This is a genomic window from Nocardia gamkensis NBRC 108242, assembly GCF_001612985.1.
In the GTDB taxonomy this organism is placed as follows: Bacteria; Actinomycetota; Actinomycetes; order Mycobacteriales; family Mycobacteriaceae; genus Nocardia; species Nocardia gamkensis.
Window position 1 is genome coordinate 1 of the sequence record NZ_BDBM01000002.1, and the last position, 57671, is coordinate 57671.

At 67.9% G+C, this 57671-nt stretch carries 51 protein-coding genes, 1 pseudogene and 1 riboswitch; of the genes and pseudogenes, 24 read left to right on the top strand and 28 right to left on the bottom strand.

Annotated features, from left to right (window positions below; all coding sequences use genetic code 11):
- Both NG1_RS00270 and NG1_RS00275 read right to left on the bottom strand, forming a co-directional pair.
- Window positions 1-265: pseudogene (locus NG1_RS00270) on the bottom strand (NlpC/P60 family protein); the annotation flags it as partial.
- A gap of 78 nt (window positions 266-343) precedes the next feature.
- Window positions 344-513, bottom strand: a riboswitch (cyclic di-AMP (ydaO/yuaA leader).
- 220 nt (window positions 514-733) lie between these two features.
- Window positions 734-991 carry a hypothetical protein gene (locus NG1_RS00275; protein ID WP_062966784.1) on the bottom strand — a complete coding sequence of 86 codons (258 nt, stop codon included), beginning with the start codon at window positions 989-991 and terminating at the stop codon, window positions 734-736.
- Between the two features lie 169 nt (window positions 992-1160).
- On the opposite strand from NG1_RS00275, the gene NG1_RS00280 reads away from it, so the two are divergent.
- The 7 genes from NG1_RS00280 (at window position 1161) to NG1_RS00310 (ending at window position 10878) form a co-directional block, all read left to right on the top strand.
- Window positions 1161-2342, top strand: coding sequence for an ATP-binding protein (locus NG1_RS00280; RefSeq protein WP_062966786.1), 1182 nt, complete (start codon window positions 1161-1163; stop codon window positions 2340-2342).
- A gap of 149 nt (window positions 2343-2491) precedes the next feature.
- The gene (locus tag NG1_RS00285) at window positions 2492-4447 is read left to right on the top strand and encodes an acyl-CoA dehydrogenase family protein (RefSeq protein ID WP_062966788.1); all 1956 of its coding nucleotides are present in this window, start codon (window positions 2492-2494) and stop codon (window positions 4445-4447) included.
- 340 nt (window positions 4448-4787) lie between these two features.
- Window positions 4788-5750, top strand: coding sequence for an alpha/beta fold hydrolase (locus NG1_RS00290; RefSeq protein ID WP_062966790.1), 963 nt, complete (start codon window positions 4788-4790; stop codon window positions 5748-5750).
- A gap of 192 nt (window positions 5751-5942) precedes the next feature.
- Entirely contained in the window at window positions 5943-6230 is a 288-nt protein-coding gene (locus tag NG1_RS00295) for an Rv0250c family protein (protein ID WP_040871251.1), read from the top strand.
- 1102 nt (window positions 6231-7332) lie between these two features.
- The gene (sdhC, locus tag NG1_RS00300) at window positions 7333-8163 is read left to right on the top strand and encodes a succinate dehydrogenase subunit SdhC (RefSeq protein ID WP_062966792.1); all 831 of its coding nucleotides are present in this window, start codon (window positions 7333-7335) and stop codon (window positions 8161-8163) included.
- A 25-nt stretch (window positions 8164-8188) separates the two neighbouring features.
- A complete protein-coding gene (locus NG1_RS00305; protein WP_062966794.1) occupies window positions 8189-10129 on the top strand; it encodes a fumarate reductase/succinate dehydrogenase flavoprotein subunit in 1941 nt (646 codons plus the stop codon).
- Window positions 10130-10131: 2 nt separating this feature from the next.
- Window positions 10132-10878: a succinate dehydrogenase/fumarate reductase iron-sulfur subunit gene (locus tag NG1_RS00310; RefSeq protein ID WP_040871255.1), complete on the top strand. Its 747-nt coding sequence runs from the start codon at window positions 10132-10134 to the stop codon at window positions 10876-10878.
- 47 nt (window positions 10879-10925) lie between these two features.
- Here the strand turns inward: NG1_RS00310 and NG1_RS36250 are convergent, their stop codons facing one another.
- The 5 genes from NG1_RS36250 to NG1_RS00335 all read right to left on the bottom strand — a co-directional run bounded on the left by NG1_RS36250 (window position 10926) and on the right by NG1_RS00335 (window position 16393).
- Window positions 10926-11063: a hypothetical protein gene (locus NG1_RS36250; RefSeq protein WP_210750499.1), complete on the bottom strand. Its 138-nt coding sequence runs from the start codon at window positions 11061-11063 to the stop codon at window positions 10926-10928.
- A gap of 149 nt (window positions 11064-11212) precedes the next feature.
- Complete coding sequence (locus NG1_RS37980; RefSeq protein WP_062966798.1) at window positions 11213-11437, bottom strand: DUF397 domain-containing protein; 225 nt, start codon at window positions 11435-11437, stop codon at window positions 11213-11215.
- 188 nt (window positions 11438-11625) lie between these two features.
- Complete coding sequence (locus NG1_RS00325; protein WP_245659733.1) at window positions 11626-11964, bottom strand: DNA-directed RNA polymerase subunit beta; 339 nt, start codon at window positions 11962-11964, stop codon at window positions 11626-11628.
- A gap of 358 nt (window positions 11965-12322) precedes the next feature.
- On the bottom strand, window positions 12323-13264 hold the full coding sequence (locus tag NG1_RS00330; protein WP_062966802.1) for a DNA-3-methyladenine glycosylase family protein: 942 nt from the start codon (window positions 13262-13264) through the stop codon (window positions 12323-12325).
- 348 nt (window positions 13265-13612) lie between these two features.
- Window positions 13613-16393 (bottom strand): FAD-binding and (Fe-S)-binding domain-containing protein, encoded by a 2781-nt coding sequence (locus NG1_RS00335; protein WP_062966804.1) that lies wholly within the window; start codon window positions 16391-16393, stop codon window positions 13613-13615.
- A 227-nt stretch (window positions 16394-16620) separates the two neighbouring features.
- Between NG1_RS00335 and NG1_RS00340 the strand changes: the two genes are divergently transcribed.
- On the top strand, window positions 16621-18501 hold the full coding sequence (locus tag NG1_RS00340; RefSeq protein WP_062967172.1) for an ABC transporter ATP-binding protein: 1881 nt from the start codon (window positions 16621-16623) through the stop codon (window positions 18499-18501).
- A gap of 9 nt (window positions 18502-18510) precedes the next feature.
- Here NG1_RS00340 and NG1_RS00345 read toward each other — a convergent pair whose 3' ends face one another.
- The 3 genes from NG1_RS00345 to NG1_RS00355 all read right to left on the bottom strand — a co-directional run bounded on the left by NG1_RS00345 (window position 18511) and on the right by NG1_RS00355 (window position 22413).
- Window positions 18511-19995: an alpha/beta hydrolase gene (locus tag NG1_RS00345; protein WP_168434143.1), complete on the bottom strand. Its 1485-nt coding sequence runs from the start codon at window positions 19993-19995 to the stop codon at window positions 18511-18513.
- Between the two features lie 314 nt (window positions 19996-20309).
- Window positions 20310-21305 carry an oxidoreductase gene (locus NG1_RS00350; protein ID WP_062967174.1) on the bottom strand — a complete coding sequence of 332 codons (996 nt, stop codon included), beginning with the start codon at window positions 21303-21305 and terminating at the stop codon, window positions 20310-20312.
- Between the two features lie 37 nt (window positions 21306-21342).
- Window positions 21343-22413 (bottom strand): DNA polymerase IV, encoded by a 1071-nt coding sequence (locus tag NG1_RS00355; protein ID WP_062966806.1) that lies wholly within the window; start codon window positions 22411-22413, stop codon window positions 21343-21345.
- Window positions 22414-22483: 70 nt separating this feature from the next.
- Here NG1_RS00355 and NG1_RS00360 point away from each other — a divergent pair, with 70 nt between their 5' ends.
- Together NG1_RS00360 and NG1_RS00365 are read left to right on the top strand one after the other, a co-directional pair.
- A complete protein-coding gene (locus tag NG1_RS00360) occupies window positions 22484-23068 on the top strand; it encodes a TetR/AcrR family transcriptional regulator (RefSeq protein WP_062966808.1) in 585 nt (194 codons plus the stop codon).
- Complete coding sequence (locus NG1_RS00365) at window positions 23065-23511, top strand: PaaI family thioesterase (protein WP_062966810.1); 447 nt, start codon at window positions 23065-23067, stop codon at window positions 23509-23511. Before NG1_RS00360 ends, NG1_RS00365 begins: the two co-directional genes overlap by 4 nt.
- Window positions 23512-23616: 105 nt before the next feature.
- On the opposite strand, the gene lon is transcribed toward NG1_RS00365, so the two are convergent.
- Window positions 23617-25944 carry an endopeptidase La gene (gene lon, locus NG1_RS00370; protein ID WP_062967176.1) on the bottom strand — a complete coding sequence of 776 codons (2328 nt, stop codon included), beginning with the start codon at window positions 25942-25944 and terminating at the stop codon, window positions 23617-23619.
- A 254-nt stretch (window positions 25945-26198) separates the two neighbouring features.
- On the opposite strand from lon, the gene NG1_RS00375 reads away from it, so the two are divergent.
- The 6 genes from NG1_RS00375 (at window position 26199) to NG1_RS00400 (ending at window position 31904) form a co-directional block, all read left to right on the top strand.
- Window positions 26199-27554, top strand: a complete 1356-nt coding sequence (locus tag NG1_RS00375; protein ID WP_062966812.1) for a DUF445 domain-containing protein — start codon at window positions 26199-26201, stop codon at window positions 27552-27554.
- 112 nt (window positions 27555-27666) lie between these two features.
- Window positions 27667-28458, top strand: coding sequence for a TIGR03084 family metal-binding protein (locus NG1_RS00380; RefSeq protein WP_062967178.1), 792 nt, complete (start codon window positions 27667-27669; stop codon window positions 28456-28458).
- Between the two features lie 363 nt (window positions 28459-28821).
- Entirely contained in the window at window positions 28822-29505 is a 684-nt protein-coding gene (locus NG1_RS00385) for a hypothetical protein (RefSeq protein WP_157113784.1), read from the top strand.
- Window positions 29506-29527: 22 nt separating this feature from the next.
- Window positions 29528-30712, top strand: a complete 1185-nt coding sequence (lhgD, locus tag NG1_RS00390) for an L-2-hydroxyglutarate dehydrogenase (RefSeq protein ID WP_062966816.1) — start codon at window positions 29528-29530, stop codon at window positions 30710-30712.
- A 138-nt stretch (window positions 30713-30850) separates the two neighbouring features.
- Window positions 30851-31321, top strand: a complete 471-nt coding sequence (locus NG1_RS00395) for an SRPBCC family protein (RefSeq protein WP_062966818.1) — start codon at window positions 30851-30853, stop codon at window positions 31319-31321.
- A 10-nt stretch (window positions 31322-31331) separates the two neighbouring features.
- Window positions 31332-31904: a ribonuclease H family protein gene (locus tag NG1_RS00400; RefSeq protein ID WP_062966821.1), complete on the top strand. Its 573-nt coding sequence runs from the start codon at window positions 31332-31334 to the stop codon at window positions 31902-31904.
- Between the two features lie 73 nt (window positions 31905-31977).
- On the opposite strand, the gene NG1_RS00405 is transcribed toward NG1_RS00400, so the two are convergent.
- The 9 genes from NG1_RS00405 to NG1_RS00445 form a co-directional block, all read right to left on the bottom strand.
- Window positions 31978-32778, bottom strand: a complete 801-nt coding sequence (locus NG1_RS00405; protein WP_062966823.1) for a hypothetical protein — start codon at window positions 32776-32778, stop codon at window positions 31978-31980.
- 132 nt (window positions 32779-32910) lie between these two features.
- On the bottom strand, window positions 32911-34089 hold the full coding sequence (locus tag NG1_RS00410) for an MlaD family protein (protein WP_062966825.1): 1179 nt from the start codon (window positions 34087-34089) through the stop codon (window positions 32911-32913).
- A complete protein-coding gene (locus NG1_RS00415) occupies window positions 34086-35174 on the bottom strand; it encodes an MCE family protein (protein WP_062966827.1) in 1089 nt (362 codons plus the stop codon). Before NG1_RS00415 ends, NG1_RS00410 begins: the two co-directional genes overlap by 4 nt.
- An 8-nt stretch (window positions 35175-35182) precedes the next feature.
- Complete coding sequence (locus NG1_RS00420; RefSeq protein WP_062966829.1) at window positions 35183-36292, bottom strand: MlaD family protein; 1110 nt, start codon at window positions 36290-36292, stop codon at window positions 35183-35185.
- Window positions 36289-37290 carry an MCE family protein gene (locus NG1_RS00425; protein WP_373686138.1) on the bottom strand — a complete coding sequence of 334 codons (1002 nt, stop codon included), beginning with the start codon at window positions 37288-37290 and terminating at the stop codon, window positions 36289-36291. Before NG1_RS00425 ends, NG1_RS00420 begins: the two co-directional genes overlap by 4 nt.
- Window positions 37287-38330 (bottom strand): MCE family protein, encoded by a 1044-nt coding sequence (locus NG1_RS00430; RefSeq protein ID WP_062966833.1) that lies wholly within the window; start codon window positions 38328-38330, stop codon window positions 37287-37289. Before NG1_RS00430 ends, NG1_RS00425 begins: the two co-directional genes overlap by 4 nt.
- On the bottom strand, window positions 38327-39817 hold the full coding sequence (locus NG1_RS00435; RefSeq protein ID WP_062966835.1) for an MCE family protein: 1491 nt from the start codon (window positions 39815-39817) through the stop codon (window positions 38327-38329). Before NG1_RS00435 ends, NG1_RS00430 begins: the two co-directional genes overlap by 4 nt.
- Window positions 39818-39824: 7 nt before the next feature.
- Complete coding sequence (locus NG1_RS00440; RefSeq protein ID WP_040871284.1) at window positions 39825-40688, bottom strand: ABC transporter permease; 864 nt, start codon at window positions 40686-40688, stop codon at window positions 39825-39827.
- Between the two features lie 4 nt (window positions 40689-40692).
- A complete protein-coding gene (locus NG1_RS00445) occupies window positions 40693-41547 on the bottom strand; it encodes an MlaE family ABC transporter permease (protein WP_062966837.1) in 855 nt (284 codons plus the stop codon).
- 524 nt (window positions 41548-42071) lie between these two features.
- On the opposite strand from NG1_RS00445, the gene NG1_RS00450 reads away from it, so the two are divergent.
- Window positions 42072-42746, top strand: a complete 675-nt coding sequence (locus tag NG1_RS00450; protein WP_040871286.1) for a S1 family peptidase — start codon at window positions 42072-42074, stop codon at window positions 42744-42746.
- A 52-nt stretch (window positions 42747-42798) separates the two neighbouring features.
- Here NG1_RS00450 and NG1_RS00455 read toward each other — a convergent pair whose 3' ends face one another.
- Window positions 42799-44250, bottom strand: a complete 1452-nt coding sequence (locus NG1_RS00455; protein WP_062966839.1) for an MFS transporter — start codon at window positions 44248-44250, stop codon at window positions 42799-42801.
- Window positions 44251-44290: 40 nt separating this feature from the next.
- Complete coding sequence (gene lppU / locus NG1_RS00460) at window positions 44291-44917, bottom strand: LppU family putative lipoprotein (RefSeq protein ID WP_051175706.1); 627 nt, start codon at window positions 44915-44917, stop codon at window positions 44291-44293.
- Between the two features lie 188 nt (window positions 44918-45105).
- Between lppU and NG1_RS00465 the strand changes: the two genes are divergently transcribed.
- From NG1_RS00465 to NG1_RS00480, 4 genes are all read left to right on the top strand, one after another.
- The gene (locus tag NG1_RS00465) at window positions 45106-45615 is read left to right on the top strand and encodes a DUF6764 family protein (protein WP_062966841.1); all 510 of its coding nucleotides are present in this window, start codon (window positions 45106-45108) and stop codon (window positions 45613-45615) included.
- A 127-nt stretch (window positions 45616-45742) separates the two neighbouring features.
- A complete protein-coding gene (locus NG1_RS00470) occupies window positions 45743-46957 on the top strand; it encodes a serine hydrolase domain-containing protein (protein WP_157113805.1) in 1215 nt (404 codons plus the stop codon).
- A gap of 50 nt (window positions 46958-47007) precedes the next feature.
- Window positions 47008-48378: a cytochrome P450 gene (locus tag NG1_RS00475; protein ID WP_062967180.1), complete on the top strand. Its 1371-nt coding sequence runs from the start codon at window positions 47008-47010 to the stop codon at window positions 48376-48378.
- 305 nt (window positions 48379-48683) lie between these two features.
- On the top strand, window positions 48684-49583 hold the full coding sequence (locus NG1_RS00480; protein ID WP_168434144.1) for a L,D-transpeptidase: 900 nt from the start codon (window positions 48684-48686) through the stop codon (window positions 49581-49583).
- Window positions 49584-49675: 92 nt separating this feature from the next.
- On the opposite strand, the gene NG1_RS00485 is transcribed toward NG1_RS00480, so the two are convergent.
- The 3 genes from NG1_RS00485 to NG1_RS00495 form a co-directional block, all read right to left on the bottom strand.
- A complete protein-coding gene (locus NG1_RS00485; RefSeq protein WP_062966847.1) occupies window positions 49676-51694 on the bottom strand; it encodes a M13 family metallopeptidase in 2019 nt (672 codons plus the stop codon).
- Between the two features lie 77 nt (window positions 51695-51771).
- Entirely contained in the window at window positions 51772-52146 is a 375-nt protein-coding gene (locus NG1_RS00490) for a DUF397 domain-containing protein (protein ID WP_062966850.1), read from the bottom strand.
- 10 nt (window positions 52147-52156) lie between these two features.
- Window positions 52157-53008 (bottom strand): Scr1 family TA system antitoxin-like transcriptional regulator, encoded by an 852-nt coding sequence (locus NG1_RS00495; protein ID WP_062966852.1) that lies wholly within the window; start codon window positions 53006-53008, stop codon window positions 52157-52159.
- A gap of 134 nt (window positions 53009-53142) precedes the next feature.
- Here NG1_RS00495 and NG1_RS00500 point away from each other — a divergent pair, with 134 nt between their 5' ends.
- On the top strand, window positions 53143-53667 hold the full coding sequence (locus NG1_RS00500) for a hypothetical protein (protein ID WP_062967182.1): 525 nt from the start codon (window positions 53143-53145) through the stop codon (window positions 53665-53667).
- Here the strand turns inward: NG1_RS00500 and NG1_RS00505 are convergent.
- Together NG1_RS00505 and NG1_RS00510 are read right to left on the bottom strand one after the other, a co-directional pair.
- Window positions 53636-54139 (bottom strand): DUF4190 domain-containing protein, encoded by a 504-nt coding sequence (locus NG1_RS00505; protein ID WP_062966854.1) that lies wholly within the window; start codon window positions 54137-54139, stop codon window positions 53636-53638. The genes NG1_RS00500 and NG1_RS00505 overlap by 32 nt on opposite strands.
- Window positions 54140-54252: 113 nt before the next feature.
- Window positions 54253-55041, bottom strand: a complete 789-nt coding sequence (locus NG1_RS00510) for a pirin family protein (protein ID WP_062967184.1) — start codon at window positions 55039-55041, stop codon at window positions 54253-54255.
- 235 nt (window positions 55042-55276) lie between these two features.
- Between NG1_RS00510 and NG1_RS00515 the strand changes: the two genes are divergently transcribed.
- Together NG1_RS00515 and NG1_RS00520 are read left to right on the top strand one after the other, a co-directional pair.
- Window positions 55277-55741, top strand: a complete 465-nt coding sequence (locus NG1_RS00515; RefSeq protein ID WP_245659735.1) for an NUDIX domain-containing protein — start codon at window positions 55277-55279, stop codon at window positions 55739-55741.
- A 73-nt stretch (window positions 55742-55814) separates the two neighbouring features.
- The gene (locus NG1_RS00520) at window positions 55815-57164 is read left to right on the top strand and encodes an MFS transporter (RefSeq protein WP_174315424.1); all 1350 of its coding nucleotides are present in this window, start codon (window positions 55815-55817) and stop codon (window positions 57162-57164) included.
- On the opposite strand, the gene NG1_RS00525 is transcribed toward NG1_RS00520, so the two are convergent.
- The gene (locus NG1_RS00525) at window positions 57157-57651 is read right to left on the bottom strand and encodes a hypothetical protein (protein ID WP_062966856.1); all 495 of its coding nucleotides are present in this window, start codon (window positions 57649-57651) and stop codon (window positions 57157-57159) included. The genes NG1_RS00520 and NG1_RS00525 overlap by 8 nt on opposite strands.
- Between the last annotated feature and the right edge of the window lie 20 nt (window positions 57652-57671).

Genomic DNA, 57671 nt, shown 5'->3' on the forward strand with positions numbered 1-57671 from the left:
GGGCGATATCGCCCGGGGAGTTCTGCTGCTGGCCGAACAGGCCCGGCAGCATCGGCGCGAAATTGGGAGCCTGCGGAGCGACCTGCTGCTGCGCCTGGGGAGCTGCGGGGGCAGCCGCCAGCGCCTGCTGGATCTGCTGATTGAGCTGCTGGACCGGCTGTTCCCATTCCTGCGGAACGTCGAAATTGCCGACCCCGGGAACGTTGATGGTCGCGGCCATGGCCGGAATCGCGGGCATGGCGCCGGTCGCGGCCACCGCACCCATGACAATCGCACCCTTGACGGAATTCGGAACCCGAGAATCCCGTTGCAAGCTGTGTTTACCCACCGAGCTACGTCTCCGATCTTGCTGCTCTCCCGCCGACCGGGTTAGCTGACGGGTTCGGACCGGGAGAGCGGCCCTACCTCGCAACCGAAAATGGCCGCAAGGATTCACCCCAGACGAACCTGTGGGTCCCCGGCACGACAGCCGAGACCAGTTGGCCCCGACAGCCGTTAAGGCGGTAACTAGTGGCGCCGTTTCACTTACGAAGCGACTTGTTCCACTAAGTCACGAGAAGATTACGGTGCGGACGCGATGTTGTCCAGCGCACAGAGCTGCGACTTTTCCATCACCACCGAGGCGGCGACACCATTGGAGGAAAACGGCCATCGGGACTCGGGTCACGACCGGATCTCGGCGGGCGGGGCCGGGTCACCGAAAGGACAACCTCGCCCTCGGACGGGCGCCGCGTCAGGACTGCGAGCCGTGCACCGCGCGCTCGAGTTCGTCGATCCTGCGGCGCGCCTCGGCCAGTTCGACCTCGAGCCCGCCGAGCGCCATGACCAGCGGCCCGACCGCGAGATCGGCGACCAGTTGGGGATCGTCGTAGCCGCGTTCGATCGCGACGAGGATGTTGGACCGGATGCGCTGGGCCACCGTGGCCCCCGCCGGGACATTCCAGGACCTGACCACTTCGGCGAGGCCGGGTGGGTTCGGTTCGTCGGACATGCCCCCTCCGTTCCCGCGCGTCGATACCGCGCGACCATTCTGGCGAACCGCCACCAGCCTAGAGAACCGGCGGCGAGAGCAATAGTGCAATACGGACCGCTAGGGCTCTCTAGGACACGCCGTAGACGCGCCCAGATTATCCGGACGAAACGCGCTACGGTGTCGGGGCATGGACCCCGTGCGGAATCCGTATGCCCCCGGAGCGGGACAGCGCCCACCCGAATTAGCCGGGCGCGACAAGCAACTCACTGCTTTCGACATCGTGCTCGAACGCGTCGCGCGCGGCCGCCCGGAACGCAGCGTGATGCTCACCGGCTTACGCGGGGTCGGAAAGACGGTGCTGCTCAACCAACTTCGCTCCGCGGCGATATCCCGAGGCTGGGGCACCGGCAAGATCGAGGCGCGGCCGGACCAGGACCTGCGCCGCCCGCTGTCCTCGGCGCTGCACATGGCGGCGCGAGCGATCGCCACGTCGCACCGGAATCCGGAGCGGGTGGACGACTTCCTCGGCATCCTCAAGGCTTTCGCGTTGCGGGCCACCGCGGACAAGGGCATGCGGGAACGCTGGCAACCCGGCATCGACGTACCGGCGGTCAGCGGTCGGGCCGATTCCGGCGACATCGAGATCGATCTGGTGGAACTGCTGGTCGAGGCGGCGGCGCTGGCCGGCGACATCGGCGTCGGCATCGCGATCTTCATCGACGAGATGCAGGATCTGGGGCCCGCGGACGTCTCCGCGATCTGCGGCGCGTGCCACGAACTGAGCCAGGACGCCGCGCCGCTGATCGTGGTCGGCGCGGGCCTCCCGCACTTGCCCGCGGTGCTCTCCGCCTCGAAGAGCTACTCGGAGCGACTGTTCAGCTACCACCGCATCGACCGCTTGGACCGGGAATCCGCCGACCAAGCGCTGATCGCGCCTGCCGGGCGCGAAGACGTGAAGTTCACCGACGAGGCGCTGGACGCGCTGTACCGCAAGGCCGATGGCTACCCGTATTTCGTGCAGGCATACGGGAAGGCCGCCTGGGATCAGGCGCCCGAGAGTCCGATCACGGCCGAGGACGTCGAGGTGGCCTCACCCGCCGCCGAGGAGGAGCTTGCGGTCGGGTTCTTCGGGTCCCGTTACGAGCGGGCTACACCCGCCGAACGCGAATACATGCGCGCCATGGCCGACCTGGCCGGCGACGACGGCCCGGTGGCGACCGCGGCGGTGGCCAACGAACTCGGCCGCAAACCGGCTTCCCTTTCCCCCGCCCGCGACGGCCTGATCAAGAAAGGGCTGATCTACTCCGCCGAACGCGGCACGATCGGCTTCACGGTGCCACACTTCGGCCGGTATCTGCGCTCGGTCTGAGCGTCGCCCGGCGACGCATTGCCGACTATGGCCATCTCTTCCAAGATCAATAGATATTCGTAGATTTATCTCGACCAGCAGCCCTACCGATGGGTAACAAACCCTCCTACACTCGGATGTGATCCTGATCACGTCCGAGGGAGGACATCATGGCGACAGCCGCGAAAGTCGACGCCACCGAAGAACAGGCCCGCGCACTGGTCGAGGAGTCCCGCGAAACGAGCTGGGCCAAGCCGTCGTTCGCCAAGGAGATGTTCCTGGGACGGTTCCGGCTCGACCTGATCCACCCGTATCCGCAGCCCGCCCCCGAGGACGCCGAGCGCACGGAGGCGTTCCTGTCCCGGCTGCGCACGCTGTGCGAGTCCATCGACGGATCGGTGATCGAAGCGGAGAGCCGGATCCCGGACGAGTACGTCAAGGGCCTGGCCGAGCTCGGCTGCTTCGGCCTGAAGATCCCGCAATCGTATGGCGGCCAAGGTCTTTCCCAGCTCGGCTACAACCGCGCGCTGATGCTGGTCGGCTCGACGCACCCGAGTCTCGGCGTCCTGCTCTCGGCGCACCAGTCCATCGGTGTGCCCGAGCCGCTCAAACTGGCGGGGACCGACGAGCAGAAGGCCGAATTCCTGCCCCGTTGCGCGGCCGGGGCGATCAGCGCGTTCCTGCTCACCGAGCCCGATGTCGGCTCCGACCCGGCCAGGATGGCCAGCACCGCGACGCCGACCGAAGACGGCGAGGCCTACGTGCTCAACGGCGTGAAGCTGTGGACCACCAACGGCGTGGTCGCCGAACTGCTGGTGGTGATGGCCCGGGTGCCCAAGAGCGAGGGGCATCGCGGCGGCATCTCGGCCTTCGTGGTCGAGGCCGATTCACCGGGCATCACCGTGGAGCGGCGCAACTCCTTCATGGGCTTGCGCGGCATCGAGAACGGCTTGACCCGGATGCACAACGTCCGGGTACCCAAGCGCAACCTGATCGGCCGGGAGGGCGACGGCCTGAAGATCGCGCTCACCACGCTGAACGCGGGCAGGCTCGCCATCCCCGCCCTGTGCACCGCCGCCGCCAAGTGGTCGTTGAAGATCGCGCGCGAGTGGAGCACGCAGCGCGTGCAGTGGGGCAGGCCGGTCGGCGAGCACGCGGCCGTGGGGCAGAAGATCGCCTTCATCGCGGCCACCACGTTCGCGCTGGAGGCGGCGCTGGATCTGTCGGCGACCATGTCCGACGAGGGCCGCAACGACATCCGGATCGAGGCCGCGCTGGCCAAGCTGTGGGCCAGCGAGATGAGCTGTCAGATCGCCGACGAACTGGTGCAGATCCGCGGCGGACGCGGCTACGAGACGGCGGCCTCGCTCGCCGCGCGAGGCGAGCGGGCCGTTCCGGCCGAGCAATTGGTGCGCGATCTGCGGATCAACCGCATCTTCGAGGGCTCCAGCGAGATCATGCGACTGCTGATCGCCAGGGAGATGGCCGACGCGCACATGGCCGCAGCGGGCGCGCTGGTCGACCGCAAGGCCGAGCTCAAGGACAAGGCGAAGGCGGCGGTCGGAGCGACGGGCTTCTACGCCAAGTGGTTCCCGCAGCTGGCGGTCGGAGCGGGGACGGTGCCCGCGGCGTACACCGAATTCGGCGTACTGGCCCGGCACCTGCGGTTCGTCGAGCGCAGTGCGCGTAAGCAGGCGAGGTCGCTGATGTACGCGATGGGCCGCTGGCAGGCCGGCCTGGAATACCGGCAGAACTTCCTCGGCCGGATCGTCGACATCGGCGCCGAGCTGTTCGCCATGTCGGCGGCCTGCGTACGGGCCGAGGCACTACGTGCCGCCGACGCGCCGGAGAGCAAGGCGGCCGAAGAACTGGCGGACGCCTTCTGCAGGCAGTCCCGCGTGCGCGTGCGCAGGCTGTTCGACTCGCTGTGGGAGAACACCGACGATGACGACCGCACCCTCACCCGCGGCGTGCTCGACGGCCGCTACGAGTGGCTGGAGGAGGGCGTGCTCGACCCGAGCGAGGGAACCGGGCCGTGGATCGCGGAGTGGCAGATGGGTCCGTCGACGGAGGAAAACCTCCTGCGCCCGTTCCTGCCGTCGACGCGCCCCCGCGCGGGGTCGTGATCGCCGCCCGCCCGTCGCGGCCGCCCGACGTGGGGCCGCCGCGACGGGCGGTCGCTCGCGCATTATTCGCGAGTCTCGGATTTCTCCTAGAAAGACGCAGATTCTCCTCGCCGCTCGCGCGGAAGCCCGGAGGTGCACAGCGCAATCTAAAGGAATCTAGTTTCTGAGCTATTGATTCGTAGATTTTCCTGCGAACCCGCCTGGCGGCTGCCCGATCGACCGGCAGCCTCAATTGCGCAACGTGTGCGTAACGGCAGGTGTGGGCCGCTAACGGCGCGGAAATCCAGTCCGACAACTGGGCAGAAGCGCCGATCATGCGCCTCGCTCACAGGAGAGTGCCATGTCCACGAGCATCGTCCGCCGGGCCGCCGATCACGACGGCCACCGCGTCATGGTGTCGGCCGATGACGGCATTCCCCTCGCGGTCCGCGTCTTCGGCGCCGACGACGCCACCGCCACCGTCGTCTTCGTCCACGGCCACTGCTTGCGCACCGAATCCTGGTCCTATCTGCGTGATCTGCTGCTGCGCCAGTGGGGGAGCGATACCAGAATGGTGTTCTACGACCACCGCGGCCACGGCGAATCCGGGGCGGCGCATCCGTCGACCTACACCATCGAGCAGCTCGGCCACGACCTGGACGCCGTGCTGCGGGCGGTCGCGCCGACCGGGCCGGTGATCCTGGTCGGCCATTCGATGGGCGCCATGGTGGTGCTCGCCTACGCCCGGCTTCATCCCGAGGCCATCGGCACGCGGATCACCGGCGTCGGGCTGCTCGCGGCCGCGGCCGCCGGAATCACCGAGGTCGGGCTGGCGCGCCTTTTGAACCGGCGGGCGGTGAACTCGCTGCAAGCGGCCGTCACCCGCGCCCCGCGCGTGATGCAGGCGTCCAGGCGCCTGACTCGTCGCCTGTGCACGCCGATCCTGCGCGAGGCGGAATTCGGCACCAAGAAGGCGAGTCCGCGCATGACCGCGCTGGCCACCGCGATGCTGAACGAAACGCCGCTGCTGACCATGGCCGGGTTCCTGCACTCGCTGATCACCTTCGACGAGACGGCGACCCTGCACCGCCTCGGCGTCATCCCCGCGCTGGTGCTGGCAGGGTCAGCGGACATCATCTTCCCGTTCGCGCACTCGGTGGCACTGGCCTCTCAACTGGCCGGCGCCGAGCTGGTCCGCCTGGAGGGCGCCGGCCACAGCGTGATGCTCGAACGGGCCGAAGAAGTCGCGCTGTCCATCGCCGGACTCGTGGAACGAGCCTTCGCCGCGGCATGCTCGACCACCGGGTACGCCGCCGCTGGCTGACCTTCGGCAACGGGGGAGCAATCATCTGATTTCGGCCCGGCACGAGCCAGGAACAAAATCTTTCTGTACTGTGTTGTAGATCACGTTGTGCGGTGGGTCACACAACTCGATGTCGCGCGGTCCAAGGCAAAGGGGCAACCGTGCACCACGGCATCGAGTTCGCATATCCGCCAGGGAATTCAGGAGGTCTCGATGACACGCAGCGAACTCGCGGAACTACGCTACGCGGTCGGCCAGCTCCGGCAATCCATCGGCGTACTGCGCAACCAGTACGGCGATGCCAGCACGGTACGCAGGCTGGAGAACGACCTCGAGCGGCTCGTCATCGACGCCGACGAGTTCGAGAAGTCACCGCCGCCGGAGGTGCGGCGCAGCGCCCAGGACGTCATCTACGTGCCGGACAGCAAGTCCGACGAGGCCGCCTGGATGGGCGCGCAGGACGAGGGGCTCGGCTTCCACTCCCGTCCGCGGACGAAGTAATCCGTGCTGGGCGGCGCGACGCCGCCCAGCACGGTGCGTTGCGGCCCGGCGGCGGCCGGGCCCGCGTGTCAGCGGGGGCCGCGTCGAACAGGACGGCGATCATGGCCGAAATCCACGGCCCTCGGTACGCGGCGTCTGCGTGCGTCATAGCTCGGGCGCGACGTCGGCACGTTGCGGGGCTGGGCCGCTCTCGAGCGCGATCGGCCGCCGTCGTTGACACCCGCTCGACCGGCGTGTGTCCCGTGACCGCTCGACTCACCATCGCCGCTCAAATCGATCCCGGGGTCGAATGTCATACCGATGGCCCGAGGCGGCACTTCCCCCGCACGGCCTGCGCAGATCCGAGTCACCGAGTGCCAAGCCGGTTGGATGAGGCCATCAAGCGCGACGCCGGTTCAACCGGCCACCCAGCGCGACCCGGTTCGACCAGCCACCCAGCGCGACCCGGTTCGACCAGCCACCCAGCGCGACCCCGCTTCAAAGGGGCAATCGAGCGCGACGCCGGTTCGACGGGTAACCAAGCTGCGACGCTGGTTCGACCTGCCACCCAGCGCAACCCCGCTTCAACCAGCAACCCAGCGCAACCCCGCTTCAACGAGGCAATCGAGCGCGACGCCGGTTCGACGGGTAATCAAGGTGCGACGCCGGTTCGACCGGCAAATTGGTGCCGGGCCGGTTCGAACGGCAATCGGACGGCGGGCACGACGCCCAGGGCCGCAGGCACTGGAATCACGCCCGCACCGCCGACCGGGCCGCAAATCGGTGAGGGCGAGTTCCTCGGTCGGAGCCGATACCACAGCCGCCCGCATCGTTGCCGCTAGCTCGAAGCACCCGGCGCGATCACCCCATCCGGTATCGGCGACCGCCTCGCTCGAATCTTGTTTCGCGCGAGTCGAGTTCGAAAAGTCCGGTTAGCCCGCTACGCGGCGTAAGCAATCAAGCGGCACGCCGAATGTGGCGCAAATCATACGGTTGACGGCGGGCTTGGTTTGTCGAGACCCCGCTCGATCCATAGCGCACGTGTCGTATGGTGCTCAGCATCACATTCGATTGCGGAGGTAACGATGACCACCCGCACACAAGATCAGCGAGGCATCCACCTGTGAGTGCCGCACCGACCGCCGCCCCGGAAGAGGGCACCGGCGTTTTCAGCAGAACAAGGGCCCGGATCTCGGAACGCACATTGCGCACCGACCGATGGTGGATCCCCCCACTCGTCACGGTGCTCGGACTCGCCGCGTTCGTCATCTACGCGACAGTCAGATCGTATGTGCGCACGGCGTATTGGGTTCCGGACTACCACTATCTGACCCCGTTCTACTCACCGTGCCTGAGCACTTCCTGCGTCGAGGGCTCCAGCCATTTCGGCACCCCGTTCGGCGAACTGCCGGGGTTGTTGCCGCTGGGCTTCGTGGTGCTGCCCTTCCTGCTCGGCTTCCGCCTGACCTGCTACTACTACCGCAAGGCCTACTACCGGTCGGTGTGGTTCTCGCCGCCCGCCTGCGCTGTGGCCGAGCCGCACGCCAAGTACACCGGCGAGACCAGGCTGCCGCTGATCATCCAGAACGCGCACCGCTACTTCTTCTATGTGGCCCTGATCGTTTCGGTGATCAACACCTATGACGCCATCGTCGCGTTCCACGGCAAATCCGGCGGCTTCGGTTTCGGCCTCGGCAATATCGTGCTGCTGGTCAACGTGATCCTGCTGTGGGCGTACACGCTGTCGTGCCACTCGTGCAGGCATATCGCGGGCGGACGGCTCAAGCACTTCTCCGGCCATCCGGTGCGCTACTGGTTCTGGACGCAGGTCTCCAAGTTGAACACCCGGCACATGGCGCTGGCCTGGACCACTCTCGGCACGCTCGTGCTGACCGACTTCTACGTCATGTTGGTTGCCAGCCAAACGATTTCGGATCTGCGGTTCATCGACTGACCGCCTCATCGAGGAGTTTTTCTGCATGGCAGAAGTGGAACGGCACAACTACGACGTCGTCGTGATCGGAGCGGGCGGAGCCGGATTGCGAGCGGTCATCGAAGCCAGAGAGCACGGGCTGTCGGTCGCGGTGGTGTGCAAATCGCTGTTCGGCAAGGCCCACACCGTGATGGCCGAAGGCGGCTGCGCGGCTTCGATGGGCAACGCCAATGAAAAGGACAATTGGCAGGTCCATTTCCGGGACACGATGCGCGGCGGCAAGTTCCTGAACAACTGGCGCATGGCGGAACTGCATGCCCAGGAAGCGCCCGATCGGGTGTGGGAACTGGAGACCTACGGCGCGCTGTTCGATCGGACGCCCGACGGCCGCATCAGCCAGCGCAACTTCGGTGGCCACACCTACCCGCGGCTGGCCCACGTCGGTGACCGGACCGGCCTGGAGATCATCCGCACGATGCAGCAGAAGATCGTCTCGCTGCAGCAGGAGGATTTCGCCGAGACCGGTGACTACGAGAAGCGCATCAAGGTCTTCGCCGAATGCACCATCACCGAATTGCTCAAGGACGGCGACCGCATCTCCGGCGCGTTCGGCTACTGGCGCGAATCCGGCCGCTTCATCCTGTTCGAGAGCCCGGCGGTGGTGCTGGCGACCGGTGGCATCGGCAAGTCGTACAAGGTGACCTCGAATTCCTGGGAGTACACCGGTGACGGGCACGCGCTGGCGCTGCGCGCGGGCGCGACCCTGATCAACATGGAGTTCCTTCAGTTCCACCCGACCGGCATGGTCTGGCCGCCCAGCGTGAAGGGCATCCTGGTCACCGAGGGTGTGCGCGGCGACGGCGGGGTGCTGAAGAACACCGAGGGCAAGCGGTTCATGTTCGACTACATTCCGCCGGTCTTCAAAGGGCAGTACGCCGAGACCGAGGAAGAGGCCGACCAATGGCTGCGCGACAACGACTCCGCACGCCGCACGCCGGATCTGCTGCCGCGTGACGAGGTCGCCCGCGCCATCAACGAAGAGGTCAAAGCAGGGCGCGGCACCGAGCACGGCGGCGTCTACCTCGACATCGCCTCCCGGATGCCCGCCGAGGAGATCGTGCGGCGGCTTCCCTCGATGCACCACCAGTTCAAGGAACTCGCGGACGTCGACATCACCAAGGAGCCGATGGAGGTGGGGCCGACCTGTCACTACGTGATGGGCGGTGTCGAGGTCGATCCGGACACGGGTGCGGCCACGGTGCCGGGACTGTTCGCCGCGGGCGAGTGCTCCGGCGGCATGCACGGCTCCAATCGCCTGGGCGGGAATTCGCTGTCCGACCTGCTGGTGTTCGGCCGCCGGGCCGGACTCGGGGCCGCCGCCTACGTGGAGCAGCTCGGCGCGCGGCCCTCGGTCTCGGAGGACGACGTCACGAAGGCCGCGAAGGCCGCCGTCGCTCCGTTCGATCCTCCCGCCGACGGCAAGGGCGAGAACCCGTACACCCTGCACACCGATCTGCAGCAGACGATGAACGACCTGGTCGGCATCATCCGCAAGGAACACGAAGTGCGTGAGGCGATCGACAAGCTCGCCGAGTTGCGCGCCCGGTTCCGTCAGGTGACCGTGGAGGGCCACCGCCAGTTCAATCCCGGCTGGCATCTCGCCCTCGATATGCAGAACATGCTGCTGGTCAGCGAATGTGTGGCGCACGCGGCGCTGCTGCGGACCGAGAGCCGCGGCGGGCACACCCGCGACGACCACCCGTCGATGGATCCCGATTGGCGCAACAAACTGCTGGTCTGCGCGGTGGATCCGAGCACGGCCGGCGATCCGATCCCGGGCGTCACCGTGACGCGCAAAGATCAGCAACCGATGCGATCGGACCTGCTCGCCCTCTTCGATCTCGGCGAGCTCGAGAAGTACTACACCCCGGATGAACTCGCCGGGCACCCGGCCGCGGCCGGGCATTCGACGGAGCGAGAGGCGTAACGATGGGTTACGACGCCAAATTCCGCGTATGGCGCGGCGATCTCGACGGCGGAGAACTGCACGACTTCACCGTGCTGGTGAACGAGGGCGAGGTGGTGCTCGACATCATCCACCGGCTACAGGCCACCCAGGCGCCGGACCTGGCCGTGCGCTGGAACTGTAAAGCGGGCAAGTGCGGTTCCTGCTCCGCCGAAGTGAACGGGCGGCCGCGCCTGCTGTGCATGACGCGGATGTCCACCTTCACCGAGGACGAAGTGATCACGGTGACGCCGATGCGCACCTTCCCCGTGATCAAGGATCTCGTGACGGACGTATCGTTCAATTACGAGAAAGCCCGCGAAATCCAGTCGTTCACGCCGCCCGCCGATCTCAAACCGGGCGAGTACCGGATGAAGCAGGTCGATGTGGAGCGTTCGCAGGAATTCCGCAAGTGCATCGAATGCTTCCTGTGCCAGAACACCTGCCACGTGGTACGCGATCACGACGAGAACAAGAAATCGTTCGCGGGGCCGCGCTACCTGATGCGGATCGCCGAGCTGGAGATGCATCCGCTGGACGTCGGCGACCGGACCGAACTCGCCCAGGACGAGCACGGGCTCGGCCTGTGCAACATCACCAAATGCTGCACCGAGGTGTGCCCGGAACATATCAAGATCACCGACAACGCGTTGATCCCGATGAAGGAACGGGTGGCCGACCGCAAATACGATCCACTGGTCTGGCTGGGCAACAAGCTGTTTCGCCGTTAGCGGCGGGGAGGACCGGCCGGGGCGATCCCCGGCCGGTCGGCGCACCCTTACAACATGGCCACGACACCGAGGGCCACGATCCACACCAGCAGGCCGACGAACAACGCCGACAGCAGCGAGTGGGTGAGGACGAAGACTCCGACCGCCGACACTGCGAACAACAGCGCGACGATCAGCCATTCCACCCAATCATCCGGCCGCAATCTCTTGTGTCGGGGATGGGAACTCTTGAGCCCACGGTCCACAGATAGTGGGCTACCCGTCTCGGAACCAGGCAAACGTCTTTTCGTTGCCGAATATGCGTCGTTCCGTGATCTTCGGAAGCCGCCGCGCCTTATCGCGGCCGGTCGAACTCACCGTCTTGCACACCTGCGGTGAAGGCGGCCCATTCGCCGGGCGTGAAGATCAACACCGGCCCGTCCGGGTCCTTTCCGTTGCGCATTCCCACATGGCCGTCTGCCAGTAGCGCCACCTCGACGCTGTCTTTCCCCGGCCCTTCTCCGGCCTTCCGCCACGTGGCGCCGGTCAGGTCTATGTTCGCGTTGCCTTGAATGCTCACGAATTGGACTCCTTCGTTGTCTGCCGCGGCAGACGTGTACGGACCGAGAACCCAGCACTCCCCGCTGGACGCACTCACGCGCGGCCCGATATTACCGCCGCCGACCGGCGCTGTTGGGCGAACAGCCTGCCGAAAATCGAGCAGGCCACGATTTCCCGGCATGTCCTCGCGGCGCGCTCCGCGTGTCCTCAACGACGGCGCGGCGCCGGATCCGCCCACGCGCGGACGGCCGCGACCACCTCCCGCCCGGACGGTCGAAACCCGTTGCGCGGCGGCACGATCCAGCATCGGATCGCGCCGACCGACGCGGTCGGGGATGGCAGCGCGATCGTAGATCCGGTGCGGGATACCGACACGTTCAGCCGGAACAATTCCGCGAACAGGCGCGTGTCGTTTTCGGGCAGGTCCGGCGCGATCAAGAAGGTCCATCGATTCGAGCGCGGGTGCGCCAGGATAGGGCCGAGCCGGACGCGTTTGCTCTGCATATGCGCCTTGACCGCCTGTCCCAGGCTGCTCGGCATGGTCAACGCCCACACCGATCCGGCACGTAGCACGATCCGGCCGAGTCCGGGTGGGTCGACAATGGCGGGAAGATCACATTCCCGCCGGTAGAACTGGCATCTGGACCGCGGTGTATCCCCAAGTGGCCTCTGCTCCACTGACAACCCCCTGCAGTTGTGTGGTTCGACGATGAGGTGCGCGCCATACCGAAGCCCCTGCGATCTGACCACGGCACCCGGCTCGCGTACCGATGTGAATGCGGCGATGGCCGAGTGTGGCGCGACGAGTTCTAGTTTCGCTTCGCCGCGGGCCGCTGCGACTGATAAAGAATGTGCAAAATTGTAGAAAAATGGTTCCCTACGAGGCGCATGTGAAAGATGTGACTCAGTGCCAGGTATGGTCCGTCAGGGCGGTGCGAGGGCCGAACTTCGGTTTGTGGAAGTGGCCGCTGATTTCGAGCAGGCGAATCGCTCGATAGCGGTGCGGACGCAACGGTTCCAGATATTCGACCATCGCCTCGTCATCGATCGGACGGCCGAGCAGCGTCCAGCCGACCGCGGCGGCGAGGTGATAATCGCCGACCGACAGCGCGTCCGCGTCGCCGAAAGCTCGCTGCGCGATCTCCGCGGCGGTCCACACCCCGATACCGGGCACACTGCGCAGCATGCGTGCCGCCTCGGCCGGGTCCGCACGCGCGGCACGCTCCAGCGACTCGGCGATCCGAGCCGAACGCACGATGGTCTGCGCGCGCTGCGGTCCGACATTGGCCCGGTGGTAGACCCAGGAGGGAATCCGCCGCCAGGTGTCGGCATCCGGCGGCAGCCGCATTCCGTCCGGCGCTGGACCCGGCGCCGGTTCGCCGTACTGCCGGACCAGCTTCCGCCACGACGCCCGTGCGGAGACGGTGTGCACCTTCTGCTCCAGCACGGCGGGCACCAAAGCTTCGAAGACCAGGCCCGTGCGCAACATACGCAGTCCGGGGAAGCGGCGATGGGCATCGGCGAGCTTCGGGTGATCCGGGAGGAACGCGGACACGTCCTCGTCGAGGCAGAGCATATGTTCGAGACCCGCGAGGAACTCCGCCGCCCCAGGCCCCCACGCCCCTGCGCGCACAGCGCACGGGCCGGACTGGGCCAACCGGTAGGTGACCGGCCCGCTCGGCAGCCGGGACGCATGCCAGTGGGCGCCATCGCCGGTCACCCGGTGGCACGGGTCGCCGGTGCCACGGCCGAGCGGCGCGAGCGTGCACGCCAGATCGATCGGCCGATCCGTGGTCACCGTCCGGCTCGCTTCCGGCTCGACCGTCACGCTGCGCACCGCACTCATTCTGCCCGGTGCGGCGCGCGGCGTCGCAGCACCCTCCGCCGGACACCACGATTATCATCTGGGCCACACCAGAAGTCTTTCGATACCGATCGTGCATTATTATCGTTTCGCAATCCGATGTAACGGAACGAGATTCGCGGCGATATTGATTTCGTTCGGCAAATAGCTGGCTGTAGCAAATGACGGAGGTTCTCATGATCACCAATCTGCTCAACTGGTTACTCAACGCCTGGGGCGGGGTTTCCGCGGGCAGCTCGGGTTACCAGATCCCGCCCGGCACCCTGCCGTTCGGTAGCTGACGCACGCGGCGCGCCCGCCCGGATTGCTCGGCGGGCGCGTGCGAAAGGATCACTCGCCCAGCAGAAACTGCGCGAGATGCCACGCCTGTCGTCCGGCCAGGGCAGCGGCCTGGGTGCGGCAGGAGAAGCCGTCGGCGAGGAAGATCGCGTCCTCGCCCGCGGCGCGCAGCGCGGGGAGCAGGCCGTTCTCGGCCACCGCCACCGAAATGTCGTAATGGCCTTCCTGCATTCCGAAGTTTCCCGCCAGCCCGCAACATCCGGTGATTTCCGTCACCCCGACTCCCATGCTGGCTAATAATCGGCGCTCGGCATCGAATCCGAGAATCGCATGCTGGTGACAATGGGGCTGGACGACCACCGACTGCCCGGTTCGCTTGGGCGGACGCCAGGTCGGCTGTTCGGCGAGGAATTCGGCGAAGGTGCGCACCGCGGCGGCGGTCGGGGCCGATCTCGGGTCCTCCGGCAGCAATTCCGTCAGGTCGGCGCGCAGGACCGCGGTGCAGGACGGTTCCAGTCCCACGACCAGGCCGCCCGCGCCCACGTGCTGCTCCAACGCGCTCAATGTGGCCCGCAACCGCGCACGGGCGCCGTCGAGCTGACCGGTGCTGATCCAGGTGAGTCCGCAGCAGACGCGTCGCTCCGGAATCCGGACCCGGTAGCCGAGGGTGGACAGCAGCCGTGCCGCGGCCAGGGCGATCTCCGGGGCGAACGCGTCGGTGAAGGTGTCGATCCACAGCATCACCTCGCCGGAACCACCCCGTTCCTCCGGCGCGTAGGACGACTCGGCCAGTGCGGCCCCCTCGTCCAGATCACGCCAGATCCGGCGGAAAGCGCGCGGGGCCAGGCGCGGCACGTCACGGCGCGGATCGATGCCGACCGCTCGTAAACCGGCGCGGCGCAGTGTGGCTCGCCCGGCCAGCGCGTTAACCACACGCGGCATCCGGCTCGCCACGGATAACCACCGGGGCAACTGGCCGAGCGAGTAGTGGTCGATCGGGCGCGGCCGATGGCGGTAGCGCCGATACAGCGTCTCCGACTTGTAGGTGGCCATGTCCACGCCCGCCGGACAGTCCGACCGGCACGCCCGGCAGGACAGGCAGAGGTCGAGCGACTCGGCGACGGCCTCCGACGACCAGGGCAACGCGCCGCGCACCACCTCCTGCAACACCCTCGCCCGCCCGCGCGTGCTGTCCTTCTCGTCCCGGGTGGCCTGGTAGGACGGGCACATGAAACCGCCGTCGGCGCGGCATTTGCCCACGCCGACGCAGCGATGCACCGCGACGCCCAGATCGCCGTCGTCCTCGGACAGCACGTAGCCGCTCGACGGCCGGACGGCCGGAACTCCCGCCAGGCGCAGGTCCGCGTCGATCGCCCGCGGCGCGACCAGGACACCCGGATTCAGGACGTCGCCCGGATCGAACAGCGCCTTGTAGCCGGCGAAGACGTCGAGCACCGCGGGGGAGTACATCACCGAGAGCAACTCGGAGCGGGCCCTGCCGTCGCCGTGCTCGCCGGAGAGCGAACCGCCGTGCCGCACGACCAGCTCCGCCGCGTCGAAGAGGAAGGCACGGAAACGGCGTGGCGCGTCGGCGATCGGGAGATCGAGGCGGACGTGGATACAGCCGTCGCCGATGTGCCCGTACAACAGTCCGTCGACGCCGTGGTCACGGGTCAGGGCCGCGAAATCGCGCAGGTAGGCGCCCAGCCGCGCGGGTGGGACGGCCGCGTCCTCCCACCCCGGCCACGCCGGTCGGCCGTCGGGTGTGCGCCCCGCCAGCCCCGCGCCATCGGCCCGGATCCGCCACAGCTCCACGGCGGTCCCGGGATCGGTGACGATCCGGGTGTCCATCGCCCCCGCCGTCCGGCACAGCCGCTGTGCGACGGCCAGCGCGTCGGCCTGCGTCTCGCCCGCGGTCTCCACGAAGAGCCAACCGCCGCCGCGCGGCAGGTCGGGCACCAGCCCCCGGTGCGCCCGGACCACGTCGACCAGCCGTGCGTCGATGCCCTCGACCGCGATCGGCGCGCAGGCCAGCACGGCGGCGACGTCGTCGGCGGCGGTGGCCATGTCCGGGTAGCCGAGCACCGTGAGCACGGTGGCCGCGGGCAGCGCGACCAGGTCGACCGTCGCGTCCAGGAGCAGGCCACAGGTGCCCTCGCTGCCGACGAACGCCTTCGCCGCCGACGCGCCCCGTTCGGGAAGGAGATGTTCCAAGCCGTACCCGGACGCCTGCCGGTCGAAGCGCCCCAGATCGGTGCGCAGCACGGCGAGATTGGCCCGGCCGAATTCCGCGAGACCCGGCACCGTCGACAGGTCGGCGGCAAGCGTGCGTTCGGTGCAGGTGCCGTCCAGGATGCGCAGTTCGCGCACGGTGTCGGAGGTGCGGCCCCACGCGACGGCGCGCGGTCCGCAGGCGTTGTTGCCGATCATGCCGCCGAGCGTGCAGCGGTTCTGGGTCGAAGGGTCCGGCCCGAAGCGCAGCCCGTGCGGACGAGCCGCCCGCTGCAACTCCGACAGCACCACGCCCGGCTGCACGGTGGCCACGCGCGCGGCCGGATCGATCGACACGATCCGGTTCATATGCCTGCTGAAGTCGAGGACGAGTCCGGAACCGATCGCATTGCCCGCCACCGACGTTCCCGCGCCACGTGCGGTCACCGGCAGGCCGTGATCGCGGGCGAATTCCAGAGTGATCGCGACGTCCTCGTCGGTGCGGGGAAAGACGACCGCGGCCGGCGGAACCCGATAGTTCGACGCGTCCGAGGAGTACTCTGCGCGCCGTCGCTCGGAGGTATCGACCTCACCCGCGATCGTGCCGCGCAGCGCCGCCATCCGGTTCACGATGTCGATTTTCCCAGCGCCCGCGGTGCTCGGTGTTCGCGGCCCCTTATGGCTCGCGTCCGAGTGACCGCCGGGGTGGACCGTGTATTCGGGCTACGGCCGGTTTCGCTCTCGGCGGAAACGGCGTGCGTCCGGAATCGACTTGAACTCAACCATTGTTGAGGTCTTAATGTCGGTGGCCAGGTCTTGGATGGGTGGGGAGCGAGAGGGAGAGCAACGTGAGCATCGAATCCGTGGCGTGGAGCCAGATGTACCGGCGGGCGAACGCGCCGCGGGAACAGCGGCCGTTCCGCTTCGCCACCGCCCGGCGCATCATCCGGTTCGCGGCGCCGCACCGCGCCAGGATCGGTGCGTTCTTGCTGTTCAGCGTGGTGTCCGCGGTTCTCGCCGTGGCGACGCCGGTGCTGGCGGGCCGGGTGGTCAACGACATCGTCGGCGGCGCGGCGCCGCGGGTGGTCGTCGTCCTCGCGCTGGTGATCGGCGTGCTCGCGGTGTTCGACGCGGGGCTCGGGCTGGCGACCCGATGGATGTCGGCACGAATCGGCGAGGGGCTCATCCTCGATCTGCGCACCGCCGTGTTCGACCACGTGCAGAAGATGCCCGTCGCCTTCTTCACCCGAACCAGGACCGGCGCACTGGTCAGCCGCTTGAACAATGACGTCATCGGCGCGCAGCGCGCGTTCAGCGACACACTGTCCGGCGTGGTGGCCAACCTCGTCACCCTCGCGCTGACGCTCGGGGTGATGCTGAGCATCTCGTGGCAGATCACGTTGCTCGCGCTGGTTCTGCTTCCGGTGTTCGTGTTTCCGGCGCGCCGGATGGGCAACCGCTTGGCGGACATGCAGCGCGAGGCGGCGCGGCTGAACGCGGCGATGAGCACCCAGATGACCGAGCGGTTCTCGGCGCCGGGCGCGACGCTGGTCAAGCTCTTCGGCCGTCCGGAGCAGGAGTCCGGCGAGTTCGCGCTGCGGGCCCGCCGGGTGCGCGATATCGGCGTGCGCACCGCGATGCTGCAAACCGTTTTCGTCACCTCGCTCACGCTGGTGTCGGCGCTGGCGATCGCCCTGGTGTACGGGCTCGGCGGCTGGTACGCGCTGCGCGGGCAGTTGGACGCGGGCGCGGTTGTCTCGCTGTCGTTGCTGTTGACCAGGCTCTACACCCCGCTGACCGCGCTGGCCAGTGCGCGGATGGAAGTCATGGCCGCGCTGGTGAGCTTCGAGCGCGTCTTCGAAGTGCTCGACCTGAAGCCGCTGATCGAGGACGCGCCCGGCGCGAAGCCCGTTCCGGCCGGTCCGGTGGCGGTGGAGCTGGACGCGGTGAGCTTCGGCTACCCGTCGGCCGACAAGGTGTCGCTGGCCTCGCTGGAGGACGTGGCGAATCTGGACACTCGCGGCGGGGTGGAGGTGCTGCACGAGGTGTCGCTGCGCGCCGAGCCCGGTCAGCTGATCGCGCTGGTCGGCTCGTCCGGTGCGGGCAAGTCGACCATCGCACAGCTGGTCTCCCGGCTCTACGACGTCGACGGCGGCGCGGTGCGGTTGAACGGCGCGGACGTGCGCGAGCTGACCACCCGATCGATCCGCGAGACGGTCGGCCTGGTCACCCAGGACGGGCACCTGTTCCACGAGACCATCCGGGCCAATCTGCTGCTCGCGCGCCCGGAGGCCACGGAGGACGAGCTGTGGGACGCGTTGGAACGCGCCCGGCTGCGCGACCTGGTCGCTTCGTTGCCGGACGGGTTGGAGACGGTGGTCGGCGAGCGCGGCTACCGGCTCTCCGGCGGTGAACGGCAGCGGCTGACCATCGCGCGCCTGCTGCTCAAGCAACCGCGCGTGGTGATCCTGGACGAGGCGACGGCGTCACTGGACTCGACCTCCGAAGCCGCCGTGCAGGAGGCGCTGAGCGAAGCGCTGGAGGGCAGGACCGCGCTGGTGATCGCACACCGGCTGTCCACGATCCGCGCTGCCGACCAGATCCTGGTGCTGGAGGAGGGCCGGATCATCGAGCGCGGCACGCATACCCAACTGCTGGCCGCCGATGGCCGCTACGCGGAGCTGTACCGCACCCAGTTCGCCGAGGAGCCCGTCACGGCGGCGGCCTGACCCGCCGGCCTAGCTCGCGGTCCGGTCCGCGGTACAGGTGGTGTCGGTGTCCGGCAGGGTTCCCGCGCCGAAGTAGGCGTTGATCGCGTGGTTCACACAGCTGCTCAACTCGGGCCGGAAGGTCATGTGGATGCGGACGGCTTCCAGGGTGACCATCCGCGACGCCGACAGATACTCGTGCAGCCGGACGGCGTGGGTGTAGGGAGTGCGCGGATCTCCCGTCGCCTGCACGATGAGCACGGGCACCGCGTTCCGGACCACCGTCGGCGGTTCGACCGGCCGAGGCCAGAAGGCGCACGGCTGGATGTTGCCCGCCAGCGCGCCGAACACCGGTTGCGTGGCCCGGCTCTCCTCGATGTTGCGCCAGTACCACGTGGGATCGATGGGTGCGCCGACATCGCCGCAGGCGATCTGCGCCAGCACGGAGTTCTCGTTGTCCCGCAGCGCCGCCACGATGGCGCGCAGCCGTGGCGTACGCGAGGCGGTGGGCGGGCCGCCGGCGTCGTCGGCGAGCTCGCGCACCGTCTCGGCCAACGGTTCGTTCAGCCGGAAGTTCCACAGCAAGGAGTGCAGGATGAACGGCAACCAGTGGTCGTCGATCGCGAAGTCATCGATGACGATCGGCCTGCGGTTGACGACGCGGACCAGCTCCTCGACCTTCGCGCGCACCTGCTGCGGCGTCGCACCGAGCCGGAACTCTTCGTCCCGGGCTGCGGCCCACACCGCCCAATCGTCCAGCGCGATCTCGTCCGAGGGACCCCAGTCCTGGACCAAGCCCTCCCAGTACCGGTCCGGGTCGATAGCGCTGTCGAGCACGATTCGATCACTGCGATCGGGGAACATCTGGGTGAACACCGCCCCGAGATACGTGCCGTAGGACAAGCCGTAGAAGTTGACCTTCTGCTCGCCCAAGGCGGCTCGGACCACGTCCATGTCCCGCGCCGTGTTGCGAGTGGTGAACTGCCGCACCAGCTCTGGATCGCGAACCACGCACGTGGCGGCCATGCCGGCGGATTGGACGGTGTCGTGCACGAAGCCGAGCGGGTCGAGGCCCGCCGACCGGATCATCTCGCCGACCGGCCACCCACACCGCGGACTCCGGCTGGACTCGCCGACCCCGCGCGGGTCCATCCCGATCAGGTCGTAGCTCGCCAGCACGTCCGGCGACAGCACATCACCGAGCAGATCCACACTGTCCAGTCCCGGGCCGCCCGGACCGCCGGGATTGGACAGCAGGATTCCCCGCCGCCGCGCTGGATCGCTCGCCTTCACCCGGGAGATCGCCAGGTTGATCGTGCGATCGCCGGGCCGCGCGTAGTCGAGCGGCACCTGGACGTTCGCGCACTCGCCCCCGGCCTTGTCCAGGTTCTCGACGCCGCACGGTTTCCATTCGAGCGTCTGGTGATAGAACCGGTCCGTGCTGTTCGGCTGCGGGTCGGCCACCGGATCGGCCCAGCTGTACGTGGGCGCGGCGAGCAGCGCGGAAACCGCCACTATCGACATCGAACGCCAGAACAGATTCGCGGACAACGAAGTTCGCCTCTCGGCCGGTGCGATCACATGCTTGCCGAAGAACCGTATCGGATCGGGGCCCGCGACGGTGGCAGCGTCTTCCCCCGCGCGGCGTGTTCGGCTCGCGGGCCGTCCACGGTGCGAAGATCACCGCGCGTAGTCCTTCGCAGCGGGAGCCCGATCAGCGAAGCCCGGCTCGATTCGTTCGAGCCGGGCTTCGCCGGTTCCTACGTCGCTGCGTCCGCCGGGGTGCGGATTCGTCCGAGCCGTACCGAAGTACGCCGAGAACCGGCGGGTCAGAATTCGCCGAGGACGCCGATCACGGTGCGCCCGCGGTGGTTGCCGCTTTGGATGGAGCGCAACACCTTCTCGGCCTCGGTGATCGGAGCGTGGTTCACCAGGGACGAAAGGTGCTGCGGGCGAAGCTCTTTGCCGAGCCGGGACCATACCTCGCGGCGACGGTCGATCGGGAGGTTGACCGAGTCGATGCCCTCGAGCGCGACGCCGCGCAGGATGAACGGCATCACCGTGGTGGACAGTTCAGCTCCGCCGGTGAGTCCGCTGGCCGCGACCACGCCGCCGTAGCCGATGGCGCTCAGCACATAGGCGAGCGAGGCGCCGCCGACGCTGTCCACGGCCGCGGCCCACCGCGCTTTGGTCAACGGCCGCGGCTTGGCGTTCGGGTCTTCGGGCAACCTGCCGATCACCTCGTTCGCGCCGATCTCGCTGAGCAGATCGTTCGCGTCGGTCTTGCCGGTGGAAGCGATCACTTCGAAGCCGAGGCCGGAGAGGATGTCGATGCTCACGCTGCCGACCCCGCCGGTCGCGCCGGTGACCAGCACCGGGCCCGCGTCGGGGGTGAGGCCGCGATCGAGCAGGGCCTGCACGCTCAGGGCCGCGGTGAACCCCGCGGTGCCGAGCGCGGCCGCGTCACGGGGACTCAGATCCGCCAGCTCGACCACCCATTCGGCCGGCACCCTGGCGTATTCGGCGAAGCCGCCGTGGTGCGAAACCCCGATGTCGTATCCGTGCGCGATCACCTGGTCGCCGGGGGCGAAATCGTCGTCGGCGGACTCGACCACTTCGCCCACGAGATCGATCCCGGGCACGATCGGGTAGTTGCGCACCACCCCGCCGCCCTTGGTGATCGCCAGGCCGTCCTTGTAGTTCGCGCTCGAGTAGTGCACTTTGATCGTCACGTCGCCCGGCCCGAGAAAATCCTCGTTGACCTGCTGCCGGGTCAGGACGATCCCGCTGTCCGTCTCGTGTGCCACCATCGCCCAGAACTCCATGCGCACGAGCATACGAGGGTCCGGACGGGTCCGGGAGCTACTGCGGCACGAGTTCGAGCCGGACGCCGAGCAGACGAACCGGGCGGTCGAGGTCGAACCGTTCGACGATGCGCAGCGCGGTCTCGGCGATCCGCGCGACGTCGATGGTCGGTTCGGGCAGTTTCTCCTGCTTGCTGCGGGTGTAGAAGGTGTTGGTGCGCACCGTCACGGAAACCCGGGTGCCGATCCGGCCCGCCGCGGCCATCTCCTCGGCGACCTCGGTGGCCAGCCGCGCCACTTGCGCGCGGATCTCGCCGGGATCGGTCAGGTCGTGCGGGAACGTCTCGGACTTGCTGCGGCCCACTGGTATTCGCGGTTCGGTGGTGACGTCCGTATCGCCTTTGCCGTGGCCGAGCACCCAGAGATACGGCCCGGTGTTCGGCCCGAACTCCGCAGCGAGACGATGCCGGTCGGCGGCCATCAGGTCGCCGACGGTTCGGATGCCCAGCTCGGCCAGACGTGCGGCGATGCGCGTGCCGATACCCCACAGCGCGTCTGTCGGACGATGGGCCATCACTTCGGTCCAGTTCTCGGCGGTGAGCCGGAAGACGCCCGCCGCCGCGCCCGCACCGGCGTCGGGCTCGGCCGACGACTTGCCCGCCGACTTGGCGAACCCGGTCGCGAGCTTGGCGGTGAGTTTGTTGTCACCGATGCCGATCGAGCAGGTCAGTTCGAGTCCGGCGATGGCGCCGCGCACCCGCTGGGCGAGGGCCTCCGGGTCGTCGGTGTCGGCGGCCAGGAACGCCTCGTCCCAGCCCCACACCTCGACCCGTCCCGGAAACGTCCGCAGCAGCGCCATGACCTCGTCCGAGGCGTCCTCGTAGGCGGTCATGTCCAGCGGAAGGAACACTCCCTCGGGGCACTTGCGCTGGGCGCTGCGCAGCGGCATCCCGGCACGCACGCCGAACGCGCGCGCCGGATAGGACGCGCAGGTCACCACCTTGCGCGGTTCGGTGGGATCGCCGTGGCCGCCGACGATGACCGGCAATCCCCGCAGTTCCGGATGGCGGCGGAACTCCACCGCCGCCTGGAACTGGTCGAGATCGACGTGCAACAGCCATCTGGCCACACCCCGTTCTTACCCCAGTGCTGCGACATCGCGCATTGCACGGATCGCAGAACAGAACTAAATTCTGGTTATGAAGATTCGAGATCGGTTGCTGTTGGCGGCCGAGCGCCAGTTCGCCGAGCACGGGGCGCTCGACGCGACGCTGACGCAGATCCGCGCCGCGGCGGGCGCCAGCGTCGGCGCGCTCTATCACCACTTCCCGGACAAGGCCGACCTGTACCGGCAGGTGTGGGCCAACGCGCTCGCGGACTACCAGGAGCATTTCTGGGCAGCGGTCGGCGAGAGCACCGACGCGCGCGCGGGCGTCACCGAGGGCGTGCGCGAGCACCTGCGGTGGGTCGGCGAAAATCAACACCGCGCGACCGTGCTCACCTCCGCGCGTCCACCAGGGGTGCGTGAGAGCGAGAGCAATCGCCGCTTCCTTTCCGACGTGACGCGGTGGTGGCGCACGCACGCCGGATACGGGGCGGTGCGTGATCTTCCGATCGATCTGGTCTACGCGCTGTGGCTGGGCCCGGCGCAGGAATACACGCGACAGTGGCTGGGCGGCGAAATGCGCGTCGGCCCGGCCGAAGTCGCGGGCGAACTCGCCGACGCCGCCTGGCTCGCCCTCGCCGCCGATCGCACCCGAGCCGCGGCGGAGGTCTCCCGATGACGACAACGATGGCCCTCGACCTCGACAGCGCCGAGAAGATACTGGCCGCGCAGCCCTTCGCCACCCTGGTGGGCACCCGGATCACCGCGTTCGGCGACGGCGCGGCCACCCTGGTCATCCCCCTCCGCCACGAATTGACCCAGCAATTCGGTTACGTGCACGGCGGCGTGCTCGCCTACGCCGCCGACAACGCCCTCACCTTCGCCGCCGGTACGGTGCTCGGCGCGAATGTGCTCACCGGCGGTGTCACCATCACCTACCTCCGCCCCGCCGCGGGCGAGCGTTTGCGCGTCGAGGCAGCTGTCACCGGCGCGACGCGCCGCCAAGCGGTCGCCCACTGCGAGATCTACGCGGAAAGCTCGGGCCGCGAACCGGTTCTGTGTGCGGTGGCCCAGGGCACCACCCGGCTCGCGGAAGCCGATCTCACCGGAAGCGGTACGTGATCGCAACGGTCAGCTCGCTGCCCGCACAGCGCGCGTCCATCCGCCCGCTCGGCAGCATGCGAACGGCCGGGCACGGAGTTCCGTGCCCGGCCGTTCCAGCCCAGGTCAGGCAGTAGCCGCGTAGGCAGGCCCCAACGCGGGTTCGGCCACCGGTTCGATGGCGTAGGCGAGGATGTCGGCCACGTCGGCGACGGGGCGGACATCCAGCGCGGCCAGCACTTCCGCCGGGACGTCGTCCAGATCCGGCTCGTTGCGCGCCGGGATGAACACCGTCTTCAATCCGGCCCGCTGAGCGGCGAGCAGCTTCTGCTTCACGCCGCCGATCGGCAGCACCCGTCCGTTCAGCGTGACCTCACCGGTCATGCCGACGTCCGATCGCACCTGCCGTCCCAGCGCCAGCGACACCAGGGCGGTGACCATCGTGACGCCCGCGGACGGGCCGTCCTTGGGGACCGCGCCTGCCGGGAAGTGGATGTGGATGTTGCGATCCAGCACCGTCGGCTCGATGCCGATCTCCTCCAGGTGCGAGCGCACGTAGGTCAGCGCGATCTGCGCGGACTCCTTCATGACGTCGCCGAGCTGGCCGGTGAGGGTCAGCGAGCGCTCACCCTCGGCGGCGTTCGCCTCGATGTAGAGGACGTCGCCGCCCGCGCCGGTCACGGCGAGGCCGGTGGCCACCCCTGGGACGGCCGTGCGTTCGACCGAGTCCGGGGTGAAGCGCGGGCGACCCAGGTAGTCCTTCAAGTCGGCGAGACCGATCGTCAAGGTGTCGGTCTCCACCTCGTAACCCAGGTCCGGGTCGTAACCCGCCGCGGGGACGGTTACGCGCTCGGACAGCCGGGTGGCCGCCTTGCGCAGCGCCTTGGCGATCAGCCGTTCCATCTGCCGAACGCCCGCCTCCCTGGTGTAGTTGGCGGCGACCTCGCGCAGCGCCTCCTCGCTGATCGTCACCTCCTCGTCGGTCAGCGCGTTGCGCTCCAGTTGCCGCGGCACCAGGAAGTCGCGCGCGATGGCCACCTTGTCGTCCTCGGTGTAGCCGTCGACGGTGATCAGTTCCATCCGGTCCAGCAGCGGGCCTGGGATGGTCTCCATGACGTTCGCGGTCGCGATGAACAGCACGTCGGACAGGTCGAGGTCCAGATCCAGGTAGTGGTCGCGGAAGGTGTGGTTCTGCGCCGGGTCCAGCACCTCGAGCAGGGCGGCCGCCGGGTCGCCGCGGAAGTCCGAGCCGACCTTGTCGATCTCGTCCAGCAGGACGACCGGGTTCATCGAACCGGCTTCCTTCATGGCGCGGACGATGCGGCCGGGCAGCGCGCCGACATAGGTACGGCGGTGCCCACGGATCTCGGCTTCGTCGCGCACGCCGCCCAGGGCCACGCGGACGAACTTTCGGCCGAGGGCGCGCGCGACGGACTCACCCAGCGAGGTCTTGCCGACGCCGGGCGGGCCGACCAGCACCAGCACCGCGCCGGACCCGCGTCCACCGACGACCTCCAGGCCGCGGGCGGCGCGGCGAGCGCGGACGGCCAGGTACTCGACCATGCGGTCCTTGACCTCGTCCAAGCCGTGGTGGTCGGCGTCCAGGACGGCGCGGGCGGCCGAGACGTCGGTGCTGTCGGTGGTCTTCACCGTCCACGGCAGCTCCAGCACGGTGTCCAGCCAGGTCCGGATCCAGCCCGATTCCGGGCTCTGATCGCTGGCGCGCTCCAGTCTGCCGACTTCGCGCAGCGCCGCCTCGCGGACGCTGCCGGGCAGATCGGCCTGCTCGACGCGGGTGCGGTAGTCGTCCGCGCCGTCCGGCTCGTCCTCGCCGAGTTCCTTGCGGATGGCGTTGAGTTGCTGGCGCAGCAGGAATTCGCGCTGGCTCTTCTCCATCCCCTCGCGAACGTCCTCGCTGATCTTCTCGCTGATCTCGGCCTCGGCGATGTGCGCTTTGGTCCACTCGATCAGGGTCGTGAGCCGCTCGGCCACGTCGGGGGTCTCGAGCAGCTCCCGCTTCTGGTCAGCGGTCAGGTACGGGGCGTAGCCCGCGGTGTCGGCGATGGCCGACGGATCGGTCAGCTGATTGACCGCGTCGATGATCTGCCAGGCCTCGCGGCGTTGCAGTACCGAGACGACCAGCTTCTTGTACTCCGCGGCCAGTTCCTTGGTGCGGCCGTCGGGGGCGGGCGTCTCGACCGGCTCGGCCTCGACCCACAGCGCGGCGCCCGGGCCGGTGACCCCGTGCCCGATCTTGGCGCGCCGTTCGGCCTTGAGGACGGCCGCCGGGGCTCCGCCGCGCATACGGCCGACCTGTTCTATGGTGGCGACCACACCGTAGGTGGCGTAGCCCTCGTTCAACCGCGGCGCGAGCAGCACGGCTTCGGTCTTGGCGGCCCGTGCGGCATCGATCGCGGCCTGCGCCGATTCGTCCAGTTCGATGGGCACGACCATGCCCGGCAGCACGATCGGATCGGTCAGGAACAGCACCGGCAGGTTCTGTGGTGTAGTCACGTCTTCGACCCTTCCAAAAGTTGAGCGATGCCTACTCAACCCCGGGGTGTTCGGGTTTGTTCCGCCCCGACCGGTCCGTTCGCTGACGGCGAAGTCCCGCTTCGCGTTGACACCTCGTCCAAGGCAATGAGAACGTGGGGGCCTTGGTATCTCATACCGGCGGTACCACCGGATCGGCTTAGGGAGTCCCATCGATGTCGTCGCTCGCCGCTGGCGTGTTCATCGACTGGGAGAGCTTGACCGGGCAGCCGAAGTTCGTGGTCGACCTGATCACGTTTCCGATCTTCAGCGCGCTGGCGGGCTGGCTGACCAACTGGACCGGCGTGCTGATGCTCTTCTGGCCGATCCGGTTTCGCGGCGTTCGCATTCCCGGCCTGCACGTGCTCTACCCGTACTTCCCGCGCCGGGTCCAGGTGCTGCCGACCTTTTCCGGCGACGGCCGCCGCCTCGGCTTCCAGGGCTTCATCCCGGCACGCGCGGAGAAGATGGCCAGCATCTGCGTGGACAAGGCGCTGATGCGGATCGGCAGTCCGAAGGACTTCATCCACGAACTCGATCTCGACGGTATCGCCGACTACATCGCGGTGCTGGCACGGGAGCAGGTACGGCCGCTGGTGGACGAGCTGATGTACCGGGACAACCCGGATCTGTGGCGCACCGTACCGCGCGCCGCCAAGCAGCTGATCTACCAGCGGGTGGATCGCGAACTGCCCGCCCTGTCGCGTCGCGCGTTCGCCTCGCTCGGCGACAACGTCGACCAGCTGATCGGCATCAAGGGCTTCGTGATCCGTTACCTGGAGGACAACCCGACCATCCTCAAGGACCTCACCACCACCATCGCGGCGCCCGAGCTGCGGTTCATGGTCCGTGTCGGTTTGCTCGGCGCGCCCTTCGGCGTGCTGCTGGCGCTGTACATGCATGTGCACCAGAACATTCCGGTGCTCGGCTGGGCGCCGGGCTGGGTGATCGTACTGCTCGCCTCGGCGGCGATCGGTGTGATCGTGAACGTCATCGCTGTGAAGATGGTGTTCGAGCCGGGCGACCCGCAACCGAGGTACAAGTACCTGTGGAAGCAAGCGCTGCTGGCGAAACGGCAGCCGCAGGCGGCCACCGATCTGGCGCACATCCTGGCCTACCAGGTGCTGACGCTGCCCAACTTGTCCAAGGAACTGCTGGAGGGCCCGAACGGGGACAAGACCAGGCAGCTGCTGGAGCGCTTGATCGCCGACGAGATCAATCGTCAGCTCGGCCCGACCACCACACTGGTGCGCGCCGCCCTGGGACGCCGCCAGTTCGACAATCTCACGGTGGGTGCGGCGGGCGCGGCGGTCGGCTTGGCCCCGACCCTGGTCGAGGACGAGGAGTTCAACCGGGAGCAGGCCAAGACCATCGATGAATTCGCGGCGCGCAAGTTGCGGCGGCTCACGCCGGGGGAGTTCATGGAGATGTTCTACGCGTCCGTGGAACAGGACGCGTGGCTGTTGTATCTGCACGGTGCGGTCCTCGGGCTCGTGGTGGGAGCCGCCCACCTGCTGATTTTCGGCTGGTAGCGGGCCCGCGCCACCCAATATAAAACAAGCATGCTTGCCTTTTTTTGGTCTCGCTGCGATGCTGGACCCGGTGGCGCACGAGGCGGTGCGCCCGGTAGCGGCAGGGGAACTGATGGCTGACCTGGAGGCGCTGCTCGGCGACTTCGCCGACGAATGCGCGGACCTCGAACGACTCGTCGGCCCGTTGGCGCCCGAGGAGTGGGCACGCGCAACACCCGCGCCCGGTTGGACCATCGCCCATCAGATCGGCCATCTGGCCTGGACCGACGAGATCGCGACGATCGCCACCGCGGATGCCGCGCGCTTCGGGCAGTTGCTGACCGAAGCGGGGCCACGTGCGCTCACGTTCGTCGACGAGGCCGCCGAGAAGGCCGCGACCGAACCGCCCGCCGATCTGCTGGATCGATGGCGGCGCGGACGCGCCTCGCTCATCGCCGCGCTGCGCGCCGCGCCCGCGGGCGTCAAATTGCCGTGGTTCGGTCCGCCGATGAGCGCCGCGTCGATGATCAGCGCCCGCATCATGGAGACCTGGGCGCACGGGCAGGATGTGGCCGATGCCCTCGGCGTACACCGCACGCCAACGACGCGGCTGCGCACCGTGGCCCATATCGGCGTGCGCACCAGGAACTTCGCCTACACCGTGCACGGAAAGACGCCGCCCGCAGCGGAATTCCGGGTCGAATTGACCGCACCGGATCGCACGATCTGGAGGTGGGGGCCCGAGGACGCCGAACAGCGCGTGACCGGACCGGCGCTCGATTTCTGCATGCTGGTGACCCAACGCCGCCATCCCGACGATCTGTCGCTCGTGACACACGGCGACGACGCCGCGGAATGGCTCACTCTCGCACAGGCTTTCGCTGGTCCGACCGGTGCGGGAAGGGCAGCGGGCCAGTTCGCCTGACCCGCCTGCACCCGGCCCGTCGACGACGCTTCGGAGCGGGCGAGCGCCACACTTGGGTGCGCCGTGTTCATGTCGACGGCCGGACGCCGTTGGCCGGGTGTCTCGAGTGGCAGTCGAGAATGGCGCTCGCCAGCTACCCGACTATTTACCCGTCGGTGCGTTCACGGAAACATCGGCGCCATTTACGGCGCCGTGACGCCTGGTCATCCAATTGCGACCACGCCGTCTTTCGCCACGCCGGCTGTGATCCTGCTCTCTTCGATGCGGCACCCCGCCCGGCCCCACGGGTAATCTGAACGGGCGTACAGCTTCCCGGGGTGCTGGTCGCTGTGGGGAGCAGCGTCGCAGCGAAAGGAACGCATCGTGACAGCACATCGACCTGCCCAGGTCGCGCGGCATGCCGCCATCGTGCTCGCCGGTGCCGCCAGCTTGAGCCTGACCGTCGTGGCGGGCGCGTATGTCGTGCAGCAGATCGCCGATATGCAGCACTCGGCGACTCGGATCGCGGCGCCGGTCACTCCGCCCGCCCCTGCCGAGCCCGACCATGGACGCCGGTACACCCCCTATCCGGTGCTGACCGGCACCAGTTTCGTCCTGCCCTCGGCTGCTTCGGTTCCGCGCGCCGCTGAGCCCGAAACGACCAAGCCGGAAACCACCGCGCCGCAGGTAGTTTCGCCTACCGCGCCACCCGCTCCCACACCTGTCGGCGGCAAGGTTCGATTCGGCGACACCTATGTCGGCGCGCAGGTCGCACAGGTCGAGGACGACACCGTCTCGGTCACCGTGGACACCAACGCTTTGATCATGCTGCCGGGTTACCTCCGCTCCGGCCCCACGTCGGAGATGCCGGCCGTGACCACGATGCGCACCGACCTCGATACCCACAGCGGTGAAGTGCGGATGGCGTTCTCCGATCCGCGACTGGGCGAGCACGACCTGCGCTTGAACCGGCACGCCACGCCCGCATCCAGCGGTGACCTCGAACAGCGGACCACCGAACGCGCGCCCGCCGCCGCGCACGGCGGAGCGGATTCCACCGCAGTGTGAGTTACCGCCTACCCTGCTCGGCATGAGCGCGTACGACTTCTGCGTCATCGGCGGCGGTATCGTCGGCGTCGCGACCGCGCACCGGATCCTGGCGCGCAATCCCGGTGCGAGCCTGGTGCTGCTGGAGAAAGCCAAGCGGCTGGCCGCCCATCAGACCGGCCACAACAGCGGAGTCATCCACTCCGGCATCTACTATCCGCCCGACAGCCTGAAGGCCACGCTGTGCCGCCGGGGCGCTCGCTGGACCAAGGAATTCGCGGCGGCCCACGACATTCCTTACCGCGTCTGCGGCAAACTACTGGTCGCCACGGACGACGCCGAATACGAACGCATGCTCGCGCTGCACGAACGCTCGATCACCAACGGCGTGGCCGTCGAACTGATCGACGCCGCGGAACTCACGCGGCGGGAACCGCGCGTCACCGGCGTGGGGGCCCTCTTCGTCCCGGACACCGGCATCGTCGACTTCACCCGGGTGACCGAAGCGCTGGCCGAGGAAGTCCGCGGCGCGGGTGGTGAATTCGTGCTGGGCGCCGAGGTCGCCACGCTCACCGAGACTTCGGATGCCGTGACCGCCACGGGACCGGCCGGCTCATGGACGGCTCGCCGCGCGGTGGTCTGCGCGGGCCTGCAAGCCGACCGGATGGCGCGGGCGGCCGGTCTGCGCACCGACTTTCGCATCGTTCCCTTCCGCGGCGAGTACTACCAGCTGCCGCAGGAGCGAAACGGGCTGGTCAGCACATTGATCTATCCGATCCCGGATCCCGGATTGCCATTCCTCGGCGTGCATTTGAGCCCGACGATCGACGGAGCGCTGACCGTGGGGCCGAACGCCGTGCTCGGACTGTCGAGGGAGGGCTACCGCAAAGGCAGTGTCGACCTGCGGGACGCGCGGGAAGTCCTCGGATTCGCCGGATTCCATCGCGTCGCCAAGGCGAATGTGCGCACCGGTCTGCGGGAACTGCGCAACTCCCTGTTCAAGCGCGGATACCTCGAGCAGTGCCGCCGCTACTGTCCGGAGCTGACGCTCGCCGATCTGCGGCCGCGCGAGGCGGGCATTCGCGCCCAGGCGGTGCTGCGGGACGGAACGCTGGTGCACGACTTCATGATCGAGCGCACCGAGCGCTCGGTTCATCTGCTCAACGCCCCCTCACCTGCGGCGACCTCGGCCATGCCGATCGCCGAGCACCTCGTCGACCAGCTCTGAGCACGCTGTGAACGACTTTCCTCCCAAGCAACCATTCGGTCGCAACCTGGCGAAATAACGGACGAAATCCCGTAGAGCCCTCGAATAAAGAGGAGAGCTGTAGTACTTTTGACGCCAGTCGTGGGACAGGGAGGGCCTATGGGCCACATCAAGTACGCGAGTGACGTCGGAGCGCCCGTCGAGGTCGCTTTCAGTTATACGGACAACCATCTGTTCGTACCGGATTGGATGTTCGGCATCGCGGACTTCGTACCGGCCGGCGACCAGGACCGCGGACTCGGCGCGGTCTTCGCCACCACCACCCGCTTCGCGATCTGGCAACCGACTTCCACCTGCGAGATCACCGAACACCGCCACAACGCGGTGATCGGCTACACGCTGCGCGGACGGTTCTCCGGCACGCTGCGGCTGCGCTTCGACCCACTCGGTTACGGGCGCTCGGTGCTGACCTCCGAGGCGGAGTACAGTCCACCTCGCGGAGTGGTCGGGCGCCTGAGCACCGGCTTGGTGGACGCCGCGGTCAAATCGGCGCTGCGGCGTACGGAGGCCCGGTTACGGAGGGAGATAGAGGAATTCCACGGTACCGATCTTGTCGGTCGGATTGCGTAGGGTGCCAGCCATGATCATCGTGAGCACCGACGGATCCTGCCTCCGCAATCCCGGCGGCGCCATCGGCTGGGCTTGGGTCAATCATCAGGGCTCCTCCGCCAGCGGGGGAGCCGCGTCCGGAACCAACCAGGTCGCGGAGTTGCGCGCGGTGCTGGAAGCGATCGTCGCCCACCCAGGGTCCGAACCCCTGCTCATCGAGAGCGATTCGCTCTACGCGATCAAATGCGCCTCGGAATGGGTATCGGGCTGGCGGCTCAACGGCTGGCGCACGTCCACCGGTGGCGCGGTGAAGAATGTCGAACTCGTCCGGCAGATCGATCGGGCCATCTCGAGCAGGCCGGGACCGGTCCGCTTCCGTTGGGTCCGTGGTCATGTCGGCAACTACTTCAACGAGCAAGCCGACGCGCTGGCCGGAGAAGCGGCTCGGCAGGCCGCGGTCACCGCGGCTGTCGCCGAGGCGAACACCGTGGAAATGCTCGCGGTGACTGTGGAGGAACCGTCGACGGCGCCGGAAGCGCCGAAAGACACGGCCGCGGGGAAGGCGGCCGCGCCGTCGGCGCCACAGGCTTTGACGCTGTTCTGATCCGCCGGATCGTCGCAGGCTGCCCGAATGACCTCCGGCGGTGGTGGCTCGGCCCACCGCCGGAGGCGCTCGGCTAGTTACCCGGCTGCGGTGCGGGCTGACCGGACGGCGCCTGCTGCGGCGCGCCCGGAGCGGGAGCGCCGGGCAGACCGGTACCGGCACCCTTCAGCATCGGCGAATCGAGCTTCTCGACCAGCCACTTGTCGCCGGACTTCTGCAGCTGGGCGATCACCACGACGAACTGACGCTCGGGGTTGGCCTGGGTGAAGTTGGTCCGATACTGCGTGAGGGTCACCAGCACCTTGGCCGAGGTCTTGTCACCGGCCTGGTAGCCGCACTGCACATCGTCGGCCCAGGACTTGACCTGTGCCTGCACCATGGCATCTTTCAGCGCCTTGGTCGCGTCGTCGAACTCCTTGAGGAACTCGCCCGTCGAGCCGGCCTTCACCGTGGTGAAGTAGTCGTCCAGATTCTTCGAGTAGTCGTAGACCGAGACGTCCTTGCCGAACGTGCACGCGGCGCTCGTGGAGTCGCGGATCGCGTCGAGCTTGTCGCCGCGATCCTTGCCCTGCATGAAGAACACCACCACCGCGGTGATCGCGGCGACCGCGAGCACGCCGGCCACGAACGCGGCCACCAGCGGAATCGAGGTGGACTTGCCGGACGGTGCGGAGGCCGCCGCCTTGGGCGAGTCGCTCTTCGCGGCAGGCTTCGCGCCCGCCTCGGCCTTGTCTGCCTTCTCCGCCTTGGACAGCTCGGGCTTCGCCGCGCCTGCGGCGTCCTCCGACTTCCCGGATACCGCGTCGGTGCCCTTGTCGGAGGTGGCGGCCGTGGTCTCGGCGTCCTTGTCGGTCTCGGCGTCGTCGGTAGACATCGATAGAACCTGCACTTTCCCGGCGCGCATCGGTGCGCACCGATTGGCTTCAGCGGCCCGCGGCAGCGAACCTTACGCGTTTCACCGGCGAGTATGCCCGCCCGACGCGAGGACCGCCGGGCCGGGTACGACTCACCGCACCGGAGGCAGCGTCCGCTCGTTCGGATCCACACCCGGCGGCATGTGCGCGCCGTTGTTGGGCACGTCGGGCCGCGGCGCGTTGGCGGCACCGCGGATCTGCTGACCCGGGGGCGGGTTCTCGCAGTAGTTCCACATCGGGATCGTGCCGTCCTGCACGACCTCGTTGCGCATCTTCGGAGTGTTGTAGGTGCAGAACGGCCGCGGCCAGATGTCGATCATCGCGTGGAATTCGCCGTCGTGCGCCGGGACGCCGAGCGCCTCGCCACCGAGCGCGAGCGAGGGGAACAGCGCGCGCAGCGCGGGCAGCCGCAGCTGCGCCGCCTTCGTGATGGCCTGGAAATTGGTCGCCAGGCTGGTGATCGGATCGGCCGTGCGGTCCACCACCGCGCCGAGGCTGGTGAGCTGGCCCGGCGCCTGGTCCAGCACGCGCTGCAATTCCGCGTTCGCGTTGTTGAACTGCTCGAACAGCACGCCGGAGTTGCGGGTCAGCGTGGCCAGATCGGGCTGTGCGTTGGACGTGGTACTCGCGATGGTGCGCAGATTGGTGATCAGGTTCGTGGTCTGCGGCAGCAACGAGTCCAGGCCCGCCGTCGCCAGGCTGATCCCGTTGACCAGGCCGCGCAGCTGATCCGGGCCGCCGCTGAGCGCGATGTCCAGCTCGTTCAGGATGACCTGGAAATGCTCCGGGTTGATCTGCGCGATCAGGGCGCTGGAGTTGTCCAGCACCGACCACACCGGCGTGGGCGTGTGGATCCTGTCCGGATCGAACTTGATCACCGCGCCGTTGGCCAGAAACGGCCCCTGTTCGGCATTCGGCCGGAAGTCGATGTACTGCTCACCCGCGCCCGACAGGGCCTGCACCGCGATCTGGGTGTCCACCGGGATCTTGTACTTCGACTCGATCTGCGCGGTGGCGGCGATGGCCTGGCCGCGATCGGACAGCTCGATCGATGTCACCTTGCCGATGCGCCACCCGCGCAACGTCACGTCGTTGCCGGGTTGCAGACCACCGGAACGATCCAGATTCACCGTGACGGTGTAGTCGGACCGCAGCGGGTTCACCCGCATGACGTTCAGCAGCAGGTACGTCGCGCCGACCAGCAGCACGAGCACCAGGCCCACGTTCGACAGGAAGATCTTGCTTCCGAACAGTTTGCGCGCCGAGGTCATCGCTGTCCTCCCACCCGGCCCTGCACCAATTGCAGCACCTGGATCAGGCTGCCCGCGAAGTCCTGCAAGTCGTTGAGGTCCTGGAGCTTGCCGTGCTGCGGATCGGTGAGCGCGCTGATGTCCAGGTTGGTCGCGGTCGCGTACACCGCGAAGCTGCTGCCGCGGAAGGTCGCGTCGACCTTCGGCCGCAGCACCCGTAGTCGATCGAGCAGGACGCCGAAGCCGTCGCCGGTCTTGGCTATCGCGTCCATCAGCTGGTGGGTGTTCTCCAGCAGCCCGTTCAAGCTCTCGGTCGAGGTGTTCGCGTAATCGCCGAGGGCGGCGCTGGCGGTGGACAACTTGGCGAGCAGATCGCCGAGGGCCCGGTTGTTCTCGGCGATGGCGCCGATCATCTGCGGCAGCGTGTCGGCCACCTCGCCGAGTTCCGACCGTCTGCCCTCGATGGTGTTGGCGAGGGTGCTGAACTCACCGAGCACACTGTCCACCCGGGCGGAGTTGTTGTTCAGACTGCCGACCACGCCGGTCATCTCGGTGATCAGGTGGGCGAGCTGCTCGCCGCGGCCGCCGACGATGGAGTCCAGCTCGGAACCCAGCTTGGACAGGCTGGCGATGCCGCCGCCGTTGAACAGCATGGAGACCGAGATGAGCAGCTGCTCGACGGTCGCGCCCGCGGAGGTGCTGTCGAGGGTGAGCGTGTCACCGTCGTGCAGCATGTCCGCGCCGGGCTCGGTCTTGGGCTTGGACACCGCGACGAACACATCACCCAGCGGGGTGGCCTGACGCAGTTCCGCCGTGCTGCCCTTGGGCAACTCGATGTCCTTGCGGATGGTCAAGTCCACGACCGCCTGGAAGTTCTTGGTCTTGATATCGGTCACCACGCCGACATCCGAGCCACCGATCTTCACCTTCGCCTGGTCGGGCAGGTTCAGCGCGTTCTCGAAGACCGCGTGGATCGTGTAGGTCTCCCCGCCCTGACCCGGTTTCGGCAACGGCAGCTTCTCCACGGTGAGCCCGCAGCCGGAGGTGACCGCCACACCGGCTACCGCGGCGACGGCGACCAGCGTCCTGCGTGCCTTGATCGTCATTCGGTACGTCATTTCGTCAGTCCGAGCAGTGCGGCGGTGAGCCCGTAGTCGGGTCCGAAGTCCTGCATGTTTCCGGTACGGCAGCCGTCGGCCTTCATCTGGATGCGCTCACAGAACAGGCTGACGATCTCACCCGACAGCGCGGTTCCGATCACCGCGTGCAGCCGGACGTACCCGTGCTCGCGGTTGACGATGTTGTCGACGTTCTGCATGACCATCGGCGCCAGGTCGGCGACTTCGGTGAGGCCGTAGGCGTTGTCGCGCAACTGCTGGGTCACGTTGGTCAGGCCGGTCATCGTGCCGGACAACTGGCTCTCGTACTGCGTCAGCGTGGTGCTGGTGTTGCGCAGGAAGGCGAGGAGTTGATCGAGCGTGGCCTGTAGACCGGGCGCTTGATCGGCGAGCAGGCCGGTCATCTGGGTCACCCGGTTGCTGAAATCGCGCACGGACTGGTCGTTCTCGGCCAGCATGGTGGTGAGGTCGTTCAGCTTGATGATGATGCTGGAGATCGCGTCCTTGTTGTCCACACCGACCTTCAGCGCGCTGGACAGCGCGTTGAGGGTGTCACGGATCTTCTCGCCGTTGCCGTTGAGCATCGGGTAGAGCACCCGGCCCGACAGCGGGCCGATTCCCTCCTGGCCCGGCTCCGGCTTCAGCGCGGCGGCGAACTGATCGATGGTCTTGATCATCGTGTCCAGCTCGACCGGCGTCTTGGTCCGGGCCTTGGGCAGATGATCGCCGTCGGACAGGGTCGCGCCGCCGGTGTAGACCGGGGTGAGTTCGATGTGCCGGTCGGTCACGATGGACGGCGAGATGATCGCGGCGATGGCGTCCTTCGGGATCTTCACGTCCTTGTCGATGGACATGTGCACCTCGATCAGGGTGCCTTTGGGCACGATCTTGTCGACCTTGCCGACGTCGAGCCCGAGCACCGTGATCGGATTGCCCTCGTAGATGCCCGCGATGTTGTCGAAGTCCGCGGTGAACTGCAGGGTGGTGCCCAGCGCGTTGTTCACCGAACTCGGCAGCAGCGAACAGCTGCCGATCGTGAGCGCGGCGGCGCTGATCATGAACGCCTTCGCGACGGTCCTCAGCGGAAAGCCCGTGCGGAATCTCATCCCTGGCACCCCTCGATGACTTGGGCGAAGCACAACCAGTTGTCCGGGAACAGCCACGGCAGGCCGACATCGCCGTACGGACCGCTGCCACCCCAGGAGTTCGCCAGGTAGCGCAGGGTCGGCGGCATGATCGACAGCATCCGATCCAGGTTGTCCTTGTTCTTCTGCAGGCCCTCGGCCATGGTGTTCAGCTGCTGGATGGTCGGGCCGAGCTGATCGTTGTTCTCCGCGCCGATCGCCTCCAGCTGCTTGGTCAGCGCGGCGACGTTGTCCAGCAACTGGCGCAGCAGCGCCTGGCGCTCCATCACCCGATTGGCGATGGCCTCACCCTGGGTGATCACCAGCAGGATGCTGTTGCGGTTGTCGCCGAGGATCCGGGTGACCCGGTCCAAGTCCTTCAGCAGGGTGTCCACCTCGACCTTGCGGCTGTCGATCACCTTGGCCAGCGCACCGACGCTGTCCAGCGCCTGGGCGGTGAGCTGGGGCGAGCCGTTCATCTGCTCGTTGATCAGGTTCAGCGAGTCGGCCAGCTTCTTGGTGTCGAGCGCTTCGAACTTCGGCGTGCCGACCTGCACGACGTCGGCCAGATTGTACGGCACCGTGGTGTTGGACACCGGGATCCGCTTGCCCTTCAGGCCCGAACCGTCGCCCGGCTCGAGGTCGACGTACCTGGCGCCGAGCAGCGTGGCCATCTTGATCGATGCGCGCGCGTCCGGGCCGAGTTTCACGTCGTCGCTGACGCTCAGCGTGAGCAGCACGTGACTGCCCTCGAGTTCGGCGTCGACCACCCGCCCGGAGGACACCCCCGCGATGTTCACCTTGTCGCCGACCCTGATACCCGCGGCCTGCACGAACTCGGCCTTGATCGACTGCTCGCCGACGCCGAGGAGCTTGTAGACGCTGGACACCACCAGCAGCACCACGATGAGGGCACCGCCGATGACGCCCAACCAGAAGAACCGGTTGCTTTCGAACCTGGACCTGAGCTTCGTCATCATGGGCGGCACACCGCCGAGTGCGAGGTGCCACCGATCTGCGAGAACAGACCGCGGGGGAACAGGACACCGTAGAGCGACAAGTCCAGCCCGCACAGGTAGGCGTTGGCGTAACCGCCCTCCGAGGTGTGCCTGCCCGCCGCGGACAGGACGTTCGGCAGGTCGATCGCCGCTTGATCGAGCTTGGCGCCGTTGTCCAGCAACAGCGTCAACGCGGCGCTGGTGGAGTTCTGCGCGGTGCGCAGGCTCGGCTGGATCCGGTCCATCATGCCGACCAGCGACGTGGTCGCGGCCGCGATCTGCTCGGTCGAGCCGAGCAACGACTGTCCTTGTTCGTACAGCCCGCCGATCAAGGCCCGGGTCTGGGTCACCAGGGTCTCCAATTCATCACCTCGTTTCGCCAACCCCGACATCACGCCCGACAGGTTGGTGATCACATCGGACAGGATCGCGTCCCTGCGCTGGAAGTCGGTGGCCAGCTGGGCGGCCTGCACGATGAACGCGCTCAACGAGACGCCGTCGCCCTGCAATGCCTGGATGAAGGTCTCCGACAACCGGTTGACCTGCTCGGGCTGCAACACCTGGAACAGCGGCTGGAATCCGTTGAGCAGACCGGACACATCGAACGACGGCTCGGTCCGATCAATCGGGATGGAACCGTTGTTCTTCAACGGCGCCGGGCTCGACGCCTTGCCGGGAGCCAGGGCCACGTACCGCTGACCGATCAGGTTCTGGTAGCGGACCAGCGCTTTGGTGTCGTTGTAGATCGTCTGGTCGCGCTGCACGACGAAGGTGACCTTCGCGACCGACTTCTTCAGATTCGCGTCGCGGCCCCGCTCGATCTTCTCGACCTTGCCCACCCGCACGCCCGCCATGCGGACGTCGTCGCCCTCGTGCAAACCGAGCACGTCGGAGAACGTCGCGGAGTAGGTGTAGGTGTCCCCGTTGACGATGCGCGCCAGCGTGTTCCACACCACCACCGTGACCAGAATCGACACGATGGCGAAGATGGTGAAGCCGATGAGCGGCTTGCGAATGCTCATCGTCCGGCACCGTTGTCGGACACCTGCATGGTTCCGCCCTTCAGAATCGAGCTCAGCAGCAGATATTCGGCGGTGGTCGGCTTGCGGCCGAGCAGCGCGGGGATCGCCGAGTCACCCCGGTAGGAGATCGGCGCCGCCGACGGGGTGCCTTCGTGGGCGGCGGCCGGCGCGACGGGCGCCGGAGCCGCGGCAGGCGGGAGCAGTCCCGGCGGCAGCATCGGGAACAGGCCTTCGAGCGGAGTGCCCGCGAACGGAGCGGGTGCACCGCCGGTGGGGGCGGCCGCGGTGGCGCGGTTCGGGTCCGGTGTGGTGACGCCGGGGATCAGCGGCAGGCCGGGCATCGGCACGACCGGGGGAAGCCCGGCGGCCGAGGCGAGCGCGCGCGGCTTCAGCTGTTCGGGCAGCTCGCCGACGTCGGCGACGGCGGGAGCGGTGAAGCAGCTCGGCCCGACCATGTCGCCGTAGCGCGGGCAGTCGGCCACGGTGTAGGGCCGGTAGGGCGTGAGGGTGATGCCCGCGTCCCAGACCTGCTGCTTCTGCGGGCCCCACTTGAACGTGGTGTCCATCCGGCGCATGGTCTCGCTGAGGTTCAGCAGGCTCCTGGTGATCGCGTCCGGGTCCGCGGCGAGTGCGCCGAACATGTCGTTCGTGCCCGCGGTGACCTCGATGCCCACGTTCGGATTGCGAGCGAACAGGTCGTTGACCGTGTCGATGGTGCCCGAGGTGCCGGTGATCAACGCGACCAGCTCGCCGCGGCGGTCGGCGATGGTGCGCGCGGTCTGCACCGAGGTGCCGAGCACGTCGACCAGCTCGGGTGCGGACTGGTTGAGCGCGTTGAACGAGGCGGAGAAGTCACCCAGCAGCACACCGAGATCGGGAATCGACTCGTCCACGGCCAGCAGCCAGCGGTCCAGCCGCTCGACGGTGGAGCCGGGCACCCGGCCGCTGCCGTCCAGCGCCTGCGACAGGGTGCCCAGCACCCGGCCGAACTGCACCGGATCGATCTTGTCGAGGATGTTGCGGACCGTGGTGAGCGTGTCCTGCAACGCGATGGTGCCCTTGCTGCGGTCTTCCTCGATGACCGAACCCTCGTGCAGGTACTGGTCGGCGGGGCCGTTGAAGACGAGTTCGACGGAGGTGACGGCGAACAGATTGCTCGGCACCACGCGAGCGGTCACGTTGGCCGGGATGTCGTCGGCGAACTCCGGCTTCATCTCGATCCGGACCTTCTGCAGTTCGCCCTTGGCCGCGATGTCGACGGTCTTCACCGCGCCCACGAGCACGCCGCGGAACTTGACGTCGGCCTGCTCGGGCAGACCGTCACCCGTGGTGGTCAGGTTCGCGGTGACGTTGACCTTCTCCTGGAAGAACCCTTTGTAGCGCAGCATCAGGAAGCTGAGCACCAGCGCGAACACGACCAGACCGCACACGCCCGCGATGAACAGCTGCCGCATCGTGGGCCCGCGCCCACTGGGATCGATGATCATCTGGTGTCTACCCCGAGATCCGGATGCCGGGGTTGATGCCCCAGATCGCCAATGTCATGAACAGGTTCGCGAAAACGACCGCGATGATGCACATCTTGATCGCGCGGCCCGCGGCCACGCCGACGCCCTCGGGGCCACCGGAGGCGAAGAAGCCGTAGTAGCACTGGATGAACGTGGTGATCGCGACGAACAGGATCGCCTTGATCAGCGAATAGACGACGTCGGCCGGGACGAGGAACTGATAGAAGTAGTGCTGGTAGGTGCCCACGGCGGTACCGCCGATCAGCTGCACGGTCAGCGAGCAGGACACGTAGGCCATCGTCAGGCCCAGGCAGTAGAGCGGGATGATGGCGATCATCGCCGCGAACATCCTGGTGCTGATCAGGTAGGGCAGCGGCCGGATGGCGATGGACTCCAGCGCGTCGATCTCCTCGGAGATGCGCATGGCACCGAGCTGCGCGGTGAACCGGCAGCCCGCCTGAGCGGCGAAGGCCAGCGTGGCGAGCAGCGGGCCGAGTTCGCGAGTCGTGGCGAACGCCGAGATCGCGCCGGTGATCGGGCTCAGGCCGAGCAGGTTCAGCGAGTTGTAACCCTGGATGCCGACGGTCATGCCGCCGAAAGCGCTCAGAATGACGACGACGCCGATGGTGCCGCCGCCGACGACGAGATTGCCGTTGCCCCAGGTGACGTCGGAGAGCAGGCGCCACACTTCCTTGGGGTAGTGCTTGAGCGCCAGCGGAATCGAGCCGATCGAGCGCAACAGGAAGAACACCTGGTGGCCGAGCCTGGCGAGCCAATCGACCGGCGCCTGGGCCGATTTCCGGATCGTCTGGAGAGGCCGCAGCAGCGGCGGTACATAGGTTGATGACACCGGCTCAGACCACCTGTGACGGGAATAGTGCGTTGTAAACCTGGGTGATGATGAGGTTCACCCCGAACAGCATGATGGTGGAACCCACCACCGCGGAATTCACCGAGTTCGCGACACCGCCGGGACCACCGCGGGTGTTCAATCCGGTATCGCAGGCGATGATTGCCGCCAGCAGACCGAAAATCAGCGATTTCACCAGCGCGACAAGAAGATCGGTGGTCACGGCGAACGACGAGAAGGTGCCGACATAGGAGCCCGGCGTGCCGTTCTGCGCGAATATATTGAAGATGTAGCCGGTCAGGAATCCCACGAAGACGACGAAGCCGCACAGCAGCACGCTCACCAGCATCGCCGCGCCGAGCCGCGGAGCGACCAGCCTGCGCAGGGGGTCGACGCCCATGACCTTCATGGCGTCGATCTCCTCGCGGATGGTGCGCGAGCCGAGATCGGCGCAGACCGCGGAGCCGACGGCGCCCGCGATCATCAACGAGGTGACCAGCGGGGCGCCCTGCTGGATGATGCCGAGGCCGTTGGCCGCGCCGATGAACGAGGTGGCGCCGACCTGGCCGGCGACCGATCCGACCTGGATGGAGACGATGACGCCGATCGGGATGGCGACAAGCAGCGTCGGCGCCGCGGAGACGCTGGCCATGAACGCGCACTGCCGGACGAACTCGGCGAAGGGGAAGCGCCTGCGGAAAATCGAGACGAACAGTTCGGCGACAGCCGCGAAGCCCATCGTGATCTGCCTGCCGAAGGTCTCCAGCGAACGCTTCGGATGATCCTGCCAGTAAGACCTCGTCCAATCGGCCGCACCACTGAACCGTGACCCTGATGGTGGACTCTCGGTCGACTGCACTGGCTAATCCTCCTCGACGCCGGTTGGCTGCCCCGGCGACTCGTTTGCTTGACGCACCTTACTACGGAGTAGTGCAGAACACACCATCCCCTTGTGATCGCAGTCATAGATGTCGCTCACCGCCGCCGAAAAGCAATGGTTGAGCCGTGGAACATTGGGAAAGAGCCCAAAGACGGCGCCCCGAGCTCTGGCACAAGCTACAGCCCAGCTGCACGAATCCGGATCCGCAACGGGGATTCGGCCAATTTCTTTGGATAATTCTCATCGAAAATCAGATTTGTTTCCGGAGACCAACACAACGGCTCCTTACTATCACTCGGACACTAACGTCCACAGGCTTTTCACAATTGTGATAGCCGAATGCTATTAGGCGCGTAAGATACATTCCATCTCAGTTGTACGAAATAGGGTTGAAGCGCGGAGCAGTGGGGACAACCCCGTAGTGGTGACGCGCCCGAGATCGTTTACTGACACGATGGGTGCGACAGATTGATATCGTGCGGGCTTCCGACGTCTGGAGGGACATGTTCAGCAAACTCGCCAAGGTGGCCAACGCCGCCTTCGCCGTCGCCCTGGGCGCGGCGCTGCTCGGCACGGGCACAGGGGCCGCGAACGCCCAAACGGGCCCGCCGGTGTTGGGCGGTGGATCCGGCATCATCATCGACAACCAGTTCGAGTGCACGGTCACGACTGTCGGCCATGACAACGCGGGGCGTCTGGTCGGCTTGACCGCGGGCCACTGCGGCGACCCGGGCGCGCAGGTCTACGCCGAAGCCGATCGGGAGGCGGGCGTGATCGGCCGGTTCGCCTACTCCAACCACGACCTGGACTACGCCGTCATCCAGTTCGATCCGGGCAAGATCACCCCGGTGAACCGGATCGGCAATGTCACCATCACCGGGCTGGGCGCACCGGCCAACTTCCCGCAGATCGTGTGCAAGGAAGGGCGCACCACCGGCAACACCTGTGGTATCGCCTGGGGTGACGTCTTCCGGACGAACGTCGAGACCTGGAGCCAGATGTGCGTGGTGGAAGGCGACTCCGGTGCGCCGGTGGTCGTCGGGACGACGCTGGTGGGCATGGTGAACGCCTATCTGGCCCTCGCGTGCTTCGGTCCTGAGGTGGGTACCAACATGAGCGCCATCGTGGCCGACATCAACGCACGCGGCGGCGTCGGCACCGGTTACGTCCCGATCTGATCGGACCACACTTTCGACTTGCGGCCCGAGCGGAGCGATCCGTTCGGGCCGCTTATTTTTCGCTCGGAGCCGGCGCCACCGCCGGACCCGCGACGGCGCACTGCGGCATGCAGTCGACGCTGTCCAACGCGGGCGCGTGCCGCTCGGGACGCAACAGCACGGCGGCGAGCACCGCGCCGGTCACCAGCAGCCCGGCACACAGCCACATCGCGGTGGCGAAGCCGTCGTCGAAGGCGGCCGGATCACCCAGCGCACCCGAGATGCCCGCGACCCCGGGCAGCGCCGCCACGGCGAGCAGCTGCGCGGTGCGCGCGACGGCGTTGTTCACCCCCGAGGCGATGCCGGCCTCGCTCGCGGGCACCGCGCCCAGCACCGCGCCGGTCAGCGGCGCGACCAGCACCGCGAGCCCCAGCCCGAACACGAGGACGCCCGGAAGCACATCGATGAAGTACCTGGTCTCGGGTCCGATGCGCAGCAGAAGCACCAGGCCCGCCGCCGCCAGTAGCGGTCCGGCGGTCATCGGGATGCGCGGCCCGTGCACTTGCGCCCAACGTCCGGCGGGGGCCGAGAGCGCCAGCATGATCACCGTGACCGGCACGGTCGCGACCCCGGACATCAGCGGCGAGTATCCGGCCACCAGTTGCAGTTCCAGCACCAGCAGGAAGAACACGCCACCGAGGGCGGCGTAGACCGCGAGCGTCACGAGATTCGCCGCGGTGAACACCCGCGAGCCGAACAGGGCCGGCGGCACCAGCGGATGATCGCTGCGCAGTTCGATCAGGACGAAGGCCCCGAGCAGCACGACACCGGCCACGATGAGCAAAGGCATGGTGTCGATCAGTCCGAGGGTCAGCGCACCGAGCGCCAGGGCCACCACCAGTGCGCCGGGCACGTCGAGTTCGGCGGCGGCGCCGGGATCGCGGCTCTCGGGCACGTGCCGCAGCGCGACCAGGACGACGACCAGGGTCAGCGGAACGTTGAGGAAGAAGATGGACCGCCAGCCCGCGACCTCGATGAGCCAGCCACCGAGGAACGGCCCGAGCGCGCCTGCCACGCCGCCGAAGCCCGACCACAGGCCGATCGCCGCGCCTTGATCGCGCCGATCGATGGACGAGGAGATCAGCGCCAGGCTGCCCGGCGTGAGCATCGCGCCCGCGACACCCTGCAGGATCCGGGCCGCGACCAGCATCTCGATGCTCGTCGCGACGCCGCACAACACCGACGCGAGCGCGAACGCCACGGTTCCCCACACGAAGACCCGCCGCCGGCCGAGCTTGTCGCCGAGCGAGCCGCCGAGCAGGATGAACGAGGCGAGGGTCAGGGTGTACCCGTTCAACGTCCACTGCAGCCCGGCGACATCGGTGTCCAGCGATTCGCCGATCCGCGGCAACGCGATGTTCACGACCGTCGCGTCGAGCGAGGCGACCGACGAGCCGAGGATGGTGGCCAGCAGAATCCAGCGACCCGTGCGGGATTGCAACCGCGGTAGCTCGGTGGTGCTCACCAACCCAACCTAGCGGCCCGCAGGCGGTGGGAAGTCCCGGTCAGAGTTCCTGGACGCAGACGACGAAGCGGCGCTTGTCGTAGACGTACCCGGTGCCGCTGCCGCAGACGCTGACGTCATCGGCGCCCTGCTGGATCTTGACCACCTTCACGCCCTTCGACGGCGACGAGCCGGTGCAGTCGATGCGCTTGGGGTCGTCACCACCGACGTCCATGCAGCCGCCGACCACCCAGTCGATGTCCAGGCACAGCGCGCCCTGCTCGATGCCGTTGATGGTCTCGGCATAGTAGTTGTCGGCGTCGCTGCTGCACTGCGAGCTCTTCGCCTTCTTGTCGATCACCTTGTAGTTCGACTCACGGCTGCCGCACGACGCCTTCTCGATGGTGGCGTTGGTGGTGGTGCCGCCGAGTTTCACGCAGTCGTTGACGTTCGCGTCGAAGTCGGTGTCGCCGCTCGGCTTGCTCGTCGTCGGCTTGCCGGTGCTCGGAGTGGGCTTGCCCGAGGACGGTTTCGGCGTGCTGGTTACCGATACCGCGTCGATCGTCCCGTTGTCCACGGCGGGCTGGGCGGTACCGCTGATCGTGGAACTACAGCCGACCAGCGACAATCCCGCCGCGATGGCGAATCCGGCGAAGGCGAGACGCCCCCAGGTCAGTTGACGAGACACGTACAGTCCTCCCGAGCTGTAACGCCGGCGAACTCACGCCCCCGTGATCCGAAGTTGCCTTGGCTGTGCTTGAAATACCACGCCATGAATACACCATGGACCGAGCGCACGTCGAGCCGAAGGCGGAAACGAACCGCTGCCAACAAGTCTGGGTATGGTGGGCTTTCTGGTCCGAGAGGAGTCCCCCGGTGAAGCTGATCAGCGCAATCGTGTGTTCGACCGCCGCGATCGGAGGCTCCCTCGTCGTTCCGGGGGTGGCGGCCGCTGCCGACGTGCACTGCCGATCGGACCACGGGACCGACATCACCGTCATCGAAGGGGAGACGGCCTGCCGCGCGGCGACCGACAGTTACGGCTCGGCAAGGGCCAGCGGGATCGATGGGGTCGGCTACGCCAACGCGACCCTCGGCGCCACGGCCATCGGCATCGGTGCGGCGGGCGGCGTCGGTGCCAGCGAAGGCGCGGGCGGAGTGCCGGTCGCGGTCGGCCTCGGCCCGGACGCGGTCGCGCTGACCTCGACCAACGACGACCCGGCGGCACGGACGTTCGCGATCTCCATCGCACTCGAAGGATCGCGAGCGGGGGTGGAGACCGCCGAACAGTCGGTGGTCTGTCTGGGCGTCGCGGCCTTCGCGTGGAACGCCGACAGCGGCGCCGCGTGCATCGCCACCCCTTTTGGGCTCTGGCAGACCCACTGAACGGGTTACCCTGGTTGACCAGCCCGGATAACGGCGGTCAGGAGGTGACCCCATGGTTTCGGCAATGGCGGCGGACGACTTCGAGCCCGCCGATTCGGCCCGCGACAAGCTGGCGGCACCGCGCGAGATGCTGGTCGACCCGCGTTTCATCCGACTGGCCGATCAATTCTTCGGCCTGTTCGCCCAACCCGCGCGCGGTGGCGGTGCACTGGCGGTCTACCTCGACGGCAGGGCCGTGGTCGACATCTGGGCCGGCTGGGCGGACAAGGAGCGGCGCTGGAACGGCGATACCGTCGCGCTGACCTTCTCCACTGGTAAGGGCGTCGCCTCGACCGTCGTCCACCGCCTGGCCGAACGGGGTCTGATCGGCTACGACATCCCGGTGGCCGAGTACTGGCCGGAGTTCGCCGCGCACGGCAAAGACGACATCACGGTTCGCGACGTGCTCTGTCACCGCGCCGGCTTGCACCGGGTACGCGGCCTGGTGCCCGGGCGCGAAGGCATCCTGAACTACGACGCCGTGGTCCGGGCGCTGGCCGACAGCCCGCCGGACCCCCGGCGCATCCGCACCTCCGGCTACCACGCGATCACCTTCGGCTGGCTGGTCGCCGAACTCGTGCAGCGGGCGACGGGCACACCGTTCACCGAGGTGTTGCGCACCGAGATCGCCGAGCCGCTCGGGTTGGACGAGTACTGGTTCCGCGTCCCCGAGTCCGAGCGACACCGGATCGCCAAGATCTTCCGGCCCCTCGGCCCGCCGGGCATCCGCTGGAACACCGCCTCCTCGGTGCTGTCCTGGGTGCGGCCGGTGCGCGGGCTCGCCGAGGCGGGCATGCCGGAGAGTTTCGACGAGCTGGTCCGCGACCCCCGGGTGCACGACGCGGTGATGCCGGGCTGGAACGGCGTCTTCTCGGCGCGCGCACTGGCGCGGATGTACGGCGCGCTGGCCAACGGCGGCGTGGTCTACGCCGGGCCGGGCGTCCGCGGTGTCGGCGCGACCGGATCCGAGCAGGTCGTGCGGTTCCTGGCCCCGGAGACGATCGCGACGATCGGCCGGGCGCAGTCGGCCCACAGCCGCGATTACGTGCTCGGTCTGCCGATCACCTTCACCCTCGGCTATCACCGCCCGGTATTGATGTCCAAGCAGCAGCCGCGGCATGCGTTCGGCCACTACGGCGTGGGCGGCTCCGGCGCGTACGCGGACCCGGATCTCGGTATGTCGATCGCGTTCGTGACCAACGGGCTCGGCAGCATGGTGACCGCACTCGGCGACGCCAGGCTCGCGCGGTTGGCGGCGACGGCACAGACCACGGTGCGCAAGCACAAGCAGGCCCCGGCCTAGCGTCGAACCGCTCCGGCGGCGGCTTCGTAGTTCTCGGTATGGATGTGCGCATGCGTCGAGCCGACGCGGGTGACCGGCGCGCCGGACCGCGCGTGCCGCGCTCGACCGCGCTGCACGCCGTGGCCGCGGGGATCGATTTCGACCGGTACTTCCGGTGGCGCAGAGCGCGCGAAGGCGACCCGTTCTATGTCCGTTTTCCGGGATTCGGCGCCGCGCTGTTCACCGGGACCGCCGTCGGCGCCCAGGAGATCTTTCGCTCGCCGGCGGGTTTCTCCGAGCCACCGCGGCCGAACCCGATCGAACCGATGGTCGGCGCCGCGTCGCTGATCCTGGCCTCGGGCCCGCGCCACCGCCGCGACCGCGCGCTGCTCGCCCCCGCCTTCCACAGCGCACGGATACGGGAGTACGGCGCGCTCATCCGGGAAGCCACCTTGCGAGAGATGGCCGGGGAGAGCGGTCAGGTGTGGGCGGCGGGCGTGCGGGTCGACGCTCGGGCGGCGGCGCGTGCGCTCACGCTTCGGGTGATCACGACGGCGGTGTTCGGCGGGCGCGACCCGCGTCGGCAAGCGGAGTACACCGCTGCGGTGACCGAATTCCTCACCGCGTTCTCTGGGCCGTTGCTCCTGGTCCCCGCGCTGCGGCACGGGCTACGCGGGCACGGACCCTGGGACCGGTTTCGCGCCGCGCGCGAACGACTGGATCGTTTGATCCGGGCCGACATCGCGCGCAGGCGCGGGCACGTCGCCGCACAGCCCGGCGACGTGCTCGACGTGCTGCTATCCGCGTACCCGGACGCCGCCGCAGGTGACGAGCTCTGCGAGCAGGTACGCACTTTGCTGGTAGCCGGGCACGAGACCACCGCGACCACCCTGGTCTGGGCGCTGCTGCGGCTGCACCGCGCGCCGGAGGCCTTGGCCCGGCTGCGGCGGGAGCTGCGCGACGCGGGCCCGGAGGCGAGCCCGGCGGAGCTGGCCGCACTGCCCTACCTGGATGCCGTCTGCCAGGAGACGCTGCGGCTGCACCCGCCGGTTCCGATCGTCCTGCGTCGCCTGATCGAGCCTTTCGCGCTGCGCGGCGTGGCGCTCGCCCCGGGCGACACCGTGGGGATCGCGGTGCCGTTGCTGCACTCCGATCCGGAGGTGTGGCCGGACCCGCGGCGCTTCGACCCGGGTCGCTTCACCGAGCGCCGCTACCGGCCGTTCGAGTTCGCCCCGTTCGGCGGCGGCCACCGGCGCTGCGTCGGCGCGGCCCTCGCGGACTACGAGTTGCGGATCGCGCTGGCCACCATCCTCGGGCGGGTAAGCCTGCGGCTGCCTCCGCGATATGCGCAAGGAAGGGTGCCACGCTCGGTGCCGCACAACATCGCGACCGGTCCGCATCGCCCGATTTCGTTCGAGGTGATCAGTGAGCTTGGTCACTAACTAGTTTGCGGTGAACCATCTTTCACGTTCCCCTCGACTCCGGGCCGATGCTGTCCGATCCGTTGTGACCGGGAGATTTGCCCGTAGCGATACTCAAAGGAAGTGATTGTGACCGACACCACAACGAGCACGGTTGCTTTATCACTCCGAAACGCCGGTGGCTAGGGGCGCGCCGGGACGGTAGGAATGGACGACGGGTCGGGCCGTCGATACCAGTGGGGCGCTCTTCTGGCTCCGCGCTGAATGAAAGATCTCGCCACGCGCGCTTTCGCGTGCGCGCGAGAGATGGAATGGACGAGAAACCTATGCATGCCGCTTTGCACACCGGATCGTTGCCTGCTCGCCGCAAGGGAGCGCGGCTGACCCGCCGGATGCGTGAGGGCGCCCTGCTGTCCGCCGCGATCGCGGCGGCCGGTGTTCTGCTCGTCGCGCCTGCTCACGCCGAACCGATCCCGGGTCTCGGCACCGGATCGGCCGCCGCGGCCACCGAGCCCGCGCCGCAGGCGAACTTCGCCCCGCCCTCGATCAACATCGCCGACGGCGAGGTCGTCGGCGTCGCGCAGCCGATCATCATCACCTTCAAGGAGCCGGTGACCGACCACGCCACCGCCGAGAAGGCCATCCAGATCACCTCGTCGAAGGCCGCCCCCGGCCACTTCTACTGGCGCGGTGACAAGCAGGTGCGCTGGCGTCCGGACGAGTTCTGGCCGGACAACACCGACGTGCAGGTCCAGGCGGGCGGCACCACCAGCGCCTTCCGCATCGGCGACGCCTTCGTGACCACCGCCGACGACGAGACCCACACCATCACCATCACCCGCAACGGCGAGGTGGTGAAGGAGATGCCCACCTCGATGGGCAAGCCCAAGCACGAGACGCCGAACGGCACCTACATCGTGGGCGAGCAGCTGCGCAAGATGACCATGGACTCGTCGACCTACGGCGTGCCGGTCACCGACCCGGAGGGCTACAAGCTCGAGGTCGAGTACGCCACCCGCATCTCCAACAGCGGCATCTTCGTGCACGCGGCTCCCTGGTCGGTCGCGCAGCAGGGCGTGTCCAACGCCAGCCACGGCTGCCTGAACGTCAGCACCGAGGACGCCAAGTGGTTCTTCGAGAACGCGCGCCGCGGCGACCCGGTCGTCGTGCAGAACACCCAGGGCGGCACGCTCAGCGCGAGCGACGGCCTGGGCGACTGGAACTGACGATTCGGTAACCCCGGATCGGCGCGAAGCCGAACATTACGATCGAACCCTCGCAGTAGTCGATCGTGATGTTCGGCTTTCGCTGTATCGGATCACCAGATCTTCACACGCTCAGCGGGATCCAAGTACAGCGCATCACCGGGTTTCACGTCGAACGCCTCGTGGAAGCTGTCGATGTTGCGCACGACCGCGTTGCAGCGGAACTCCGCCGGGGAGTGCGGATCGGTGGCGAGCCTGCGCACGGCTTCCTCCGCACGGGCTTTCGTGCGCCACACTTGCGCCCAGCCGAAGAACACCCGTTGCAGGCCGGTGAGCCCGTCGATCTCCGGTGCGGGCGCGCCGCCCAGCGAGATCTTGTACGCCTCCAGCGCGATGGAGAGGCCGCCGAGGTCGCCGATGTTCTCGCCGATGGTGAACCGGCCGTTCACCGTGTGCTCGTCCGGCAGGTCCTTCGGGGACAGCACGTCGTACTGATCGATCAGCGCCCTTGTCCGCTTGCCGAATTCGGCGCGGTCCTCGTCGGTCCACCAGTCCACCATGTTGCCGTCACCGTCGTACTTCGAGCCCTGGTCGTCGAAGCCGTGCCCGATCTCGTGGCCGATCACCGCGCCGATACCGCCGTAGTTGGCCGCGTCGTCGGCGTCCATGTCGAAGAACGGCGGCTGGAGGATGGCGGCCGGGAAGACGATCTCGTTCATGCCGGGGTTGTAGTAGGCGTTCACCGTCTGCGGGGTCATGAACCACTCGTCCCGGTCGACCGGACCGCCGAGCTTCTTCAGATCCCGATCGTGTTCGGCCGCATAGCCTCTGCGATAGTTGCCCACCAGATCGGCCGGGTCGATCACCACGCCCGAGTAGTCCCGCCACTTGTCCGGGTAGCCGATCTTCGGGGTGAACTTCTCCAGCTTCGCCAGCGCGGCGAGCCTGGTGCCCTCGCCCATCCACTCCAGCTCGGCGATATTGCGGCGATAGGCCTCCTGCAGATTGGCCACCAGTCCGACCATGCGCGCTTTGGCTTCGGGCGGGAAATGTTCGGCCACATACAGTTTGCCGACCGCCTCACCGAGCAGACTTTGCACCAGCGCGACCCCGCGCTTCCAGCGTTCCCGGTTCTCCTCGGCGCCGGTGAGCGTGCGGCCGTAGAAGTCGAAGTTCTCCTCGACCACCTCGTCGGTCAGATACGGCGCCCGCGCGCGGAGCACTCGCCATGCCGCCCATGCCTGCCAGTCCGCGAGCGGCTCGTCGGCCCACAGCCGCGCGAACGTACGCAGATAATCCGGCTGATGCACCACCGACTCGGCGAACAGCTCGGGGCCGGCCGCGTCCGCGCCTTCGGCCAGCGCGGAAGTCCAGGCGGCCCAGTCGAACTCGGGATTGTCGGTGACCAGCGCGTCGAAGGTGGTCAGGTTGTATCTGAGTTCGGCGTCCCGGCGGCGCACCACGTCCCAGTGCCCGGCGGCCAGTTTCCGCTCCAGCTCGAAGACGCGTTCTCCGACGGTGCCGAGGTCCTGCGGCAGCAGCCCGGCGACCTGCGGGTCGGCGGCGGCCAGGGCGAACATGCGGTTGATGTGCGCGATGTACTTCGCGCGGATCTCGGCGAACTCGTCCTGCCGGTAGTACGACTCGTCGGGCAGGCCGATGCCGGACTGGGTGGCGTGCGCCAGATAGCGGTTGGAGTCCTTGTCATCGGTGTCGACGAAAACGCCGACGGCGCCTCCGACGCCGGTGCGCTGCAACCGGCCGAGCAGCGAAGCGAAAGTCCCCTTGTCGCCGACCTCGGCGATCGCCGCGAGTTCGGCCGCGATCGGCGCGAGCCCGGCGGCGGCCACCGCGTCGGTGTCCATGAAGCTGGAGTACAGGTCACCGATCTTGCGGGCTTCGCTGCCCGGCTCGGCGTCGGTGGCCGCGGCGTTCTGGATGATTGCCTGCACGTCCAGCTCCGCCTGGTCGTACAGCGCGCGGAAGGCGCCGTCCACCGCCCTGTCGGCGGGGATCTGATAGTCGGCCAGCCACTTGCCGTTGACGTGCGCGAACAAATCGTCCTGCACCCGCACGTCCTCGTCGAGGTGGGACAGGTCGATACCGGAAGGACGGGTCAGTTCGGAAGTCACGGTGTCCAGTATGCCGACAAGAGCGTGAGTCGGCCCCCGGGCACGGCGCGCCCGGGGGGGGTGGCGAGCAGGGGAGATCAGGCGGGCACGACGACGCGATCGAATTCGCCGTCGTGTGCGCCGAGCAGGAAGGCGTCCCACTCCTCAGGGGTGTAGGTGAGGGTGATTCCGCCGTGACGCAATGCGGTGTGACCGTCGGCGACGGGGTGCGCGCGCAGTTCGCCGTTCGATCGCCCGCGGGTGCGCACGGCGTCGAGGAAAGCGGTCCACTCGGCCGCGGTCACGGTGATGACGGGCTCGTCGCCGGGGCGGTTCGCCGGGTCGCGGCGATATTTGCTGTCACGGATGAGCACCGCATCACCATCGAACCTGACCTCGACGCATTGGTTGCCATTATTCGATCTGGTCGATGTGAACCAGCCGGTGCGTGCCGGCCGTGCGGTGATGGCCATGGGCAGGATTTTACACGCGAGAATAGCGTCTGATCAGCGCTAATGACTCCGCTCGTGAGAGCGACTGGTCCACCGCGCGCAGGTACGCGAAGCGTAGATCGCGGACCAGATCCGGGTCTTCGACGGCCCCGCCGAACACCGCGCTCTCCACCCAGCCGAACGTGGGCAACTGTTCCCCGGCGAAGTCGATGAGGTGGAAGCTGGAGCCGCCGAGCACCGCGCCCGCGGAGGCCGCGAACGGGATCACGCGCACCTCCACGGTGTCCACTTCCTCGATCAACGCGGCGAGGTAGTTCAGCTGTCCGCGCAGCACATCCGGACCCCCGGTCTGCTGGAGCAGCGTGCCCTCACCGAACACCGCCGTGAGTTCCACCGGATCCGCGCCGCGCAGCCGCTCTTGGCGCCGCATCCGGATCGCCACCAACTGCTCGACCTGGACCGGACGGATCATCACATCGGCGCTGATCAGCGCGCGGGCGTAGTCCTCGGTCTGCAACAGGCCCGGCACGACGAGGCTGTCGTAGCTGCGGATGCTCTGCGCGCCGTATTCCATGCCGTAGAGCCGCTGCAGTTCCGGTCCGATCAACGCCGAGGACTTCGCCCACCAGCCGCGCTGCTTGCTGGCCTCCAACAGGGTCAGCAGCTCAGCACGCTCCTCGGCTTCCACCTCGAGCAGTTCGAGCACCGGGCCGATGGTCTCGGTGGTGAGTACCCGTCTGCCCTTCTCCACGTGCGACCAGTTCGCCGGCGTGAACCCCACTCGCCTCGCGAAGCCCGCCGAGTCGAACCCGCGCTGTTCCCGCAGCTCACGCAACCGCAGCACCAGCTCCCAGCGGGCAACGGTGGGCGAGAGGGGTGCCATGGGCAGGATGCTACGCCCACGCCGACGCGCGCCCGGCGTGACTATTGTCAAGCGACTTGCCCAGGGCTAGGGTCATGGCCAGCGATCGTTTCTTCCGAGCACGCGTCCACCACAGCGAGGCGAGGTTGTTCGACATGAGTACATCGCGCATCGAATCGGGCAGGCATCTCGCGTCCACGGACTTCCCACCGATCCAGGACGCGTTCGCTCGCTGCCGTACCTATCGCGAGAACAACGGGTTGTACGGTCTCGTGGACCCGATGCTCGGCCGCATCATGCTGGAAGTCGGCTCGGTCGGGGCGGTCGTGATGCCCGCCGAGTTCGGTCGCCGGGTGCGCGAACGCTTGACCGCCGGGCCCGAGCCCCGGCCGGGACCGATCATCGCGCATCCGCGCGCGAACCGATGGACCTTCCTGACCGGCCCCACCGACAACTCGTACCTGGACACCGGACTGTTCGCCGACCTGTTCCGGATCTGCGCCGCGATCGCACTGCCGGGCAGCCACCTCGTACTGCCGTCACCCGCCGACGAGCACGGCGGCTATCGAACCTGGGTCGTGGCGCCCGACCGTGACTTCCGCCGCGACTTCGCCGAGGTGATCGCCACGACCCGGGCGTGCGCCGCGGCTACCGGGGTGTCGGCGCGGGCGGCGGAGTGAGCGTGATGCTGTACTTGTCCTGCAGCTTCTCGTTCCAGTCGCGCTCGCACTGTTCGATCTTGGACTGGTCGTCGCCCGCTTTGTTCACGCAGTCCACGAAGTCCTTGCCACCCGAGTTCACGAAGAAGCTGTAGCCCACGATGGTGAGCAGGACGGCGCCCACGATGCCCAGCACACCGAGGACGACACCGGCGATCGCCATCCCCATGCCACCCGCGGTGCCGGCGCGGGCTTTGAAAATCGCGACGATGCCGAGGATGACGGCGAAGATGCCGCAGACATAGCCGCCGATGATCGTCCAGAAGAACAGCAACGCGAGGATGCCGAGAACCAGCGCGGTGATCGCCAGACCTCGACCCTTCCGCGATTCCTGCCAGTAGGCGGGCTGACCGGGGTACTGGCCGCCGGGTGGCTGCGGGTACTGACCCGGCGGCGGGTACTGGCCGGGCGGCGGGGGCGGATATTGCGACATGGAATTCCTCTCCGTCGGTGCCTCGCGATGCTCGGTCCGGATGAGGTGGTCCGGGCGGCGCGGCCGTCGCCTACTGATCGCGCACCCCGCGGACGGATGTTAATGCGAACCGGCTACTGGGCGCCCAGCCGCGCGTGCATCTCCCAGACCAGGATTTCCGAAGGCCGTCGCGCCACCACACGCTGGCCGCCCGACCTCGTCAAACGCACCGCGTCGCCCTCGTAGAGCGGGCCGACTCCCTCCATGTCCACCTCTCCGCGCGCCACGAACAAGTGCAGGTACGGCGCATCGGGCAGATCGATGACCGGCTCGGCATCCGGCTCCGCGCCTGCCATGCGCGCCACGTGCAGCGCCGAATGACTGCTGTTGATGGCGATGGCGGTGCGATCCCGGTATCGGGGCAGGCCCGAGGCAACCGTGACCAGGCCGCCTCCCGCGAGTTCGTCATCGATCTCGAGCTGCTCGTAGCCCGGAGTCAGACCCGGCTCGTCGGGCACGACCCACATCTGCACGAAATGCACGGGTTCCTGGTGTTCGGAGCCGCGGCCGTCCAGCCGCCACGAGTCGTTCTTCTCCGAATGCAGGATGCCGGTGCCCGCGCTCATCCGCTGGGCCAGCCCGGGGTAGATGACACCGCTGTGGCCCAGGGAGTCCTGATGCACCAGACTGCCACCGAGCACCCAGGTGACGATCTCCATGTCCCGGTGCGGGTGGGTGTCGAAACCCTGCCCGGGCGAGACGACGTCCTCGTTGTTGACCAGCAGCAAGCCGTGGTGGGTGTTGTCGGGATCGTAATGCTCCCCGAAGGAGAACGAATGCTTCGAATCCAGCCAGGAGACCCGCGTCTTCATACGGTCGCCGCCACGGTGGACATCGATGTGTGGTGTCGTGAGTGTGGACATCATGGTCCTCCTCTCGGGACCGTGCACCGATCGCCATTCAGGGTAGGAGCACTTCCGCCGCGGTACTCCGCATTCCTAGTAAATTGTGCCGCACTCGGCATTTTACGCGAGCGACCGGAAGGTGAACGGGAGGCGAGCAGAACCAACCGGTACGTCGAAACGTCGGGCGACCTCGCCGGATATCGTCGTCCGGCCCCGATTGCCAAGCGCCACAACGCCGACCGGAGGGAACGACGTGCTGGAATCCGATGATCTGACCCGGATCGAGCAGCAACTCCGCAGCGAAGCGCGCCGCGACGGCATCGCGCATTTCGTGGTCGGCGTCGCGGTGTTCCGCGAAGGGCGGCTCCTGGTGGTGCGCCGGGTCGCCGACGACTATCACGGCGGTATGTACGAACTGCCCGGCGGAGGAGTCGAATCGGGGGAGACTTTCGCCGAGTGCGTCGAGCGGGAATTGCTGGAGGAAACGGGGCTGCGGCTGCGCGCCGTGCTCGACTTCCTCGGTGGATTCGATTACGCCACCCGCACCAAGTCGAAAGTGCGGAAATACAGCTTCCTGGTGGAGGCCGAGCCGGGGGATGTCGTCCTCGCGCCAGGAGAGCACGACGCGTTCGCCTGGATCGACGCGGGCGCGCTCGACGAGCTGCCGATGGCGCCCGACATGCGTGCGACGGTGAGCGCGCTGGTCGACCGGGTCTGACTCGCGCGCCGTGTTGTTCGCCTCCGACGCGCGGTGGTGCGGCGTCGTCGGCGAACGCAGTACGCTCGCGGACGTGTCGACTGGTCACGCCGAAGGCCTCACTCCCGCGGAGCAACGGCCGGGTGGACTGCGCGCCACACTTCGGGAAAGCCCGGGCGTGTCGCGTCTGGCCGTGGTGCGTTTCGCCGGGCAGTTCGGCGACGGGATGTTCCAGGCGGCGTTGTCGGGCGCGATCCTGTTCAACCCCGAGCGGCAGACCGATCCGCTGGCCATCGCGGCGGGCTTCGCGGTGCTGCTGCTGCCGTATTCGCTGATCGGACCGTACGCGGGCGCACTGCTGGATCGCTGGGACCGGCGGGCCGTGCTGCTGGTGGCCAACGTGCTGCGCGCGGTGCTGATCGCGCTGGTCGGCGTGGGGTTGCTCGCGGGCGTCGGCGAGACACCGCTGCTGTTGCTGGCCTTGGCGGTGGTGGGCGTCAGCAGATTCGTCCTGGCGGGCGTCTCGGCCGCGCTGCCACGGGTGCTGGCGCAGGCCTGGCTGGTGCCGATGAACTCGGTGCTGGCCACGATCGCCTCCGGGTGCGCCGGAGCGGGTGCGGCCGTGGCGGTGGGGGTGATCGGGCTGATGGGGGCGGGTGACTTCGCCTCTGCGGTCGCGGTCGCCATCAGCGGGACCGGGTCGCTGATCGGCGCGGCGCTGGCCACGGGGTTCCGGCCGAGGGTGCTCGGTCCGGCGCCCGACGCGTCGAAGGGCGAGAACACCGTGCACGCGATCGCCACCGGCCTGCGTACCGGTGTCACGGCGGTATGGGAATCGAGAGCGGTCACGACGGCGATGCTGGGCATCGGCACCCACCGGATCGTCTTCGGCGTGAATACGCTGATCATGGTGCTGGTGCTGCGCCAGGCCCCGGTGGACGGCACCGGCCTCAGTGGTGGCCTGGTCGGTTTCGGCGTGGCGATCGCCGCCACCGCTGCCGGCATGCTGGTGGCCGCCGTTGTCGCGCCACTGCTCATTCCCCGGCTGGGACGGGCGCGCACCGTGGTCGCCGGTCTGATCACCGCCATGCTGGTGCAGCTGACGCTGGTCACGCCGATCGCGTTCGCCGATTCGGGCGCCGCGGTGGAGCGCGCCCACGAACTCCTCTTGGTCGGCGCCTTCCTGCTCGGACTCGCCGGGCAGACGATCAAACTGACCGGCGACGCGACCATGCAGATCGATATCGATGACGCCCGCCGCGGTCAGGTGTTCGCGTTGCAGGACACGGTTTTCAACATCACGTTCGTGCTGGCCATCGCGGCCGCTGCCCTGATCATTCCGGACGACGGCCGATCGGCGATCGTGGTGCTGACCGGCGCCGCCGCCTACGCCGCGGGAATCGCGGCCATCGCGTTGAACACGCGCCGCCGCACGATCAGTTGACGAAAGGCTCGTCGCCGAGGTTGCGCACGCCACGGTTCAGTCGGTGCGTCAGGTGCTCGGGCATACTCTCGGCCGCCGATTCGCCGCGCGAGGCGGCCGCGGAATCGGAATTCGCCGGTGCCTCCGATAATCGTGCATCGCCGAGCGCACGATCCGGCACGTCGGCCTCTGTGCGCACGATCCAGTCCAGCGGCTCGCTGGCCGCATCGCCGGGCAGCCCGGTGATTTGGTGATTCCACGTGCCGAGGCCGGTGGGATCGGTGAAGAAGTGGTCGGGCACACCGTCGTCGTCGAGATCCAGCGCCGCGATGCCGGCTCGGCCCGATCCCGCCGGATCCCACAGCGCGTCATCGGCGATGCCGTCCCCGTCGAAGTCCAGCCGCACCGCGTCTGCCGCGCCCGTGTCGCCGAGTTCCAGGTCGGCCTGGCTGGCCCAGACGTGCACGGGTCCGTCACCGGTACCGAACACGTACTCGATCTCGTTCATATGTTCTTGGACGCGCGCGT

Bases quoted from the DNA above. Each gene is read 5' to 3' on its own strand.
- NG1_RS00295 (WP_040871251.1), top strand. From the start codon at position 5,943: ATGACACGCAGCGAACTCGCGGAACTACGCTACGCGGTCGGCCAGCTC.
- NG1_RS00285 (WP_062966788.1), top strand. From the start codon at position 2,492: ATGGCGACAGCCGCGAAAGTCGACGCCACCGAAGAACAGGCCCGCGCA.
- NG1_RS00305 (WP_062966794.1), top strand. From the start codon at position 8,189: ATGGCAGAAGTGGAACGGCACAACTACGACGTCGTCGTGATCGGAGCG.
- NG1_RS00360 (WP_062966808.1), top strand. From the start codon at position 22,484: ATGAAGATTCGAGATCGGTTGCTGTTGGCGGCCGAGCGCCAGTTCGCC.
- NG1_RS00275 (WP_062966784.1), bottom strand. From the start codon at position 991: ATGTCCGACGAACCGAACCCACCCGGCCTCGCCGAAGTGGTCAGGTCC.
- NG1_RS00365 (WP_062966810.1), top strand. From the start codon at position 23,065: ATGACGACAACGATGGCCCTCGACCTCGACAGCGCCGAGAAGATACTG.
- NG1_RS00380 (WP_062967178.1), top strand. From the start codon at position 27,667: ATGGCTGACCTGGAGGCGCTGCTCGGCGACTTCGCCGACGAATGCGCG.
- NG1_RS00400 (WP_062966821.1), top strand. From the start codon at position 31,332: ATGATCATCGTGAGCACCGACGGATCCTGCCTCCGCAATCCCGGCGGC.
- NG1_RS00415 (WP_062966827.1), bottom strand. From the start codon at position 35,174: ATGACGATCAAGGCACGCAGGACGCTGGTCGCCGTCGCCGCGGTAGCC.
- NG1_RS00475 (WP_062967180.1), top strand. From the start codon at position 47,008: ATGCGTCGAGCCGACGCGGGTGACCGGCGCGCCGGACCGCGCGTGCCG.
- NG1_RS00425 (WP_373686138.1), bottom strand. From the start codon at position 37,290: ATGATGACGAAGCTCAGGTCCAGGTTCGAAAGCAACCGGTTCTTCTGG.
- NG1_RS00375 (WP_062966812.1), top strand. From the start codon at position 26,199: ATGTCGTCGCTCGCCGCTGGCGTGTTCATCGACTGGGAGAGCTTGACC.
- NG1_RS00490 (WP_062966850.1), bottom strand. From the start codon at position 52,146: ATGGCCATCACCGCACGGCCGGCACGCACCGGCTGGTTCACATCGACC.
- NG1_RS00510 (WP_062967184.1), bottom strand. From the start codon at position 55,041: ATGTCCACACTCACGACACCACACATCGATGTCCACCGTGGCGGCGAC.
- NG1_RS00525 (WP_062966856.1), bottom strand. From the start codon at position 57,651: ATGAACGAGATCGAGTACGTGTTCGGTACCGGTGACGGACCCGTGCAC.
- NG1_RS00290 (WP_062966790.1), top strand. From the start codon at position 4,788: ATGTCCACGAGCATCGTCCGCCGGGCCGCCGATCACGACGGCCACCGC.
- lon (WP_062967176.1), bottom strand. From the start codon at position 25,944: ATGGTCGTGCCCATCGAACTGGACGAATCGGCGCAGGCCGCGATCGAT.
- NG1_RS00395 (WP_062966818.1), top strand. From the start codon at position 30,851: ATGGGCCACATCAAGTACGCGAGTGACGTCGGAGCGCCCGTCGAGGTC.
- NG1_RS00420 (WP_062966829.1), bottom strand. From the start codon at position 36,292: ATGAGATTCCGCACGGGCTTTCCGCTGAGGACCGTCGCGAAGGCGTTC.
- NG1_RS00480 (WP_168434144.1), top strand. From the start codon at position 48,684: ATGCATGCCGCTTTGCACACCGGATCGTTGCCTGCTCGCCGCAAGGGA.
- NG1_RS00505 (WP_062966854.1), bottom strand. From the start codon at position 54,139: ATGTCGCAATATCCGCCCCCGCCGCCCGGCCAGTACCCGCCGCCGGGT.
- NG1_RS00410 (WP_062966825.1), bottom strand. From the start codon at position 34,089: ATGACCTCGGCGCGCAAACTGTTCGGAAGCAAGATCTTCCTGTCGAAC.
- NG1_RS00310 (WP_040871255.1), top strand. From the start codon at position 10,132: ATGGGTTACGACGCCAAATTCCGCGTATGGCGCGGCGATCTCGACGGC.
- NG1_RS00330 (WP_062966802.1), bottom strand. From the start codon at position 13,264: ATGAGTGCGGTGCGCAGCGTGACGGTCGAGCCGGAAGCGAGCCGGACG.
- lhgD (WP_062966816.1), top strand. From the start codon at position 29,528: ATGAGCGCGTACGACTTCTGCGTCATCGGCGGCGGTATCGTCGGCGTC.
- NG1_RS00430 (WP_062966833.1), bottom strand. From the start codon at position 38,330: ATGAGCATTCGCAAGCCGCTCATCGGCTTCACCATCTTCGCCATCGTG.
- NG1_RS00450 (WP_040871286.1), top strand. From the start codon at position 42,072: ATGTTCAGCAAACTCGCCAAGGTGGCCAACGCCGCCTTCGCCGTCGCC.
- NG1_RS00350 (WP_062967174.1), bottom strand. From the start codon at position 21,305: ATGGAGTTCTGGGCGATGGTGGCACACGAGACGGACAGCGGGATCGTC.
- NG1_RS00470 (WP_157113805.1), top strand. From the start codon at position 45,743: ATGCTGGTCGACCCGCGTTTCATCCGACTGGCCGATCAATTCTTCGGC.
- NG1_RS00335 (WP_062966804.1), bottom strand. From the start codon at position 16,393: ATGGCGGCGCTGCGCGGCACGATCGCGGGTGAGGTCGATACCTCCGAG.
- NG1_RS00435 (WP_062966835.1), bottom strand. From the start codon at position 39,817: ATGATCATCGATCCCAGTGGGCGCGGGCCCACGATGCGGCAGCTGTTC.
- NG1_RS00500 (WP_062967182.1), top strand. From the start codon at position 53,143: ATGAGTACATCGCGCATCGAATCGGGCAGGCATCTCGCGTCCACGGAC.
- NG1_RS00280 (WP_062966786.1), top strand. From the start codon at position 1,161: ATGGACCCCGTGCGGAATCCGTATGCCCCCGGAGCGGGACAGCGCCCA.
- NG1_RS00495 (WP_062966852.1), bottom strand. From the start codon at position 53,008: ATGGCACCCCTCTCGCCCACCGTTGCCCGCTGGGAGCTGGTGCTGCGG.
- NG1_RS00405 (WP_062966823.1), bottom strand. From the start codon at position 32,778: ATGTCTACCGACGACGCCGAGACCGACAAGGACGCCGAGACCACGGCC.